Source organism: Hymenobacter translucens (assembly GCF_020685205.1).
In the GTDB taxonomy this organism is placed as follows: domain Bacteria; phylum Bacteroidota; class Bacteroidia; order Cytophagales; family Hymenobacteraceae; genus Hymenobacter; species Hymenobacter translucens.
Genome location: NZ_JAJERB010000010.1, coordinates 112,445 through 156,408, shown reverse-complemented (window position 1 = coordinate 156,408; position 43,964 = coordinate 112,445). Strand labels below are relative to the sequence as shown.

At 60.9% G+C, this 43,964-nt stretch carries 43 protein-coding genes and 1 pseudogene (1 of these 44 cut by a window edge); 17 read left to right on the top strand and 27 right to left on the bottom strand.

Annotation, left to right across the window (positions count from 1 at the left end; genetic code table 11):
* Positions 1-1,109 precede the first annotated feature (1,109 nt).
* A complete protein-coding gene (locus LJY25_RS19290) occupies positions 1,110-1,370 on the bottom strand; it encodes an AbrB/MazE/SpoVT family DNA-binding domain-containing protein (RefSeq protein WP_227610123.1) in 261 nt (86 codons plus the stop codon).
* 739 nt (positions 1,371-2,109) lie between these two features.
* On the opposite strand from LJY25_RS19290, the gene LJY25_RS19285 reads away from it, so the two are divergent.
* The 5 genes from LJY25_RS19285 (at position 2,110) to LJY25_RS19265 (ending at position 6,060) form a co-directional block, all read left to right on the top strand.
* On the top strand, positions 2,110-3,045 hold the full coding sequence (locus LJY25_RS19285; protein ID WP_227610122.1) for a replication initiation protein: 936 nt from the start codon (positions 2,110-2,112) through the stop codon (positions 3,043-3,045).
* Positions 3,046-3,283: 238 nt separating this feature from the next.
* Entirely contained in the window at positions 3,284-3,976 is a 693-nt protein-coding gene (locus tag LJY25_RS19280; RefSeq protein WP_227610121.1) for a plasmid pRiA4b ORF-3 family protein, read from the top strand.
* A 57-nt stretch (positions 3,977-4,033) separates the two neighbouring features.
* Positions 4,034-4,651 (top strand): recombinase family protein, encoded by a 618-nt coding sequence (locus LJY25_RS19275; protein ID WP_227610120.1) that lies wholly within the window; start codon positions 4,034-4,036, stop codon positions 4,649-4,651.
* 24 nt (positions 4,652-4,675) lie between these two features.
* Entirely contained in the window at positions 4,676-5,626 is a 951-nt protein-coding gene (locus tag LJY25_RS19270; protein ID WP_227610119.1) for a hypothetical protein, read from the top strand.
* Positions 5,623-6,060 (top strand): hypothetical protein, encoded by a 438-nt coding sequence (locus tag LJY25_RS19265; protein ID WP_227610118.1) that lies wholly within the window; start codon positions 5,623-5,625, stop codon positions 6,058-6,060. The genes LJY25_RS19270 and LJY25_RS19265 overlap by 4 nt, the downstream gene beginning before the upstream one ends.
* Here the strand turns inward: LJY25_RS19265 and LJY25_RS19260 are convergent.
* Positions 6,025-6,411 carry a hypothetical protein gene (locus tag LJY25_RS19260; protein ID WP_227610117.1) on the bottom strand — a complete coding sequence of 129 codons (387 nt, stop codon included), beginning with the start codon at positions 6,409-6,411 and terminating at the stop codon, positions 6,025-6,027. The genes LJY25_RS19265 and LJY25_RS19260 overlap by 36 nt on opposite strands.
* Before the next feature lie 261 nt (positions 6,412-6,672).
* On the opposite strand from LJY25_RS19260, the gene LJY25_RS19255 reads away from it, so the two are divergent.
* On the top strand, positions 6,673-9,615 hold the full coding sequence (locus tag LJY25_RS19255) for a PAS domain-containing protein (RefSeq protein WP_227610116.1): 2,943 nt from the start codon (positions 6,673-6,675) through the stop codon (positions 9,613-9,615).
* A 4-nt stretch (positions 9,616-9,619) separates the two neighbouring features.
* Positions 9,620-10,045, top strand: coding sequence for a response regulator (locus LJY25_RS19250; protein ID WP_227610115.1), 426 nt, complete (start codon positions 9,620-9,622; stop codon positions 10,043-10,045).
* 381 nt (positions 10,046-10,426) lie between these two features.
* Here LJY25_RS19250 and LJY25_RS19245 read toward each other — a convergent pair whose 3' ends face one another.
* Positions 10,427-10,843, bottom strand: a complete 417-nt coding sequence (locus tag LJY25_RS19245; protein WP_227610114.1) for a hypothetical protein — start codon at positions 10,841-10,843, stop codon at positions 10,427-10,429.
* 467 nt (positions 10,844-11,310) lie between these two features.
* On the opposite strand from LJY25_RS19245, the gene LJY25_RS19240 reads away from it, so the two are divergent.
* Positions 11,311-11,958 (top strand): sterol desaturase family protein, encoded by a 648-nt coding sequence (locus LJY25_RS19240; RefSeq protein ID WP_227610113.1) that lies wholly within the window; start codon positions 11,311-11,313, stop codon positions 11,956-11,958.
* 218 nt (positions 11,959-12,176) lie between these two features.
* Complete coding sequence (locus LJY25_RS19235; protein WP_227610112.1) at positions 12,177-12,620, top strand: hypothetical protein; 444 nt, start codon at positions 12,177-12,179, stop codon at positions 12,618-12,620.
* Between the two features lie 181 nt (positions 12,621-12,801).
* Here the strand turns inward: LJY25_RS19235 and LJY25_RS19230 are convergent, their stop codons facing one another.
* From LJY25_RS19230 to LJY25_RS19165, 14 genes are all read right to left on the bottom strand, one after another.
* Entirely contained in the window at positions 12,802-13,614 is an 813-nt protein-coding gene (locus LJY25_RS19230; RefSeq protein WP_227610111.1) for a DUF4249 domain-containing protein, read from the bottom strand.
* Between the two features lie 66 nt (positions 13,615-13,680).
* Complete coding sequence (locus LJY25_RS19225) at positions 13,681-16,089, bottom strand: TonB-dependent receptor (protein WP_227610110.1); 2,409 nt, start codon at positions 16,087-16,089, stop codon at positions 13,681-13,683.
* Positions 16,090-16,280: 191 nt separating this feature from the next.
* Positions 16,281-16,880, bottom strand: coding sequence for a glutathione peroxidase (locus LJY25_RS19220; protein WP_227610109.1), 600 nt, complete (start codon positions 16,878-16,880; stop codon positions 16,281-16,283).
* A 137-nt stretch (positions 16,881-17,017) separates the two neighbouring features.
* Complete coding sequence (locus LJY25_RS19215; RefSeq protein ID WP_227610108.1) at positions 17,018-18,016, bottom strand: MBL fold metallo-hydrolase; 999 nt, start codon at positions 18,014-18,016, stop codon at positions 17,018-17,020.
* 379 nt (positions 18,017-18,395) lie between these two features.
* Complete coding sequence (locus LJY25_RS19210) at positions 18,396-19,340, bottom strand: phosphatase PAP2 family protein (RefSeq protein WP_227610107.1); 945 nt, start codon at positions 19,338-19,340, stop codon at positions 18,396-18,398.
* A gap of 48 nt (positions 19,341-19,388) precedes the next feature.
* The gene (locus tag LJY25_RS19205) at positions 19,389-20,675 is read right to left on the bottom strand and encodes a DUF4833 domain-containing protein (protein ID WP_227610106.1); all 1,287 of its coding nucleotides are present in this window, start codon (positions 20,673-20,675) and stop codon (positions 19,389-19,391) included.
* Positions 20,676-20,685: 10 nt separating this feature from the next.
* Entirely contained in the window at positions 20,686-23,226 is a 2,541-nt protein-coding gene (locus LJY25_RS19200) for a DUF5686 and carboxypeptidase-like regulatory domain-containing protein (RefSeq protein WP_227610105.1), read from the bottom strand.
* Between the two features lie 32 nt (positions 23,227-23,258).
* Complete coding sequence (locus tag LJY25_RS19195; protein ID WP_227610104.1) at positions 23,259-23,642, bottom strand: GtrA family protein; 384 nt, start codon at positions 23,640-23,642, stop codon at positions 23,259-23,261.
* Positions 23,643-23,648: 6 nt separating this feature from the next.
* Complete coding sequence (locus LJY25_RS19190; protein ID WP_227610103.1) at positions 23,649-24,113, bottom strand: phosphatidylglycerophosphatase A family protein; 465 nt, start codon at positions 24,111-24,113, stop codon at positions 23,649-23,651.
* Between the two features lie 6 nt (positions 24,114-24,119).
* Positions 24,120-25,439: an inositol-3-phosphate synthase gene (locus LJY25_RS19185; RefSeq protein WP_227610102.1), complete on the bottom strand. Its 1,320-nt coding sequence runs from the start codon at positions 25,437-25,439 to the stop codon at positions 24,120-24,122.
* Positions 25,440-25,635: 196 nt separating this feature from the next.
* The gene (locus tag LJY25_RS19180) at positions 25,636-26,118 is read right to left on the bottom strand and encodes a hypothetical protein (RefSeq protein WP_227610101.1); all 483 of its coding nucleotides are present in this window, start codon (positions 26,116-26,118) and stop codon (positions 25,636-25,638) included.
* A 251-nt stretch (positions 26,119-26,369) separates the two neighbouring features.
* Entirely contained in the window at positions 26,370-27,119 is a 750-nt protein-coding gene (locus LJY25_RS19175; protein ID WP_227610100.1) for an IS5 family transposase, read from the bottom strand.
* Between the two features lie 326 nt (positions 27,120-27,445).
* On the bottom strand, positions 27,446-28,045 hold the full coding sequence (locus LJY25_RS19170) for a TetR/AcrR family transcriptional regulator (RefSeq protein WP_227610099.1): 600 nt from the start codon (positions 28,043-28,045) through the stop codon (positions 27,446-27,448).
* Positions 28,046-28,225: 180 nt separating this feature from the next.
* Entirely contained in the window at positions 28,226-29,683 is a 1,458-nt protein-coding gene (locus tag LJY25_RS19165) for an MFS transporter (protein ID WP_227610098.1), read from the bottom strand.
* Positions 29,684-29,814: 131 nt separating this feature from the next.
* Between LJY25_RS19165 and LJY25_RS19160 the strand changes: the two genes are divergently transcribed.
* Positions 29,815-30,252 (top strand): DUF6640 family protein, encoded by a 438-nt coding sequence (locus tag LJY25_RS19160; protein ID WP_227610097.1) that lies wholly within the window; start codon positions 29,815-29,817, stop codon positions 30,250-30,252.
* 59 nt (positions 30,253-30,311) lie between these two features.
* On the opposite strand, the gene LJY25_RS19155 is transcribed toward LJY25_RS19160, so the two are convergent.
* Positions 30,312-30,665, bottom strand: a complete 354-nt coding sequence (locus LJY25_RS19155) for a transposase (protein WP_227610096.1) — start codon at positions 30,663-30,665, stop codon at positions 30,312-30,314.
* 104 nt (positions 30,666-30,769) lie between these two features.
* Here LJY25_RS19155 and LJY25_RS19150 point away from each other — a divergent pair, with 104 nt between their 5' ends.
* A complete protein-coding gene (locus LJY25_RS19150) occupies positions 30,770-30,934 on the top strand; it encodes a hypothetical protein (protein ID WP_227610095.1) in 165 nt (54 codons plus the stop codon).
* Positions 30,935-30,967: 33 nt separating this feature from the next.
* Here the strand turns inward: LJY25_RS19150 and LJY25_RS19145 are convergent, their stop codons facing one another.
* The 3 genes and pseudogenes from LJY25_RS19145 to LJY25_RS21505 all read right to left on the bottom strand — a co-directional run.
* Positions 30,968-31,750: an SDR family NAD(P)-dependent oxidoreductase gene (locus LJY25_RS19145; RefSeq protein ID WP_227610094.1), complete on the bottom strand. Its 783-nt coding sequence runs from the start codon at positions 31,748-31,750 to the stop codon at positions 30,968-30,970.
* Between the two features lie 115 nt (positions 31,751-31,865).
* Complete coding sequence (locus LJY25_RS19140; protein ID WP_227610093.1) at positions 31,866-32,681, bottom strand: phytanoyl-CoA dioxygenase family protein; 816 nt, start codon at positions 32,679-32,681, stop codon at positions 31,866-31,868.
* Between the two features lie 218 nt (positions 32,682-32,899).
* Positions 32,900-33,684, bottom strand: a pseudogene (locus tag LJY25_RS21505) (transposase); the annotation flags it as partial.
* A 587-nt stretch (positions 33,685-34,271) separates the two neighbouring features.
* On the opposite strand from LJY25_RS21505, the gene LJY25_RS19135 reads away from it, so the two are divergent.
* Complete coding sequence (locus tag LJY25_RS19135; protein ID WP_227610092.1) at positions 34,272-35,225, top strand: aldo/keto reductase; 954 nt, start codon at positions 34,272-34,274, stop codon at positions 35,223-35,225.
* 235 nt (positions 35,226-35,460) lie between these two features.
* On the opposite strand, the gene LJY25_RS19130 is transcribed toward LJY25_RS19135, so the two are convergent.
* On the bottom strand, positions 35,461-36,243 hold the full coding sequence (locus tag LJY25_RS19130) for an MBL fold metallo-hydrolase (RefSeq protein ID WP_227610091.1): 783 nt from the start codon (positions 36,241-36,243) through the stop codon (positions 35,461-35,463).
* 297 nt (positions 36,244-36,540) lie between these two features.
* Here LJY25_RS19130 and LJY25_RS19125 point away from each other — a divergent pair, with 297 nt between their 5' ends.
* Positions 36,541-37,317 carry an SDR family NAD(P)-dependent oxidoreductase gene (locus LJY25_RS19125; protein ID WP_227610090.1) on the top strand — a complete coding sequence of 259 codons (777 nt, stop codon included), beginning with the start codon at positions 36,541-36,543 and terminating at the stop codon, positions 37,315-37,317.
* 217 nt (positions 37,318-37,534) lie between these two features.
* Here the strand turns inward: LJY25_RS19125 and LJY25_RS19120 are convergent, their stop codons facing one another.
* Positions 37,535-38,035, bottom strand: a complete 501-nt coding sequence (locus LJY25_RS19120; protein ID WP_227610089.1) for a hypothetical protein — start codon at positions 38,033-38,035, stop codon at positions 37,535-37,537.
* A 748-nt stretch (positions 38,036-38,783) separates the two neighbouring features.
* Here LJY25_RS19120 and LJY25_RS19115 point away from each other — a divergent pair.
* On the top strand, positions 38,784-39,893 hold the full coding sequence (locus tag LJY25_RS19115) for a hypothetical protein (protein ID WP_227610088.1): 1,110 nt from the start codon (positions 38,784-38,786) through the stop codon (positions 39,891-39,893).
* A gap of 60 nt (positions 39,894-39,953) precedes the next feature.
* Here the strand turns inward: LJY25_RS19115 and LJY25_RS19110 are convergent, their stop codons facing one another.
* The 4 genes from LJY25_RS19110 to LJY25_RS19095 form a co-directional block, all read right to left on the bottom strand.
* On the bottom strand, positions 39,954-40,421 hold the full coding sequence (locus tag LJY25_RS19110; protein WP_227610087.1) for a transposase: 468 nt from the start codon (positions 40,419-40,421) through the stop codon (positions 39,954-39,956).
* Positions 40,422-40,439: 18 nt separating this feature from the next.
* Entirely contained in the window at positions 40,440-41,606 is a 1,167-nt protein-coding gene (locus tag LJY25_RS19105) for a transposase (protein WP_227610086.1), read from the bottom strand.
* Between the two features lie 92 nt (positions 41,607-41,698).
* Positions 41,699-42,199, bottom strand: a complete 501-nt coding sequence (locus LJY25_RS19100) for a hypothetical protein (protein WP_227610085.1) — start codon at positions 42,197-42,199, stop codon at positions 41,699-41,701.
* Between the two features lie 17 nt (positions 42,200-42,216).
* Entirely contained in the window at positions 42,217-42,960 is a 744-nt protein-coding gene (locus tag LJY25_RS19095) for a ParA family protein (protein WP_227610084.1), read from the bottom strand.
* 163 nt (positions 42,961-43,123) lie between these two features.
* Between LJY25_RS19095 and LJY25_RS19090 the strand changes: the two genes are divergently transcribed.
* From LJY25_RS19090 to LJY25_RS19080, 3 genes are all read left to right on the top strand, one after another.
* On the top strand, positions 43,124-43,426 hold the full coding sequence (locus LJY25_RS19090; RefSeq protein ID WP_227610083.1) for a hypothetical protein: 303 nt from the start codon (positions 43,124-43,126) through the stop codon (positions 43,424-43,426).
* 107 nt (positions 43,427-43,533) lie between these two features.
* Positions 43,534-43,683: a hypothetical protein gene (locus LJY25_RS19085; protein WP_227610082.1), complete on the top strand. Its 150-nt coding sequence runs from the start codon at positions 43,534-43,536 to the stop codon at positions 43,681-43,683.
* 214 nt (positions 43,684-43,897) lie between these two features.
* Positions 43,898-43,964: the beginning of a nucleotidyl transferase AbiEii/AbiGii toxin family protein gene (locus LJY25_RS19080; RefSeq protein WP_227610081.1), read on the top strand. 821 nt of this gene lie beyond the right edge of the window; 67 of the gene's 888 nt are visible here — the first part of the coding sequence; the start codon lies at positions 43,898-43,900; the stop codon falls past the right edge of the window.

Here is a 43,964-nt window from a genome sequence, read left to right as displayed (position 1 = left end):
ACCAGAAGGCTCTCCTTTAGGAAGACTAAAAATACAAAAATCTTACCCGACAGCAAACCCTTTCATCACAGTATCTAATGAGTGTCAAAAGGAATTAGTCAGATTCACCATGAAGCGGAATAATCTGGTTTTCACTCTTTCAGAAACTAGCGTAAGGACGGGTATAGAAATCATGTTTTGCCAGAGAAAGATATGTAAGGCGCGAGGGGTATTTAACGCTCGGCTGAGTTGGCTATCCGGTTCTCTCACTCATCCAGTCGAGGTTCTTGACGGGTGTCTCCCTTCCAGGAATCCGAATACCAAGGAAACAGTTGCTGTCCTCGCATCTGATTTCACGCTGGTTCCATCGGCTCGCCTCGCGTGGCTTTTCCCGATGAGCGGGCGTCTACTTTACCCGGTACTTGGTCGGCAAGCCAGGTCTGCAAATGGGTCTGGTCATGATGGTGGAAGCAGCGTTTATACTATCATGTTCACCCGTGCGTGGTTGATTCTAATCAACCTCCTCTCTCCTTCCTATTGTACCCCCACCGTGGGCCATTTTAACACACGTTGGTGAGCGAGCATCGGCTATTAGCCTGCTACTGGATGCAGCAGGTCCGAAGTGAATCTATGACATGTTGGCTGCCTTAGCACCTTGTGACTTGGCTACAAGCTATGGCGATTCGATGGCCATCTGGGCCACCGCTTAGCTAGATTGCTGTTCGAATCTTCAGCACGGAAAGCCAGCTGTTCCAGTGTGCTCCGCTAACAGCAGCCTTAGTCGAGAAATGAGCAATCAGGCTTCCAAAAATCAAGTTAATAGAGTCTGCTACGGGAGGCTCTAACGCGAATAAACGGTTCGTTTATACAACTGAAATTTAGTACTAATACAGGTTCTGGAACCAGTCACAAACTTCCTGTGCGGTGGGGTTGGGCGACTACACGAGCCGCAAATCAGCTGTGATTTGTATGCTAATTGCAGGTTACCGACCTAAAGTTTACTCCCTTTCATAGGAAGTTCTAGTCTACCCGGAAAGGCGGAAATGAGTAATCAGGCCATGTGCGGGCCAGACCCTTAACGGTGCTTCTTTGAATCAGAGTTGATAAGCACATCTCCTGACACAGTGTGGTTACCACTGCCACTCTGTTTCCTCAAAGGCTTCATCCGAGAATGCCTCCAGCAGTTCGCTTTCCGGTACCTGGCCCTGGGCGACGGAGTGCTGAAATCGCTCGTCCCAGCCCTGGCGGTGGAGCTTAATAACGGGCGTAATGAGCACCCCCTCTGGCGCAGGCTGCAGGTTGACCTCACCAGCGAGTTGGTACTGCTGCAATAGCTTTTTGGGCAGTATAATTCCTTGGGAGTTTCCTATCCGAATCAGACGCGTGTTCATAGAAGCAATGTACGGACGCTGTGACTACGGTTCAGCGATTTGTAAGCAGGGCGTAAAGTCTGATAACGATAATTGACGCGTAAAAGACCTCGTGAAAAACGACTTTTTATCAGTGCATACCTTAGTTTTCCCAGCGCAGAAGCGTTGCATATGCCTGAACCGACAGGCGTGAGGCACTTGAATCAAAGAATGACTGATAAAAAGTCGTCGTTAGCGTACGGGCAATTGACCAGAACTAGCGGTAGAGGTACTGGATAGCATTTATGGTAGAATTGGCTAATAGCTACTAGGGGCAAAGACTCTGCTGTTTCCTCAAATTTATCACTAGTACGTCAAATTATCCGATTAAGTATAATTTGGTATTAAAATAGTGCAATTCCCCGGCGCCCTGGTGTGCTTTTTTATGCTTCCCGTTTTGCTGTTTTTCTCTGGATTAAACAACCCTTTAAAAGCTTTTTTACCTCTCGCGCGAGTCAACAACTTGTGTATTTTTTTTATTTGTACTATTTGCAGGGCTCAGAACATGTTGATTTACTGATGATTGAGAGCACATAAAACGACTTTTTATCAGTTAAAAACGACTTTTTATCAGTTAAAAACGACTTTTTATCAGTTAAAAACGACTTTTTATCAGTCATCTTAGGGCTGAACTACGACTTTTTATCAGTTAAAAACGACCTTGATAAAACAGGGTAGTTTTTAGACTTCGTCGCTTATATTTGCGGTCTACCCCCGCCCTATGGAAACTTACGATGCTCTTCAGGTCCGGCAGCACAATGCCATCACCACTGCCCGCTATGACTACACGGCCTGTCAGCTGGACTTGCTGTTCTTCCTGCTGTCCAAGCTCCGGCGAGAGGACGCGCCCAACCAGGAGTATCAGATTCACATGAACGAGGTGGTGGCCATGACGGGTCGCGAGTGGCACTACAAGCAGCTGAAAGAAGCCACCGAGTCCATGGGCTCGCGCATGTTCGAGGTAGAGAACGACGAGGCCTACGTGCAGCTCTGGATGTTTCAGAAGGTGGAGTACGTCAAAGGCCAGGGCTACCTGCGCATCCGCCTCTCGGAGGACATTCGGCCCTACTTGTTCGAGCTAAAAAACAACTTTACCTCGTTTCAGCTCTTCTCGGCCCTGAAGATTTCCAGCAAGTACGCTAAGCGCATCTACCAACTGGCCTCCCAGTGGAAAGACATCGGCGAGACCAAGACCTACGACCTGGAAGAGTTTAAGCTCATGCTCAAGCTCAAAGACGCCAAGGGTAAGGAGCCCGAGCAGTTCCAGCGCATCAGCGACTTAAAGGCAAAGGTGCTTGATATTGCTGTCCGGCAAATCAACGAGAACACTGAGCTCAAGATTGGCTACACGCTGCTCAAGCAGGGCCGCTCCTTTCACGCCGTCCGCTTCTACGTCACCCAACAGCAGCCTAAGCAGCTGCCGATTCCCTTTGACGAGTCGCCGGAGCAGGCCCGGGTCGTAATGGCCCGTCGACACTTGGAAACGTTGGGCATTAAAGATGCGAAGCTGGTCAGCCGTATTCTGGGCGATGAACAGCTGCTCAACGAGCTATTCAAATTCATGTACCGGCTGAAGACCGATAAAATCAGGGCCGATAAAAACCCGGCCGGACTCCTACTCACCGTTCTGGGGCTCAAGACGGCTAAAAGCAGTTAACGCCCTCTGGCGCTGGACCGAATCGGCTACGAAAGCAGCAATGCAAGGCTAAAAAGCCAGCCGCTTTGAAAACGAGTATTATCGGTGTTACCGATGTTACCGGTATTACTACGCGGCCCTTCATGGGTGATTACACTGGGTTAGTTTAGCAGATTTGGAGAGCATCAAAAAGTGTGGGGCAATAGCGGTCGACAGCCTCCTGGCTTAAATTGGGAGTCGGTATCTGTTGATGAACGCCATGCCCCTGCCCGTTGTCCCGCCTTCTGCCATCGGAGATGACCGCCTGGCGGCGGTCTACCAGCTCAAGATTCACCTGGTGGGCATCAGCCCACAAATCTGCCGGCGCGTGCTCGTGCGGGGCGACACCACCCTGGCGGAACTGCATCACGTCTTCCAGGTGGCAATGGGCTGGGACAACTGGCACCTGTATAGCTTCAAGCTCTGGGGCAAGGAGTACGGAATTCCATATGCCGGCGGCATCTATTTCGCCGACGATGCCCGCCGGGTCCACCTGGGTGATTTCCCGTGGCAAGTCAATGACAAGTTCACTTATACCTACGACTTCGGCGATTACTGGCTCCACCAGGTGCGAATCGAAAAGGTGCTGTGCTCGACGGCGCTGGCGGCCCACCCGGTGTGCGGGAGCGGCCGCCGGGCCTGCCCCCCGGAGGAGGTCGGCGGCCCCGGGGGCTACAACCAGCGGACCCTGGACCAGTTCAGTTGGAGTTTCGACGCCTTGGACCGGCTGCTGGCCGGCGAGAACATCTTCGAGGACGACGTGCCGACCTGGTTCTGGACCTTTCGCCCGGAGCACTTCGACAAAGGCCAAGTCAATCAAAAACTGGCGAAAGTGTATCAACTAAAGGGTAATACTGATTTTCTGCTTTCTCAGGGCGGCTACGACTATTTTTTCGCAGATGAACGGCCTTGAAATCTGTATCATAAAAACCAGATGATTTACTTGATACAGCTCAGATAGCTTTGCGCCATGCAAAAGGCCGTCATTTTCGTGCGCGTCTCCAAGAAGGAGCAAGACTACCAGCGGCAGGTGGAAGACCTGCGCGCCGTGGCCCAGGGTCAGGCCGTCCAGGTCGTGGCCGAGATTTCGGAGAAGATTAGCGGCGCAAAGCGGAATCAGGACCGGGAGGGGATTCAGCAGCTCCTGGAACTGAGCCGCCGGGGCGCCATCCAGAAAGTGTTGGTGAGCGAAGTCTCGCGCCTGGGCCGCTCCACCGTGGAAGTCCTGCAGATTGTCGAAGAACTGACGCAGTTGGGCGTCAGCATCTACGTCCAAAACTTTGGGATTGAAACTCTCAAAAACGGCAAACGCAATCCGGTGGCGCAGTTCATGTTCACGCTGCTGGCCGAATTTGCCCGCCTGGAACGCGAGACACTGCGCGAGCGCATTCTCTCGGGCATGGACGAGGCGCGGCGGCAAGGCGTCACGATTGGCCGCCCGGTGGGCGCGACGGAAGACAAAGCCGTCTTTCTGAAAAAGTATGCCGCCGTCGCCCGGCAGCTGCGTGCGGGCCTGAGCGTACGTAACACAGCAAAGCTGTGCGACGTGGCCATCAACACGGTGCGTAAAGTGAAAGCCTTGCTGTAATCTAATCCTTAACCCCTCAGCTCCATGAACTTCAAACTACAACTGGTGGTCTGTCCGTCAGAAGGCAACGCGCCCACCCTCGAAGACGTGTTCACCTGGAGCCGGGAGGACCTGAGCTTGGCCAGCGTGGGCCTGACGCTGGCCGAATCGAAAGAGCTGCTGCAATGCCTTCAGCAAAAGATGATTGGGCAGCAGATAGCAACGCACCTGCAGCTGCAACAACCCGTCGGCTTGCGGAAGAAGGGCAGCTACCCGCTTCAGCTGAAAACCTTGTTTGGGAACGTCTCGGTCGATAGCCCACGCTACTACTTGCCGCCCAGCGAGACCGGGCCGAAAACCTTCAGCCCCCTCCAGCACCTCTTTCCGCAGCACGTGACGCCGGAGCGGCTGTATTTGGAAACCAAGTGGGCCAGCCTGATTCCCTACCAGAAAACGGCCCATTTGCTCCACGACGTGCTGCCCCTGAGTGCGAAACTATCGGGCACGACCATTCAGCAGCACCTGCACGCCGTGGTCGAGGCGCAGGAAAAACAACTGCCGCAGGAAGTGGCCCCTTTTCACGGCGTTTGCCAGCGCGACCGCGAGGCCTTGCCGTGCCCGGACCGCCCGCTGGTGGTCGGCCTCGACGGCGGCTACGTCCGGCACTGGCATAAAAAAGGCTGTTTCGAGGTGATTGCGGGCAAAAGCATTCCCGCCGAAGGGGGCGCCAAATGCTTCGTACAGGAGGTCGATGCCAAGCCGCGTCGGCGCGTGTTTAAGGTCTTGCGTTCGCAGGGGCCGCAGGCCAATCAGGCCGTGGAATTCTTTACCGACGGCGCCGCGGTGCTGCGGTCGCTGACCAGCTACCTGAGTGCGGAGTCCACGCATATCCTGGACTGGTTTCACCTGACTATGCGCCTGACGGTGCTGCAGCAGTACGCGCTGGGATTTGCTCAGGTCGACACGGCCGGGGAAAAGCGCTGCAAGACGGCTTGACCCGCATCAAGTGGCACCTCTGGCACGGCAACACCGAGCGGGCCCTGGAGAAAATACGGGACCTGGACGATGCCCTGGCCACGCACCAAGACGACCCGCTCGTGGTCCGAAAATACAGCAAGTGCAAGCCGTTGGCCCGGCTGATTGCTGATTTTCACACCTACGTGGAGCAGAACAGCGGCTTCATCGTGGACTACTCGGAGCGCCAGCGCTACGGCGAACGCGTCTCCATGGGTTTTGTCGAGTCGGCGGTGAACCAGGTGCTGTCAAAACGCATGGTCAAGCGCCAGCAGATGCAGTGGACCAAAAAAGGGGCCCACCTGCTCGTGCAGGCCCGCACCAAGGTGCTCAACGAGGAGTGGGAAGCGTGTTTCCGACAGCAGTACCCCGGCTTTCGGTCAGCACCAGCGGAACCCCTGGCAATGGCTGCTTAACCCCACTGCCCCACACTTTTTGATGCTCTCCAAGGCTTGGGCCGGAATAGGTGGGTGGTGTTCCAGCGCCACGTCGTGGTACACCACGGCCCGGGCCTGCGAAATAGCGGTGGCACACAGGGCCTCCGCGCGGGGCTGCTGGCTGTGGCCGGGCATGCCCACGTTGGCGGGGCCAGACACGTCGGCTTCCTCTACCACGGAAAGAAGCGAGATAGGCACTTGGAACAGGCGTGCAGCCAAAGCGACGTACTCATCAAACATCGGCTCGGCAAAAGCGGCGAGCGCGTCAAAGGAACGCAAGCCGAAGAGCCGGGCAGCTTCCTCGTTGAGCGGGGCGGAAGGGTTTGCCAAGCGTGTTGTGAAGGAAAAGAAGGAACGAACGCAAGGTAGCCACGTGTAACGACCTGCCAATGGCCGGTACCGGTAATAGTGGTGCATTTCCCCACCAACAACACGAACGGGCCACCTGGTCCATTCGTTTCATTTCCACCTTAAGTCTGAATGTACGGCCACCCAGGCACAACGTGCCGTAGGCAGCTCGTTTCTTTTCCGGTAGTCTAATCTTATACATCCGACCTTCGTATCCCGTCCTCCGCCCTCACCGCTGCTTAGATGCCACCGCCCGACTTACTCCCACTGCCTGTCTTCAACGCTCTGCCCGGGGCCAATTTGCTGCTCTCCCCGGAGTGGCGGATTGTGGCCGCCAGCGACGACTACCTGGCCGCGACCCTGACCCAGCGCGATGCCCTCGTGGGGCAGTACCTCTTCGACGCCTTTCCCGACAACCCCGACACCCCCGAGGCCAACTCCGTGGCCAACGTGCGCGCCTCCCTTACCCAGGTAATGGCCACCGGTCAGCCGCACGAGATGGCCCCGCAGCACTACGACGTGCCCGACCCGGGGCACCCCGGCCGGTTCGTGGAGCGCCACTGGCAGCCGCGTCACACCCCCGTGCTCGACGCGGCCGGGCAGGTGCAGTTCTTCATCCAGTCCGTTCAGGACATTACCGCCCGCCGCGTGGCCGAGCGGCTCTTGCACGACACCCAGGCCAGTGCACAGGAAGCCCGCGCCGACGCCGAGGCCCAACGCCAACGCCTGCACGACGTGCTGATGGTGCTGCCCGCGCAGGTGGTTTCCTTCCGCGGCCCCGACCACGTCTATGAATTAGTCAACCCCGGCTACCAGCAGCTCTTTCCCACGCGCACGCTCCGCGGCCTGCCCCTTCGCCAGGCCCTGCCGGAACTCGAAGGCCAGGGCATACAGGAACGGCTCGACCACGTGTACCACACCGGCGTAACCCATTTCGAACCCGAGATGGAATTGTGGGCGGACCTGACGGGCACCGGCCGCCTGGAGCAGCGCTACTTCAGCGTTTTGTTGCAGCCCCTGCGCGACAGCGAGGGCCGCATCGACGGGCTGCTCAGCTTCGCCTACGACATCACCGAACAGGTGCTGGCTCGCCGGCAGGTGCAGCAGCTCAACCACGAGTTGGAAACCCGCGTGCAGCAGCGCACCCAGGAAGTAGAGCAGGCCCGCGCCGAAGCCGAAGAGCAGCGCAACCGTCTGCTGCGCCTCTTCGGCCAGGCCCCGGCCCAGATTAACATCTTTCAGGGCCCCGACCACATCTGGACCCTGGTGCACCCCAGCACCCAGGAGCTGCTGCCCAATCGCCTGCTGCTCGGGCTGCCCCGCCGCGAGGCCCTGCCCGAGTTCCCCGAGGAACAACACGAGCCTTTCGACCGCGTGTACCGCACCGGCCAGCTGGTGCACGACCTGGAGGCCATCCGGCGCATCGACCGCTACCAGAACGGAGAGCTGCACGAAATATACTTCGACGCCACCTTCCAGCCCATGTTCGACGCCGCCGGGCAGGTCGAAGGCGTGATGAGCTTTGCCGTGAATGTGACCGAGCGGGTGCGCGCCCGGCGGCACGCCGAAACCCTGCAGGCCGAAGTGCTGGCCGCCGCCCAGCGGCAAGTGCAGGAGCGCGAGGCGCTGTATCACATGCTGGCCGATACCCCCGCCGCCGTGGCCCTGCTGCGCGGCCCGGAGCACCGGTTCGAGTACGTCAACGCCGCCTACCAGCAGCTCTTTCCCGAGCGCCAGCTCACCGGCAAGTCCGTGGCCGAAGCCCTGCCCGAAACCCGGGAGGCGGGCTTTCTGACCATTCTCGACCGCGTATACCAAACCGGCGAAACCTTCTTCGGGCAGGAGCTGCCCATGCGGGTGCTGCCCGGGGACGGCCGGCCAGTCCAGCAGGTGTACTACACCTTTACCTACCAGGCCTACCGCGAAAACGACCAAATTGCTGGTATTTCTATCTTTGCCTTTGAGGTCACTGAGCAGGTGCAGGCCCGCCAGCAACGGGAGGCCGAGCGCCAGCAGTTGCACCGGCTCTTCATGGAAGCCCCCACGCCCATCGTCATCCTTGATGGCCCCGACCTGGTGTTTCAGCTCGTCAACCCGGCCTACCAGCGCATCTTCCCCAGCCGCGTGCTGCTCGGCAAGCCGGTGCTGGAGGCGTTGCCGGAAATCACCGGGGCACCCATTTACCAGCACCTGCGGGGCGTGTACGACACCGGCAAAACCTTTGTTGCCCAGGAGCTGCCCATGCAGTTGGCCCGCCGCGACGACGGGCCCTTGGAAGACTTGTACTTCACCTTCACCTACCAGGCCCGCCACAATGCACAGGGCACGCCCGATGGCGTGCTGGTCTTTGCCCACGAAGTCACCGACCAGGTGCAGGCCCGGCGCGTGGTGGAAGAAAGTGACTTGCAAGCCCGCGCCCTGGCCCAGGAGCTGGCGGATGCCAACCAGCAGCTAGTGCGCACCAACGTGGACCTGGACAATTTCATTTACACCGCGAGCCACGACCTCAAAGCCCCCATTTCCAACATCGAGGGCCTGCTCTACCTGCTGCAGGAGGAGTTGCCCGTCAAAGTAGCCCAGGACGTGGAGGTAGCGCCCACCCTCACGCGTATGCTCGACGCGGTGGAGCGCTTCAAGCGCACCATCGACCACCTCACGGAAGTCTCCAAGCTGCAAAAGGAACACGAGCCCGCCACCACCCTGGTCAACCTGGCCGCCATCGTGGAGGACGTTCGCCAGGACCTGCTGCCCCAGCTGCAGGACGCCGGCGCCAAGCTCTTCGCCGACGTCGCCGCCACGCCGCCCGTGCAGTTCTCGGAGAAGAACCTGCGCTCGGTGGTGTACAACCTGCTCAGCAACGCCGTGAAGTACCGCCATCCTGACCGCCCGGCCCACGTGGAGATGCGGGCCCACGTGCGCCCGGGGCACACGGTGCTCGAAGTGCACGACAACGGCCTTGGCCTCGACTCCGACCACCTGCCGCGGCTGTTCAACATGTTCCAGCGCTTCCACGACCACGTCGAGGGCACGGGCATTGGCCTGTACATGGTCAAGCGCATGGTGGAAAACGCCGGCGGGCGCATCGAGGTGCACAGCCAGCTCGGGGCCGGCACCACCTTCTTCGTCTTTCTGCCCCACGCCCCCAGCCCTGCCGGGCACTATTTCCCCGCTTTCGTCGCTTCCTGACCCCATGGCTGCCATTTCCTGCACCCTGCTCATCGACGACGACGACACGACCAACTACCTCAACCAGGCGCTGCTGCGGCGCATGGCCGTCAGCGACGCCGTGCTCGTGGCCGGCAACGGCCAGGAGGCGCTCGACCTGCTGCTCGCCCACTGCGAGCAACCCGCCTCGCCTACCTGCCCGGCCCTGTTCCTGCTCGACATGAAGATGCCGAAGATGAACGGCTTCGAGTTCCTGCAGGTCTTCGCTCAACGGCCCCAGCGCCAAAACCCCTCGGTGGTTATCATCATGCTCACCACTTCCCTCAACCCCAAGGACGTGGAACAAATGCAGGGCCTGCCCATCCACGGCTACCTCATTAAGCCCCTCACCCGCGACAAGCTCAACTACGTCCTGCAGCAGCACTTCGGCCTCGCGGCCCCGGCCAACTAAGCCCCCTACCAGATTCTGTACCGCAGCCGCGAGGTCCTGCTAGACCACGCCCGCAACCACAACGCCGCCGCCCACACCACCGGTCAGCTGCATCGTTTCCGCAACGGATAGACCCTTTTCGGGTGCCTTGTGCATTTTGGCTAGGTTCTCCGTATCCAGCCCCTTGGGCCGGCTGATGTGCTTGCCCAGGGGGCGGCCAGCTGCTGGCCGGCTTTGGTCTTCTCTAGGATGTTCTCGCGGTCGTACTCGGCCAAAGAGAAACCATAAACTTGCCCGCCGGGGTCGTGGTGTCGATGCCCAGCTCCAAGGCTGTAAAGTGAATGCCGCGCTGGTGAAAGGAGTTGACCAGGTAGGTTGCGGCAAGGCCGGTGCAGCGGGCGTTTAGCGCAGTTGCCGCAGCCACTGCTGCGCCGCGTCTTCGGCGTCGAACAGGCGGTACGTGAGGACGGAGGCCGTGGTATCGGCCACGACCTGGCTCACCGAGAGGCGGGCAAACACGTCGTGGGGCAGCAGGACGGCCCCGTAGATGGTCCGGGTGCCGCGCTGCTCGACCGAGAGCCAGAAGTCGACAATCCACTGGCTCTCGTCGGGAGTGTAGGGGGTCAGCTGGCGCTGGTCGGCGAGGAGCTTGTGCCAGCCGCGTAGGCGCAGTAGCTGTCCCGTGTGCGTGAGGAAGGCCTGCAGGTGGTGCAGCTGGCGCGGGCCCGCCTCGTAGATGACGTGCGCGTAGCCCTCGGGGTGTTCCATCACCCGACCAACGGGGTTATTGAAGTACAGTCGGGAGGCGGGAGCAGGCATGAGCAACGACAAGTAAAACTGGAGGGCAAAGGTAATGAGAACCCCTCCTGTTCCAGAATCCCTGGCAGCCGCTCAGCACTAAATGAGCGTGGGCCACTGCAAGGCGGAGAGAGGTTACGAAACCCGACCACGATTCATCGTTCCCAAAAGGACCTCAAAGGAAACATTTTGTCAATAGGGGGTTGTTAAACAAACAGGAGAAGCCCCGCCGCGGCACGAGTCGGGCATCGGGCCGGGCAAGGGCGTGGTGCAGGGTCCGATGTTCGCCGCCGACTGCAAGCGCTTCCTGCAGGTGCTGGGCGTGCAACTGGTCGCCATCGCTGACGTGCACCTGACAGTACGGCAAGTGCCCCTCCCTGAAGAACTACCTGGCCAAGCTACAGCGCGCCCCGGCCCGAAACACGGCTACCTAACCGGCCGAGTCGAAAGTTTTTCCCTATTTTGCTTAACAACCCCTTTTACCGGCCATGATTTCTTCTCATTCCCCCACCGCCGCCGATACCGCCCGACCTAAACACCAAGGCTCGGCGCAGCTTTTCCGCCACCCGGTGCTGGAGCGGCTGACCCACACGCACGTGGCCGCCCCCGTCACCATCTTTCTGCTCACGGCGGGCATTAGTCTCTACTACAGCCTTACCCGTCACCTGCTTACCGGCGTGTTGGCTTTCGGCCTGTTCCTGGCCGGCCTGTTTGTCTTTACGCTGGCCGAGTACCTGATGCACCGCTACGTGTATCACCTGAAAGCCGATACGCCCCGTAAGGCCCGGTTTCAGTACACCATGCACGGCGTGCACCACGAGTACCCCAAGGACAAGACGCGCCTGGCCATGCCGCCGATTCTGACGGTGTTCGTGGCCTCGCTGCTGTTTTTCATCTTCTACTTCACCTTTGGCAGCGCCGGCTTTGGCTTGCTGGCCGGGTTCGTGTTTGGGTATGCCTCCTACCTGTTGGTGCACTACTGCCTGCACGTGTACGCCCCGCCGAAGAACGTGCTCAAGCGCCTCTGGCACCACCACGCCATGCACCACTATTCGCAGCAACTCACGGCTTTTGGGGTTTCCAGTACCCTGTGGGACCGCGTATTTGGCACCATGCCAACCCGGCGAGCTCGGTAGCAGCGGCCGGCTTTTTCTCCTATGAGAATATCCCTGGTTGTTCCGGTACCTGGTGCCCGCGGCCCGGAAGCTCCCCAAAGAAGCAACAACGCCTGCTTACCGGCGTGTAGCCTTAGGTTTGCCGGGAATAGTGCCTTGGCGTAGCGCACGCGTACGTACCTTTCGTCAGTAGTTCGGCTTAATGTCCGGCTCTTTTTCTAGCTTTTACCCGCTCCGCTGTGAAGCCTCCTGTTGCGTCGCGCACGGTTCGCCGCCGATTCGTCCACCGGCGACTGCTCAGGCGGCTGCGGATGTTTGCGCTGGTGTTTGTGGCGTTGTTTGGTGTTGTCCTTTATCAGTTACTGCGCTTTGATGCGTCGGCCTGGCCGGCGCTGGCCTCCTTTGGGCTGGGAATCGGCGCGGGGCTGGGGGCCGGACGCATGACCAAAATTGCCTGGAACGAGGACGCGGCCCAGGTAGTGGGCAGGATGGACCAGCTGGGCGGCATCATCCTGGGGCTGTACCTGCTGGTTTCAGTGGGCCGCTGGTGGGTGCTGGGCCACTGGCTTGCCGGCCACGCCCTGACGGTAGCAGGGCTCAGCTTTACCGGGGGCATCATGCTGGGCCGGCTGCTCTACACCCGCCGCCAGGTACTGCGGGTGCTGAGCAAGCAGCACAAGTAGCCCGATTGGCCACGGGCCAAGCGCAAATCCTGGTGGCTAACCAAGGCCGCAGTTGCACGCCGCCTGCCTTTGCTGAGCGCGGGCAGGGCATTCTTAGGCGCCATTGCCGGGACCATCCCTCCCGACGCTTGCGTGCAGCGTCCTTCGGCAGCCCGTGACTGCGGCAGGAGGCGTGGCCTGGCTACAGCGGGGGCACCAGCAGGCTGCGCCGCCGCAGGGTGTGCGCGCTAAAATACCCGAGCACATTGCCCGAGAAGTTGGACTGTGGGTTGGCGGGGGTGGCGGTGCTGGCGCCCTGCAAAATCTGGGTGAGGGTGCGCAGGTAGCGGTGCACGTCGGCGTCCACGCACTGCATGTCCACCCGCACGCTGTCGCCCACGCGGAGGTCGTCGGCCTCGTCGGCGTTGCGGGCAAAAAGCGGGCGGGCGTTGGCCCGGCCATCGGTCAGCTCGTCGTCCTGCAGAAAGATGCTTTGGTTGAGGCGGCCGTTGCGGTACTGCCGGAACAGGTAGTAGTTGCGCACGCCGGCCGGGTCCTGAAACTCGGGCACCAGGTAGATGTTATCGCCCCCGAAGCCTGATTTTTCGGCCCGCAGCCCGGTGAGCGGCACGGCGGTGGGCATCGTGGACCCGGCCACGTGGGCGGTGCCGTCTGCTTCCACCCGCAGCGTGTAGCGCCGGCCCGGCTGGCCTGTGAGCGAGGCGCCCCGATAAAGCCCGGGCGTGCTGGTAGCAGCCAGCGTTTCGAGGCCGCCGGCGTCGTCGCTGAGGGTGACGGTGGCCCCACCGACGGGCGGAAACGTATTGGGCTCGGTGTAGCGGGTGCTGCGCGAGAGCCGCACGGTACAGGGCTGGCCGTCGTCGGCCAGGTTGGCTTCAATCACCAGGCGCGGGTCGGCCTCCCGCAGGTCGAGGTCAATTACTTTCTGGCAGGCGGACGTGGCCAGCAGCAGCAGGCCGGCCGCCAGCAGGCGGGTAAGGGAGTATGTTTTCATGAGAGGAAATCGAAGGAAGCCCATCATCTAAGCGTATCGGAGCAGGAAGTGCCCGGACACGTCGGGTTAGAAATTGAAGTTGTAAGTCGCCGAGGGAATCATGCGGAACAGGGCCGTTTGCAGGGCCTGGGTGCGGGTGGCGTCGTCGGGCACGGTTTCGAAGGTGATGATGTAGGGGTTTTGGCGGCCCAGCACGTTGTAGACGGAGAAGTTCCAGCTGTGCTGGAAGCGCTTGCCTTCCGCGCGGGGCTTCTCGAAGGTGGCCCCAATATCAAGGCGCTGGTAGTAGGGCAGGCGGTCGGCGTTGCGCAGGCCGTAGAGGCTCACGGTCTGGCCCAGCGCCTGGTACTTGCCCACGGGGTAGGTCACGGCGTTGCCGGTGCTGGCCACGAAGGTGCCCGAGAGGCTCCACTTCGGCGTCAGCTCGTACACGCCCACCACCGACACGTCGTGGGGCCGGTCCTGGCGGGCGTTGAACCAGCTGCCGCTGTTGATGTCGGTGAACTGCCGCTCCGACTTGCTGAGCGTGTAGCCCACCCAGCCGGAGAGGCGGCCGGTGTTCTTCCGCAGCAGCAGCTCCACGCCGTAGGCCCGGCCCTTGCCGTAGAGCAGCGTGCTTTCCACGTCGGTACCGGGCCGGAGGCGGGTGTTGTCGCGGTAGTCCAGCTGGTTTTGCAGCCACTTGTAGTACACCTCGGCCGAGAGCGAGTAGGCGCCGTTGGCGCCCAGCTGGCGGAAGTAGCCGGCCGAGAGCTGGTCGGCCAGCTCGGGCTTCACGTTCAGCGAGGTGGGGATGTACAAATCGGTGGGCGACGACGCAGCCGACGTGCTCAGCAGGTGCAGGTTCTGCACGTTGCGGGCATAGCCGGCCTTGAGGGCCGTTTGTTCCGAGAGCTGGTAGCTGGCGGCCAGGCGCGGCTCCAGGCGGAAATAGGTTTTGACGAAGTCGCCGGCCTCGTAATGGTTCGTAGCCAGCACGTTGCCCGCCGCGTCGTAGGTCGAGTAGTCGCCCCGGCCCAGCAGGCTAAAGCCCGACAGGCGCAGGCCGGTGGTGAAATCCAGCTTCTCGGTGGCCTTCCACTCGTGCGAGAGGTAGGCGGCGGTTTCGAGCGAGTGGTTGGTTTTGTCGGGCGTGGAATTGACGTCGGACGTGGCCGCCGCTGAGATGCGGCCCGGCGTGATGGTGCGGTAGATGCCCTGGGCCCCAAACCGGAACGTCTGGCTGGCGCTGGGCGTGTACTCGAAGTCCTGTTTCAGGTTCCAGTCCTGAATCTTGGAGTCGATGGCGATGTCCTGGTCGCTGGCCGTGATGCGAATCCCAAAATCGTACTTGCTGTAAATGAGCGAGGTGTTCGAAAATAGCTGGTCGGTAAACAGGTGGTTGAGGCGCAGCGTGGCGGTCTGGTTGCCGTAGGTGCTGCCAAAGGCACTGATGCCCAGCACGTCCTGGCCCAGGTAGCCCGAGAAGTAGAGGCGGGTGCGCTCGCTGAGCCGGTAGTTGGCCTTCGCGTTCAGGTCGTAGAAGTACAGGCTGGCGTCGTTAATCTGCTCGTCGGACGCGAGCTTCAGAAACACGTCGGCGTAGGTGCGGCGGCCCGTGACCAGAAACGAGCCTTTGTCCTTCACAATCGGCCCTTCCAGCGCGAGGCGGGAGGCAATGAGGCCGATGCCGCCGCTGCCGTGCAGCTCCTGGTTGTTGCCGTCCTTCATCTTGATGTCGACCACCGACGAGAGGCGCCCGCCGTACTGCGCCGGCATGCCGCCCTTGTACACTGTCAGGTCCTTGATGGCGTCGGAGTTGAAGGTGGAGAAAAACCCCAGCAGGTGCGAGGCGTTGTAGACCGGTGCCTCGTCGAGCAGAATCAGGTTCTGGTCCACGTTGCCGCCGCGCACCGAGAAGCCGCTGCTGCCTTCGCCGGCCGTCTTCACGCCTGGCAGCAACGTCATGGTTTTGATGACGTCTTTCTCGCCGAAAAGCACCGGCACCTTGGCCACTTGCCGCATATCGAGCGACTCCACGCCCGCCTGCGCCTTGCTGATGCCGGCCTGGCTGCTGCGGGCCGTCACCACCACTTCGCCCAGCTCCTGCCCGCCGCTGCCCAGCTTGAAATCCAGGCGCTGGCTTTTGTCGAGCGTGAGCTTGCGCGACTGCGGCTGGTAGCCCACGAAGCTGGTTTCCACGGTGTAAGTGCCCGCCGGCACCGTTAGCGTGTAGAAGCCATAGGCGTTGGCGCCGGTTCCTACCCCCGGCAGCTCCACGATGCGCACGGTGGCCCCGGTGAGGTCTTCCCCAGTTTTGGCGTCTTTGATGGTGCCGCTCACCGTCACACGGGTTTGGGCCCGGGCCGGTTGCAGGCTCAGGGCCGTGAGCAGGCAGATGGCCGGAAGGCCCAGCCCGCTGGCAAAACGAGTGGCACCCCACCGGCTGGCCGGGGTGGACAGCGGGGCCACGAGGTTGAAGCAGTTATTTTTCAAAGTATGTACTGAAATCCTGAAAGCTGTTCGGCGGGCATCGAACGGGCCGACCTGGTTCTAAAGTTAACCCTTGCCCGGCCCGAGGGCCCGCTAAAACCAATCCTTGGTGTTGTGAGTAGTGCCTACCCTTACTTGGGTGCCTTGCGGCCTTCTTGTTCGCCGGCCACCGCGCGAGGCCGCCAGGCGCCTTCCTAGGCCGGAACGGCGGCAATGCGGCTGGTCACGGCCTCGCTGAGCGGCGAGACGGCCGGGCCGAAGTAATTGAGCAGGCGGCCGTCGGCCCCCACGAGGTATTTCGAGAAGTTCCAGTCCGGGGCCTGCTCGTTCCAGCCGTTCTGGCGGGCCTGGGTCAGCCACTGATACACCGGGTTTTGGGCGGCTTGCTTCACCACCACGCTCTTTTTCAGCAGGGGAAACGACACCCCAAAATTGACCTGGCAAAACTGGTTGATGGCGCGGTCGTCGTCCTGTTCCTGCTCGGCAAAGTCGTTGGCCGGGAAGCCCAGCACCACCAGCTCGCCGGCAAACTGCTCGGCGAGCTGCTGCAGCTCGGCGTATTGGTTGGTGTAGCCGCAGTTCGAGGCCGTGTTCACCAGCAAAACCGGCCGGCCCTTAAACTGGGCAAAAGGCAGCGGCTGGCCGGTGGGCAGCTGGCCGGCCAGCTCGTAGAACGACACCGGCGGGGCCGTGGGCGCGGGCGGGGCAAGCACCTTGCCCTTTTGGCCCGATTTCGACAGCCGCATGATGAGCGGATAAAGGGCTTTCAGAATTTTTTGCTTGAACGATGCCATGGGTTAGCGGAAGGAATAATGTTAAATGAACTTGCTAAGAGGTGTGGACCGCCAGCACCCCCACTCCTGGAGGGCGCGCACCGGCGCAGGGCTAAAAAGGCGGGGGCTGTTTCCACGCACCGGCGCAGCGCCCCTCCCTACAACCGCCACCACCCCGATAGGTATGGTGCCTGCGTGGCCGCCACCCGCTCGCCGGGCCGGGGCAGCAGCAACGGCACGCCGGCCGCGGCGGCCACCGCCTCCACTTCTTCGGCCGGGGCGTTCCAGGCGTGGTAGGCCAGGTTGAACGTGCCCCAATGCAGGGGCAGCAGGGCCCGGCCGCCCAGCAGCTGGTGGGCGGCCACGGCCCCCGCGGGCCCCAGGTGCACGTTGGCCCAGTCGGGGTCAGCCGCCCCAATCTCCAGCATCGTCAGGTCGAAGGGGCCGTAGGCCGCCCCGATTTGCTGAAACGCCGCGTCGAACGGCCCCGAGTCGCCGCCGAAGAACGCGCGGTGCGTCGGGCCCAGCAGCGCCCACGACGCCCAGAGCGTCGCGTCCTGGTCAAGGCCGAGGCGGCGCCCGGAAAAATGCCGGGCCGGCGTGGCCACCAGCGTAAAATCCGGGGCCAGCGCCAGGGCCTGCCACCAGTCCAGTTCCGTGATTTGGTCGGCCGCCACGCCCCAGCGGCGCAGGTGCCGCCCCACCCCCAACGGGCAAAAGAACGGCACGCCGGTGCGCGCCAGCGCCCGCACGGCCAGCGGGTCGAGGTGGTCGTAGTGGTCGTGGGACAGGAGCACGCCGTCGAGCGGGGGCACCTGCGCCAGCGGGAGCGGGTTAGGAAAGAAGCGCTCCGGGCCCGCCCACCCGACCGGGGAGCTGCGCGCCCGCCACACCGGGTCGGTCAGGAAGCGGCGCCCGTCGATTTCCAGCAGCACCGTGGAGTGCCCCAGCCACGTGGCCCGCAGCGCGGCGGCCGGCACCGGGCGGGCCAGGGCGGCCGCGTCCACCGTAAAGGCCGGCAGGGGCGACCGGGGCACGCGCTCCTCGCGGCCCAGCAGCCAGCGCCGGGCCATTTGCCAGTAGCTGGTGGCGGTGGACATGGACGTGGGCACGGCGTTGTGGTAGCGCTTGCCGTCGAAGCGGGAGGCAATGTTCATGCGTTGGGAAAGGAAAAATCTACGGCGCGGGTTGGGGAAGCCGCCCCCGAGGCAGACGGCTGCGTTCGGACAATGTTTTAGCAGTGGCCACGCCTCAAAAGCAAGCGGCTCGACCACAGCCGTTTCTGTTACGCGACGAAATCTCTGGCCGGGAAGCACAGGTTCGCCTTTCGCTCCTTTACAGCATGCCGGGACAGGGGTTGCGTTAATAACTGAAGTTAGGCACGGAATAGGGCAAGCTGCTGGTACATGGCTTTGAGCCCCACGGTGTCGAGTTGCGCTTTGAGGCGAAAATGGCCCAAGCCGCACCTGCCCGAAGTTTGGGACAACGGCACCCGTACAGCTGTCGTCCCACGAGGGAGTAGTGGTTAGTTAACAGCTAAGCACCGGAAGAAGATGCCGTTGCACGCAGAAAAGCCGCGATGAATCGGTTGAATAAGCGGCTTTTGGCCAGCAGCAGGCGAATGATGCCGATGCCCGTAATAGCAATGCTGATGCCGGCCAGCACGTCCAGCACGTAGTGGTGGCTGGTGTACACGGCGGCAAACCAGATGCCCAGCATCACCACCAAGAAGAAGGCATTGAACAGCCCCGACCGGTTTTTGATGGCGTAAAACAACACAATAGCCGGGTAGGCCGAATGCAGCGACGGCATGGCCGCGAAGATGTTGGCATTCTTGGCGTAGATGCCTTGGAAAATGCTCACCCCAAAGAAGCGGTCGAACCGGGCCAGGCCGGCCGTGCTGCCCATGGTGAGCGGCTGGAACTGCAGGCCGTGCTGCTGCACGTACCACGGCGGGGCGGCGGGATGCAGGTAGTATACCACAAACCCCAGGATATTGACCAGCAGGAACGTGAGGGCAAAGGCAAAAAACAGGGGCCGGTTCTTGAAAAACAGGTACCCGGCGAAGGCCAGGGGAATGGGCACCCAGCACAGGTAGAATATTCCGCACAGCACATCGAGCCAGGCAGTGTGGTGGAGCAGCCAGAACTCATTGGGCGTGACAACGCGGCCGAGGTGCGATATGCCAAACAGACTTTTCTCGGTGTGGTAGAGTCCGGCCACGTCCACGGCGCGGTAGGCGTAGTTCGGGAAGGCCCGCATGTAGTCGTACAGAATCCAGAAGACGACGAAGATGGAGAAGCCCGTGATGAACCGGCGCGTCGTGTCCGAGAGGAAGTAGCAGGCATTGCACAGCCCCACCAGCACCAGTTGCTCGGGTCGAAAACCAATCAGGAAATACGAAAACAGCAGGTACGCCAGCGACAGGGCCGGCACCAGCCAGGGTCCTTGTCGGCCGGCGGACAAAGGAGAAGGGAGCATAGTAAGCGGTGGCAGCGGTTCGTGAGGCATGGAAGAGCAGTAGCTGAGCTACACATTCACGCGCTGCACCACCGGCTCACGGGTAGCCGCGTTCCAGCCCGTGAACTCAATGTACTTGACGTTGGGCACCCAAAACGTGCCGCCCTCGATGTGTAGGTACACCCGCGTGAGCACAATCTGCTGGCTGGCTATGACCGTGAATACATGGAAGGTCTTATCCACGCTGGATTTCAGCAGGTAAAAGGGGAGCTTGTTATACGCCGCGAACTTCAGTTCATATCTATTGACTGATACCTTCCTGGCGGTCAGCCCATAGGCAAATTTGCGCTGAATGAAACTCAACTCCTGGCGCTGCCCCTGCTCCTGGTAGCGCAGCCAGAAAGCCCGCACGGGCTCGTCCTCATCGACCTGGCCCGCTTTGTTGACGTTGAGCTGGTAGATGACCGTGTTGGTGTTGGGGTCGCGCTGCAAGTAGAACAGCTGGTTGGCAATGCCGCTGGGAACCGGAAAAGTGAGGGCAGGCTGCGGTGCCGGAGCTGCCTGCGATAAATCGCTGCTTAGCAAGCTAATAAGCATCATCACGACCGTTGCCGCTTTTTTGGCCGGCGTGGCGGGCGCGGCCGGCGGCGCAGCTTGCAGGGCAAATGCCCTCTTCGCATCCAACAGGCGCGATACGGCCGTGATGTTGGCCAGCACCGCCAGCACGGTAATTGGGAAAGTCAGAATAGACATTGTTTCGAAAAGGTGGAAGGGCACGCCCGATATGAACAGCTTGTAGTCGCCGCCCAGGAAAGCCGAGCTGATGCCGCAGGCCAGCGCACTGCCGCCCAGCAGCACCACGCGCTCGGGGCGCTGCATCAGGCCGCCTTTGCTTTGCACGCCGAGCCCCTCGGCCCGCGCCCGCGTGTAGCTCACCATCATCGAGCCGATAAGGGCGATGAAGGCAAAGAGCGAGCTCAGCAGGTAGTGGTGGGCGATGAGGTAGTAGCAGAGGCCCATAAACGTGAACAGCTCGCTGTAGCGGTCCAGCACCGAGTCGAACATGGCGCCGTACGGGCTCTGCATATTGCCCAGGCGCGCCACCTGCCCGTCGAGCATGTCGAACAGCCCGGCGAACAGAATCAGCGCCCCGGCCCAGCCGACGTAGCGCAGGTCGCCCCGGTGGCCTTCCTCGCCGCCAATAATAAAGATGATGGCCACCCCAACGTTCAGCGCAAAGCCCGTCAAGGTGACGGCGTTGGGGGTGAAGCCGAGCTTAATCAGCAGGCGAACGAACGGGTTGATAACCCGGTAGATACCGGCTTGCAGGGCGTTGCGGACCGCAGTAAAACGCATGGAGCAGAAGTTAAAAATCAATCTTGAACCGGCCCCGCAGGCCCCATTCCGCCACGTGCGGATGGTCGAGGTAGGTGAGCCGCTTTACAATATCCAGCCGAAGCAGCTTGAAAATGTTGGCCACTCCCACACTGGCCTCGGCGTAGGGCTGCCGGCCGAGGCTGAAAGTAGTGGGCTGGCCCTCGGCATCGCGCAGGAACTGGTAGAGGTCCGGGGAGTTAGCCGGCTGGTTTTCCGGTCGGATGCCGCCGTACAGGAGCTTAAGGGAAGCCGCTTCGCGCAGCTTCAGGCGCTTTATTAAAGGCAGCTTGTTGAAAAAGAAGCCGTTGAAGTTATGGTCGATGAACAGGCTGGCGTAGTGGTCGCTCGAGAATTCCAGGAAATTCATGAGATTGTACGACCTCAACTGATAGGAATAGCTTTGGTTGGCCCGGTGGGTCTCCAGCAGGGGAAACGGCACTTTCCCAAACACGTAGCCGCTTTCCAGCGTCACGTCGGAATGGCCCAGCTGCGAGAGATAAAAGCGCTTGGTGGCGTTCACCACCACGTTTTGGTAGGTGTACTCGCCCCTGAAAAGGCCCCGGACGCCGGTGGTCAGCTGGGCCGAGAAGACGGGGTAGCGCCCGATGATGGGCGCGCGGTAGAGCTTGCCCTGGTAGAAGGTTTCATTGGGCGCCCAGCGCAGCCCCAGCGACAGCTCCGTGGTGGTCAGCGTGCGAATGGGGTCGGGATTTGTGGGGTCCGAATGTTGAAAATACAGGCCGCCGGCCGGCGACTGCTGCAGGTTGCGGAAGCCCAGGGTGTAGGAAAAATGGTTGCTGAACTCGTGCACGTAGTCGAGCCGGTACACGTCGTTATAGAGGTACTTGTCGTTGACGCCGCGCTTGAAGGAGAGCAGGAAATTGTCTTCCTGCACAAATTGCAGCTCCTGGCCCGGAATCCGGGTGTCGCGCTGGAAGCTGGCCCGCAGCATATTTTGCGGGAACGTGTAGATGGATTTGTTATTGAACGAGTAGGTCGAGCTGAAAAAGTACTTCCACTTTTCGTCCCGGAAACCGTAGGCGGCATACGTTTCGAAAAAGATGCGCTTGCTTAGCTCGGGCGTGGTGCGGCCGCCCACCCGCAGCCGGAAGCCCTCCACCGGGTTGAAGCTGTAGAACGTATTGGCCGGGCCAATCTCGAACCCGCCGAACGACTTGTAGCCCGACAGCAGGAAAGCAAACAGGTCCAGCGTCCGCCGAAACGACTTGATGGTTTGAAGAGTATCAACGTTCCTGTAAATGGCCTTTTCCACCTGGCTCAGGCTGTCGGGCCGGTTCTGCTCCAGAAAAGCCGTGCGCTGGCGCGCCGAGGTGTCGGCCAGCGCCCCGGCCCGCCCCGGCCCGTCGTAGACGCTGTCGGGGGCGGGCTGGTTGATGCGGTACTTGTCGAACTGCACGGTGCGCTCGCCATAAAAGCCGGAGCCTTTCTCCGTCACCCCGAAGTCGATGCCCAGAAAGCTCTTGCTCAGGTGGTAGCGCTTGTCCGGGTTTTCGGCAAATTCCAGCCGGGCGTCCAGCCGCTTCACGAAATTCAGGTTGATGCGCTTGTCCACCGACAAAGTGGCCCGCTGCACGGCGTAATTCCCGTCAAGCGTGACGTAGAGCTTGCCCGTGAACAGCATATCGCCCCGGTTGCGCGGAAAGAAGCTCAGCTCGACGAGCGGCGGCGTGTGCTGTTTGAGCGTGTCGGAGATGTAGTACTGGTAAAACGCGGGCGCGTTGGCAGCAATGGGGCTGAGCAGCTGGTTGCCGAGCAGGAAGACATTGTTGGCGTAAATGTCAATGTCCTGGTACATTCGATTGAAGTAGGCGCTCAGGCCCTCGTTATCAATAAAATGCTTGTCGAACTGCACCTGCTTGCTGCCGAGCACCACGGTTTTGTGCGTCGGCGGGTTCTGCCGGTAGTATTCCTTGGCCAGCTTTTCCTCGAGGTAAATGGGCAGAATGTTCACTCCGCCCGCCGCCAGCGAGTCCTGCTTTTTGAACAGGAACTGGTAGTTGCGGAAAATTTTCCTGCTCTTAAATTTATCGGATAAGTTGCTGACCGCGAAGGACATCTTCTCATACTTCTCGTCTTCCACGTAGGCGTAGCTTTCGGGCCGGTTCTGCGCCTTGTGGTCGATAACCTGGCGGATAAGCGCGACGGCGGGGTTGTCCTTGCTCCGGTAGCGAGGCGCCTTGCTGCCCCGCACCACCACCTCGCCGAGCTGCGCCGCACTGGCCGTCATCGACACATTGATTTCCTGCGGCTGCCCGGCCGTAAAGGTTTTGGTGACGGTGCCGTAGCCCAGGTAGGTGAAAACCAGGGTGGTGTATTGAGTCGGCACCCGCAGGGTATAGTGTCCGTCCTCGTCGGTATTGGTGCCGAGGGCGGCCTGCGACACTGCCACGCTCACGAAGGGCAGCTGCTGCCGGGTTTTGGCATCGGTGACCACACCCCGAATGGTGGTGGTTTGAGCGAGAGCCGCAACGGGCAACACCAGCAGCAACACCCAGCCCAGTTGCTTCAAAGACCTGAAATAACGCCCGACAGCTAGGTAACTCATGGCTTTTTAAAAACAAAATGCACCTGCAAAGGATAGGTAAACCCGAGCCCAATGAGCAGGGAAACCAGGGTTTTGCTTAGTAAATAGTTAGTGTGCAGGTATTGGGTAAACAGGTAAACACCGGTAGCATTTAGCAGCATGCCGCCCAGCCACACCAACAGGTACCGGGCCCCCTGCGCCGGGGCGCGCTGCTGCGTGGCCCGGAAGACCAGGTGCCGGTTGATAAAGAAATTGGTGAGGCCACCCGCCACGTTGCCCAGTACCGTGGCCAGCATGTACCAGCGGTGCAGTCCTTCCACGCAGGCGATGGTGACCAGAAAATCGACGGCTGTGCCCGCCGCTGCGGCCGCCTGCTGCCGCAGTAGTTGAACGTAGCGCACAGGCGTTTACAGATAGCCGAGCCGCACGGCGGCGTGCAGCAGCAGGTTGGTGTAGAGGCCGGCCAGCACGTCGTCCAGCATCACGCCGGCGCCGCCGGGAATCTGTTCCATCTTTCTAATGAACAAGGGCTTTACAATATCGAAGAACCGGAACAGCACCAGCCCCGCCAGCAGGCGGGGCCCGGTGATGGGGATGAGCAGCATGCTCACCCACATGCCCGCCACCTCGTCGATGACCACCCGGTAGCTGTCTTTGCCCCAGGCGGCCTCCACCCGCTGGGCCGCCAGCGTACCCAGGGCCAGCAGGCCCGCCGTGAGCAGACCTGCCGTGAGCAGACCTGCCGGCCCGGGCCGCGGCAGCGCCCCGTTGGCGCGGGCCAGGTACAGGGCCAGGCAGCAGGCCACGGCGGCCACTGTGCCCCCGCCCTTCACGTACCCGATGCCCAGTATCGAGGCAATTAGCTTGAACATAGGTCGTTAGGTAGCCGGCTCGTCCTGGTATTCCTCCGCCGCCGCGGCTTCCACCAGGCTTTCGCCCATCAGCCCGCGCAGGGTGTTGTGCAGCATCACGAGCTGCTTGAAGATGTCGTGCTCGGGGCGGGCCTCGGCCACGGTTTGCGGGGCTTTGAGGTAGAAGGAGAGCCATTCCTGCACGCCGCTCATGCCCGCACGCTGGGCCAGGTCCATGAACAGGGCCAGGTCGAGCACCAGCGGCGCGGCCAGGATGGAGTCGCGGCAGAGAAAGTTAATCTTAATCTGCATCGGGTAGTTCAGCCAGCCGAAGATGTCGATGTTGTCCCAGCTTTCCTTGTTGTCGCCGGCCGGCGGGTAGTAGTTGATGCGCACCTTGTGGTACATGTCGCCGTAGAGCTCCGGGTTTTCTTCGGGATGAAACACGCTGTCGAGCACGCTCAGCTTCGATACCTCCTTGGTTTTGAAGTTATCCGGGTCGTCGAGCACTAAGCCGTCGCGGTTGCCCAGGATGTTGGTCGAGAACCAGCCCTTCACGCCCAGCGAGCGGGCCTGCAGGCCGGGGGCCACGATGGTTTTCATCAGGGTCTGGCCGGTTTTGAAGTCTTTGCCGGCTATCGGCGTGCCGGTGAGGGCGGCCAGCTCCAGCAGGGCGGGCATGTCCACGGTCAGGTTGGGGGCGCCATTGACAAACGGCACACCTTCCTTGAGCGCGGCGTAGGCGTAAATCATGCTCGGCGCGATGGTGGCCGCGTTATCCCGGAGGCCTTGCTCGAAGCCGGCCAGCGTGCGGTGCACGTCGCCCAACTCATGGTAGATTTCCGTCGAGCCGCACCACACCATCACCAGGCGGCTGCACCCACGCTCGGCCTTGAACGTGCGGATGTCGTTGATTACCTGTTCGGCCAGGTCGAGCTTGGTGGTGTACTCCTTGACGTGGGTACCGTCCAGGTTCTTCACGTAGTGCGGGTCGAAGGCCGCCTTCATGGGCTTGATGGCTTCCATTTCAGCACGCACCGGCTTCAGGGTTTTGTAGTCGAGCACCCCCGCGTTCAGGGCCGACTCGAACACGTTGTCCTCGTACACGTCCCAGCCGCCAAACTCGATGTCGTGGAGGTCGGCCAGGGGCACGAAGTCCTTGATTTTGGGGTTGGCGCCACTAGTGCGGATTTTACCCATCTGCGTGAGCGAGCCAATGGGCTGCGCGGTGCCCTTGCGCACGGCAAGCACGCCGGCAATGAGGGTAGTAGCCACGGCCCCCATGCCAGGCAGCAGGATGCCGAGCTTGCCGGCGGCGGGCGTAATTTGTACTTTTTGTGCGGTCATTTTGGGTTGAAAAAATTTTGTGGCTGGTAAAAAAACTTGCGGGCAGTGGGCCAAAGCGAGCAAGTCGAAAAGGGGTAAAGTTGCGTTTTGAGTGGAAGCCAGCCCCAGGGCCGGTGACTAAGACGTTTGAGTCGGATTAAAACCTGAATGCAGCTGCGATATTATAAGGAAGCTTTCTGTGTGGTACACGGCTCCCTTAACAAGAATTATCGGCCGTAACCTGAAACAGGGTGGCGGGGTAGCGGTGACCGGCCACCTCAAAGCCAACGTGCAGCTGGTAGCGAAATGGGGCGGTCCGGTCAAGGCGCTGATACAGGACTGCCGCAATGAGCAAGCCACTGCCCAGCTGCACACTTTCGAGCAGGATGCCGGCTACCTGCCGCAGCACCTCGCCCCGGTAGCGGTGCCCGCCCGATTGGGATGGGCGTACTTTCACCCAGCCCAGGCTGGCTGCCCCGTGCAGCTGCGCTTGCGGAGCCATCCGCTGCAAGCTGGCCCGCAGGAGCTGGTAGGCGGGTAGCGCCTGCTGCTCTCCCAGCCCAGCGGGCCAGGAAAGCAGCAGGCTTTTGGGCAGCTGTTCGATTACAACACCGCCACCTGCCTCAACTGCAGCTCTGCACTCGTGCACGAGCTGGAAAAGCAGCTTTTTGTTTTCCGACAGCGATATGAGCAGAAACACCCGCTGCTCGCGTCTGCTTCTGGTGGCGGCAGCTTCCTTTCGAAACCACAATCGGCCTATGGTGTTGAGCAACCATCCCCCGACACCCGTTCCTTCGGCCGTCGTCGGTGTGGGTTCTGCTCTCCTACTCGTCTCTTTACCACTCATCAGGCTAAAGGAAGCTGCTCATCAGCTTTCGGTATTTAATAAGTTGTTCAACATGCATGACTCCGGTTGAGGTAGGCCGTGACGCTAGAGCGTGAGGACAATCATTACCGCAGCCAATCGAGGGCAGCGGCGATGTGCCAAAAAGCGAGAAAGGAGACAACGGTTTTGTCATAGCGAGTGGCCAGGCGCCGATACTGCTTCATGCGGCCGAAAAAGCGCTCAATCTTGTTGCGGTCGCGGTAGTATTCCTTGTCCAGCGGGACGTGTTCCAGCCGGTTGGGTCGATTGGGAATGACGACGGCAATGTCCTTTTCAGCGCAGTAGGCCCAGTTGGCGTCGCTGTCGTAGCTCGTGTCGGCAATGACCATGCGCGTGTCCAGGCCCGCGAGCAAGTCCAGCGCCTGCGGGCAGTCGCTGGCCTGCCCGGCGGTGGCTATCACGCGCACGGCATTGCCCAGTGCGTCGATGCAGGCGTGGATTTTGGTGCTCATCCCGCCCCGGCTGCGGCCCAGCACTCGGTTTCGGGGGCGCTTTTTTTGGCCGGCCGCGTGCTGGTGGGCCCGCAGCACGGTCGAATCGAGCATCACCCAGTCGAGTTCCGGTGCTTTTAAGGCCTCGAACACCGCTTCCCACACCTTCTTTTGGGCCAGCCGGCGGAAACGGCGGCAGACGGAATTGGGGTTGCCGAAGCGCTCGGGTAGGTCAGCCCATGCCGCGCCCGTGCGCAAGAGCCACACCACAGCGTTGAAAAACAGCCGGTTGTCGTGGGCCGTCACGCCACAGTCCGTGGCTTTGCCCGGAAGTAGCGGCGCGACTAATGCCCATTGGCGGTCTGTAATTTCGTGACGATGCATCTGCCTTATTGATTTACCGAAAGGTAATTGTCCTCACGCTCTAGCCCGTACTGACTGCACCTTGCCGTCGAGCAGGGCTCTGTCGGTGGTTTCGTAGCGCGGCTTTGCTGCCCGTAATACCAGCCCGCGCTGGCAGCTAGCAGCACGAGCAGCGAAAACATAAGAGGCGGTGGGTTTGGCTTTGAGGGTGTCTTGTGGTTGCATGTAGCACCAGTGAAAGAAAGAGTAGAGCTAAAATCCGAACGGTTGGGGTTGGGCATGGCAGGTACCGAACGGTTGGTATGTTTTAAAAAGAGGTGTATTTTCCGAACGCCCGATTCAGCAGGTTAAACTTTTAAAGTTTGATACAAGGCGTCGAATCCGGCCGCTACCTCCAGCAGCATTTCATCCGTCTGGGTGTGGAGCATGAAACTTACCGCGACACCATGCGTGAGGTAGATGAACAATTTCGCTACCTGCACTTCGGGCAGCGCCGCGGTTATCTCGCCCGTCTGCTGGGCCTGCCGCACGATGGCCGACCATCCGGCTAACTCCTGTTCTTGCTGCTGCTGCTTGAGCAGCCGGAAAGATGGCAGCCGCTTGAGGGCGTCAAACACCAGCAGGTAATGGTTGGCCCGGAGGCTGGTATCGCCGCTAACCTGCGTCGGGTGGCGGTTAACCCGCTCCGTGAGGCCGGTTAGGGAGTCGCGGTAGAACGCCGCCAGCGAGTCATGAGAATACCGGCTGAAATCCTCCTGGAACAGACCGCTGTAGAAGTGGTTGATAACCTCCTCGAACAGCTGCTCTTTGCTGTCGAAGTAGTGGTAGAAAGCTCCCTTTGACAAGTCGCTGGCTGCTACCAAATCCTTAATGGTTACCTCCCTAAAGCTGTTGCGTAAGAATAGCTGAAGGGAAGTAGTAAGAATATGTTCGCGAGACTCCTGCATAAACCGACCGGTTGGTATAGTATAAAAGTAATGAGTGTTGTTAAATAAATAGGGGGGGGTAACACCGAGTCCGTGACCGACTCCCCTTTTTTGCTAGTGATAAGGTGCTAGTGGGCCGTAAGAGCCGCGAAAAAACGATAGTCTTATACGCTTCTTAAGACAATCGAAAGAAGCTAGCGGTTAGGAAAAGACCGGCGACGAGCTACGTACGCTGGCGTACACCAACGCCGCAGCGGCCAGGGCCAAGCTGGCAATCAGCCAGAAGGCGCCCTGGGTGCTGCTGACGAGTGCCGGCACCGACGCCTGGCTAACATCCGCAAACCCGGCCTCGCTGAGCAGCCGCGCAAACACCGACCCTACCAGCGCCGCGCCGGTAATCTGGCCCAGGGTGCGCGTCTTCATCAGCAAGCCGCTGACCAGCCCGCGCTCAGCCAGCGGGGCCAGGGTAATGACCTGCGCGTTGTTGGGCGTGCGAAACAGGGTATAGCCCAGGCTGAGCAGTACCAAACGCAGGGCCAGCAGCCGGTCAGATGTCTCCGGTTGCAGGAAGGCCAGACTCAGCCCGGCCAGCACCATGAGCCCGGTGCCGGCGAGCATCACCCGTGCCGCGCCGAAGCGGTCCGATAGGTACCCGGCGACGGGGCTGAGCAGCACCGTGGTGAGCGGCCCCACCGAGAGCAGCAACCCAATGCGGGCCGGCGAATAGTGCGCCGCACCGGTCAGGAAATACGTCAGCACGATGGTCGTGGCAATCATCACCCCCTGCACCAGCAGGCTGGCCAGCAAGCTGGCGCTCAAGGGACCGTGGCGCAGCACCCGGGGGTTCAGAAACGGGTATGCGACGCGCTGCTCGTAGGCGACAAAGCCGGCTGCCCCGATGGCCGCCGCCCCGAGCAGCCCCAGCACCAAAGGATTCCAGAAGCCGGCGCTTTCAATCCAGGTCAGGCCCAGCGTGTAGCACGTCACCCACAGGGCCATCAGGCCCATGCCGGCCCAATCCTGCGTCAGGTCCTGCGGCGCGTCCGGCCCGGGCAGGCTGCGCCGCAGCAGCCCGTAGGCGAGCACGCCCAGCGGAACGTTGACCAGAAACATCCACTGCCAGCCCAGCCAGGTCAGCAGCAGCCCGCCCAGGGTCGGGCCCGCCGTCATGCCCACCGACGCCACCGTGCCCAGCCAGCCGATGGTGCGGCCCATCTGCTCCTTGGGCACCAGCTCTCCGCCCACGGCAAAGCTCAGGGCCAGGCACACGGCCCCGCCCAGCCCTTGCACGGCCCGGGCCGCGACCAGCGCGCCCAGGGAGGGGCTGAGGCCGCACAGCAGCGAACCGAAGGTAAACACGAGGGTTCCGGCCAGGTACACCCGTTTTTTGCCCAGCTGGTCGCCCAGTCGGCCGACGGCGGCCGCGATGGCCGTGGTGACAAGCAGGTAGCTGAGCACCACCCACTGCACCGCCGCAAAGGGCTGGTGCAACTCCCGCGCCAGCGCGGGCAGGGCCACGTTCACGATGTTGGAATCAAGGCCCGCCATGAACATCACCAGCGAAACGCCCAGCAACCCCCAGCGGTTGGGGGCCATCGGCGGGCTCGTGGGAGCGTGGGCAGGTATCGTCGCGGGGGTAGCAGAGCGGGCAGCAGGCATGGCCGGGAAAACCACGCCACGCGGGAAAGGTTGCGCAGTGGCTAGCCGTTGCAACAGCCCGTGCGGGGGTAAGCCGCCTGAACAAGCCCCGGAAGCATGCGTACAAAAGACAGTTTAACATGATGGGAGCCATGAAAAGAAACCGAACGGGAAAAACAATCCTTTTATCAGTTGCCGGCCTGACTGCGGCAGGAGGCTTTCTGGCTGATTGGAATAAGACCCACATTTTTAACCCGAAGTGGACGCCGCACGCCAAATTTCACGATGCGATGACCATTATGCTGGGAACGATGCTGGGCGCAAGCGGGCTGTACCTGCTTCAGAAAAAAACAGGAGACCGGCCAGGGCAGCTCAGGTGGGGCACAATGCTTCCGGCTTTTTTCTGGGTGGCGCAGGGCAGCAGCTTCGTCTTTCCGGGAGCAAAAGGCCTGGAGGCAGAGTTTCCGGAGCGGGTGCCAAAACTAGGGGGAGTTTGGCTAAACGAAGCGCCTTTCAGTGCCCTGATGCTGGCAGTACTGAGCGTGGGCTACGTGCTGGAGAAGAAAACCATGCAGCAGGAGAGCCAATAACCAGGGCTAGGTGCCTGCTGCACTTCACGCAAAACCCGCCTCCCCTTCCAGCTTGGTTACTACGTGTAAATCAATGGCGTGCACTTCTGCTGCGTATTCAATTTCTTCCCCGCGTAGCCCTGGTCCCCGAAGCCGACTTCGACGGTTTGGCCCGTGATTTCCTGCTCCTGCCGGCAAAGTTCGCCCACCTGTGCCCGCTCCGGCTCTTTGGCCGGCGTGATGACCACGCTCAGCAAGTGGCCGGGCGTATCGACGGCGATGTGCGCCTCGCTGCCGTTGCAGCGTTTGGCCCCGTCGTAGCCGGCCCGGTCCGGTCCCCGCTCTCGGATGTGATTAGCAGGGTGCGCCCGGCAAAAATAATGGCCGTATGCGTGGCCGCCCGGTCGAGCAATACGCCCTAGCGACTCGCACAAATCGTGTACGATGTCCTCGAATACGCGGGCATCGCGCTAGCGCGTCCACTGCTGGTAGACGGCCGACCAGGGGTGCAGGTAGCGCCACAGCCACAGCCACGCTGATGGCCCTGGCCGTGCGCAGCCAGTGGCGCTGCCAGGTGCTGGGTGCCGTCACGGTGACTATTGGCCTGCTGGTGTTGGTGCAGCCCGCCCATTACTGCTACGAAGTACTTGCTGCGCCATTCTATGCCTGGGCCGGCTACTGGCTGGGCAGGTTGCTACGCTGAAGGCAAAGTAATGAAGTGTCATGAAGCGCAGCGCTACAGATACTTCTCATAAATGCCGGCCGCAATTTTCTCCACCAGGCTTTTCGGCACCATGCTGGTCAGCCCCGCCGACACCTTGTTGAGCACGCCGGGAATGATTTCGGCTTCCCCAGCCAGCAGGCCGGCCACAGCGGCTTCGGCCACGGCTTCGGGCGTCATCGATACTTTATTGGCGGTGGCTTGCAACTCGACGCCCATGCCGGCACGGTCGGCAAAGTTGGTGGTGGTGGCCCCAGGGCTCAAACAGGTGACTGAGATATTGCTTTGCTTCAGCTCGTAGCGCAGGCCGCGGCTGAAGCTCAGCAAAAAGGCTTTGCTGGCGGCGTAAAGGGCCAATGATGGCACGGCCTGGTAGGCGGCAGTGCTGGCCACGTTCAGGATGTAAGCCTTCGGAGCCTTGTGCAGGGCGGGCAGCAACGCGTGGGTCAGGGCCACGGGCAGGCTCATGTTCAGTTGCAGCATGTTTTGCTGCTCGGCCAGACTCAGCTGCTCGAAGCGGCCCCACATGCCATAGCCCGCATTATTCACCAACACAGCCAGCTGGGTGCTTTGCCCGGTGGCCCAGGCGGCCACGGTTTCGGCTGCACCGGCTGCGGCCAGGTCGATGGCCAGCACGCGGGCCTGCCGCTGGTGCTTTCGGCCAATTTCTTCGGCGAGGGCCGTGAGTTGGTCTTCCGAGCGGGCCACCAGCAGCAAGTCGTAGCCGCGCTGGGCCAATAGCAGCGAAATGGCGCGGCCAATGCCACGCGAAGCGCCGGTAACAAGAGCGTAACTCATTTAACAATCATCTTTTACCATTTAACAACTACCAATCATCACTATCACAGCCCTTCGCTCGATGCGAGACGCGCGCACCTAATGCTAGACGGTGAATGATAATTGTTAAAGGAGTTTACTTAACAAGGTGCAGGAAGCGTAGGTAGAAGGGCGTGGGGCTGGCCTCGCTCTTGGGCTGGTACTTGCCGGCGAGGATGGGAACGTACATCACGCGGCGGCGGCTGGCCTCGCCTACCAGCGGCGACTGCGCCACGCGGTGCCACATACGGCCGTCGTGCACGGTCAGGTCGCCAGCTTCCGTTTCCACGGCCAGCTCATTAGGGTCGTAGTCTACATCTTTGAAATACTTTTTGCGAAACAGCATCTTATGCAGGCCCTGGATGTGTGTGCCGGGGATGATGCGCAAACCACCGTTGGTGGCCTTGGTACCGTCAAGGTGCAGGCCCACATTGAGCATGGGGCCGATGCGTTTGCCATAAAACACGTCGCGCAAGGCATCAGTGTGCCAACCCATCTGGCTAAATTCCGAGCCTTCCACGTTCACGTAGTGGTTCACCACCAGGCCATCTTTTTCGTTTTCGCCCACCCGGCCACCCTCCGCTTCCAGCAGCGGAAACAGGGCTGCAAAGCGGGGGTCCTGCAGCAGCTCGTGCAGCACCGGGTGGTGCAGCGAGGCGAAGGCAAAGCGCTGCACAATGCGCGCGCCGTCGGCATCGTGTCCGTATTTGATGGGCACCCCGTTCACCTTTTCCACGCCAGCCGCCAGCCATTTGGCCTGCACTTCCTGGGTGGCTTCGATGAGCTGCTGAACGTATTCGGGCGAAGCAAAAGGACGAAAGTGGAGGAAGCCGTATCTGGAAAAGAAGGCGCGCTGCTCGGCGGTGAGGGTGCTGCCAAGCGTAAAGCGGGGATAATCAGAAGGTAGGGACATGGCAGAAGGCGGCGCCACCTGGGTGAGCCCGGCGCCAGGCGAAATTAACAGGTAGGCCTCAGGCGAAGGCCCACAAAATGGCCATTCTAAGCTGTAGGAACTATAACAGCACCGAATTACAAGGGTTTATAATTTATCAAATCTGCCCGCCGCAGATGGACACACGGTGAACAAGGTGCTGCCTCATGACAACGGCTCAACATTGGAAATACTTTAAAATGCAAAAGATAAATAGGGCCGGCCAAATAGGTTCGGATAGCATCGTGCAGGAGTTGCTTTTTGGCTTCATACCAGCTGCGGCCGGTTTGCAGGCGCTGGGGCTCGAGGCGCAAAAAGGCGTGCAGAGCACAGCCATTGTGGTGGCGCTGGGCGCTGGCGGCCCGGACCTTCCACGCCGCAGCACTGCTTCAGCTCCCGGTGGTACTGCTCAATGCCCCAGGCCAGGGCGGCCAGCGGGGCCCGTTGGGCCTCGCGCAGCGCCGGGTTGCTGCTGGCCCAGTACTCGGCCCCTTCCGTGCCGCCGTCTGGGACAGCGAACCGGAAGTCGCGCACGAAGGCGTAGCCCTGACGCCACACCCGTTGCCCGCCTTCGGCCAGGCCGCAATCCTGGAGTGGGCGCAGGTCCTGCCCGTCGAGGTTGACGCGTCGGTTGCGTTACAGGCGCGTGAGCCAGGGCCAGCCGCAGGCGCGCCCCTGCTTGAGGTTGGGCAGGCTCGCGTACCAGCTGTCGAAGAGCACGGCAGCGCGGGGCGAAGCCCCGCTGCTGGGCGGTGCGCAAGAGGGCATGGAAGTGGTCGTTTTTGCTCCGCCCGTCGGTGGCTTTGTCGTAGAGGCGTTGATCTACGGGCACTAGCGCCCGCCCGTCACTCCACAACGTCGCGGCATCCGGTTTGAGCCGGTGCAGCAGGCGCGTGTAGGCATCGTGGGCCACCAGCGGCCCGGCGTGGACGCGGGCGGCTTCCGTGCCGCTCACCGCCACCGGGTTGGCAACCAAAACCTGGATGTATTCCTAAGCGGCAACCTTCGGCTTATTCATCCCCAAGTTAATTTGACTCACCAACTGCGTTCCTGGTATTCAATGACGCCCGCGGCGCCCACGACTTTGGCAAGTGGTGGAAGACAACATTGACCTGATGCGCCCCCAGGCCGAAGGCACCTCCAGCGTGGCCAAGCTGCAATACATCGACACTTATCTGAGCAACAAATCGCCTACCTGCGCTTCAATTTCAGCACCGGCGACGCCAGCCAGAACATGGTCTAGAGCCATCAGGCCTGTCACATTAATAGCATCCAGATAAGAGATGGCTGGTTTTGCCAAAGCACACACCCCGTTAAACAATTTTCCCCCATGATGCCCTGGCCTTAACAAGCACTCCAACAGCTATTGGGAAGTTTCGAACAGGAAGTTCTTCAGGCCCGTAAAGGGCATCAGGCCCATGAAGTTTATCCGCACCTGAACAGCTTTTACGGGTGGCCCATAGCCGCGTAATGGCCAGCCTGACCGAGGACGCGCGCTATGAAAGAAGCAAAGGTGAATAAAAACAGAGATGCTTAACAGCGGAAATACACCCCACAAAAACACCCGACACGATGAAGAAGAGAACACTAGGTAAAAATGGGCCCGAAGTATCCGCGATAGGGTTGGGCTGCATGGGCATGAGCGCCTTTTATGGCGACCGAAATGACAACGAATCCGTGGCCACCATCCACCGGGCGTTGGAAATGGGCATAAATTTCCTCGACACCGCCGAATTGTACGGTCCGCACACCAATGAGATATTGGTGGGCGGCGCCATCAAAGGAAAACGAGACCAGGCGTTTATTGCGACGAAATTCGGCGTGGCCTTTGATGAAAACGGGATGCGCATCGACGGCCGACCCGAGACCGTGCGCAAGTCGGCCGAGGGAAGTTTGAAAAACCTGGGCGTCGACACCATTGACCTGTATTACCAGCACCGCATGGACCCCAACGTTCCGATTGAAGACACCATCGGGGCCATGGCGGAACTGGTCAAAGAAGGCAAGGTGCGCTACCTGGGCATTTCGGAAGCGGAACCGGAGCTGATTGAAAGAGCGCATAAAACCCACCCGATAACGGCGGTGCAAACGGAGTTCTCTCTGTGGACCCGGGACGTGGAAAGCAACGGGGTGCTGGACACGGTGCGCCGGCTGGGGATAGGGTTTGTTCCCTACAGCCCGCTGGGCCGGGGGTTTTTAACCGGGGCCATCAAAAGCCCGGATGATTTTGAAGACGACGACTTCCGAAAGCACAGCCCGCGCTTTATGGGCGAAAACTTCCAAAAGAACCTGGACATCGTTGACAAGCTCAATAAGCTGGCCGCTGATAAAGGGGTGGGTGCGGCACAGCTGGCTCTGGCCTGGGTGTTGGCCAAAGGAGAAGACCTGGTGCCCATTCCCGGCACCAAGCGCAGAAAATACCTGGAGGAAAATGCCAAAGCGGTTGAGCTGCAATTGAGCCCCGACGAGGTCAACGCAATTGACAGCATCTTTCCGCCGGACAGCACCGCCGGAACCCGCTATTAATTGGCCGACACCCCGCCCCGCGGGTGCAGATGCCTTTTAGGCGCTGAAAATGCCTGCGTAGGGGAGGAAAACGTTCAAAAGAGAAAGGAGTGCCTCGTCTAAGGCCAAAACGGTTCCAGCTCCGGGCGGCATATAGTGCGGCGTCGCCAACCCCATTCATTGGCTGGGCTCTAAAACACAAGAACGTCCGGCTGAGCAAGAGGCTCGGCCGGACGTTCTTCGTGGTTGCGTTACCCTACTGGGCGGCCGGGTACCAGTTGCGCAGCCGCACGTCAATTTTCTTGTTGGCCGTGTTCACGGTTTTCTTAAAGCCCTCCACGTCGCTCAAGCCGTTCTGGCCCCGGTAGTGGTACGGGTACACGATGCCCGGCTTGAAGGCCAATACTCCCTGTGCGGCCTGGGGCGCGTCCATGGTGTAGGGCAGGTTCATGCAAACAAACGCCACGTCGATGCCCTTGAGGGCGCGCATTTCCGGGATGTCTTCGGTGTCGCCGGACAGGTAGACCTTTTTGCCGCCCAGGGTCAGCACGTAGCCATTGCCCCGGCCTTTGGTATGCGGCGCGTCGGCCGCCTCGGGCAGGTTGTACATCGGGAGGGCCGCCACCGTCAGGCCCAGCGCTTCGAGCCGCTCCCCGTTGCGCAGGATGCGGGTCTGGGCTTTGTACTCGGCTGGCAGCTGGGCCGCCACGGCCGGGGGCACCACCAGCAGGGCCTTGCCCACGGGCAAACTGGCCAGCGTCTTCGGGTCCAGGTGGTCGCCGTGAATGTCGGTAATCAGAATGACATCGGGCGCGGCCAGCCCGGCGTAGGCCGCAGCCCCGCCGGTGGGGTCCACGTAAACGGTCTTGCCGCCCCACGTCAACACCACGCTGCCGTGTGCGATGGGCTGCACCGTCAGGGGGCCTTTCTTGGTGGCAATCTGGTCGGCGGCCGCGCGCGCGGCGGCGGGGGCGGTTTGGGCCTTTGCCTGAACTACACAAGCAGCCAGTATGGCCGCGAAGAGGAAGGTGGATTTCATCAGTGTTCTGAATGTTGAGTAAGCGGTCTGCCGGATGGTTCCCGTAGCCTGGTCCCGTCGGAGGAGTCGCCACCGAAAACCGTGACCACAACCGGCCCTCCCCGCAAAAGTTCAGGATAGCAAGCAGCCAGGCCCATGGCGGCACCAGGGCGGCCCGTGCTGCCTATTTGTATCCTTTCCAGGCACCCCTTTTCATCGCAGGTTCCACAGTATCTTGGGAACCAAAATTTTAACCGAGCCCAACCGTATAGCCTGGCGCAAGGGTCCCTGCCCCCGCCTTTTACTCCGTATCCTTTTATGAACCCAACCGCGACCCTGACCGGTAAAACTGCCCTTGTCACGGGTGCCTCCAGTGGCCTGGGCCTGGCAATGGCAACGGCCCTGGCCGAAGCGGGCGCGTCCGTGGTGCTTGCGGCCCGCGACGCGGCAAAGCTGGCCCAGGCGCTGGCCCGGCTGCAAGCGCGCCAGCTCGACGTGCACGGCCTTGCCCTGGATGTGCGCGACGAAGCCTCCATTGCCGGGGCCGTGGCTTGGCTGGGCGCCACCTGGGGTGGGAAGCTTAATGTGCTCGTGAACAACGCTGGCATCGGCATGCGCACCGTCAACCCCGAGTTCCTGACCCGGCCGCAGCCGTTTTACGAGGTGAGCGCGGAGGGTTTTCGCGACGTGATTGACACCAACCTGACCGGCTATTTTCTGGTGGCCAAGGCCTTCGTGCCGCTGTTTTTAGCCCAGGGCCGGGGCAAAATCGTGAACATCTCGATGAACCACGAAACCATGCGCCGCCCGGGCTTTATCCCCTACGGGCCGTCGCGGGCGGGCGCGGAGTCGCTGTCGCTCATCATGGCCGAGGACTTGCGCGCCCAGCACATCGACGTGAATATGCTGCTGCCCGGCGGCGCCACCGACACGGGCATGATTCCGGAGGCGGCCAGGGCGGCCATCGCCGGCAAGTTCCAGCTGCTCAGCCCCGGGGTGATGGCCGAGCCCATCGTGTTTCTGGCTTCGGAGGCAAGCAATGGCCTCACCGGCCAGCGCCTGGTCGCCACCGAGTTTGCCGCCTGGAAGGCCTAGGCCCAGGCTCTACCCCCCTCTTTTTGACTATCGGCCCTGTTTAATTGTTTGGTTTAACAATTAAACAGACAAGGCCGCGGTTGGCTCCCTATTACAGGCGAAAAGGGCGCAAGGGGATGCGTTTTCAAAAGGGGCGGATTTACACGCTAGGGAATGGACACGTGTGACGTAGACCTCACCTTCCATAATGGCCTGGTCTGCCGGGTGCGAAGCGCCTCTAATCTTTGGCAGGGAAGCGGTAAGCAAAAATCAGGTTAAGGGATGGCAGGTAGCCATAATCCCGGTAGTACTGCCTGAGCTCGTTGTCGGCATACTGGCTTAGCACCGGCACTTCCTGCCCATTGGGGCGCCTCAGGTAGGTTTGTGAGCCAAAGGTCCGGGCAAAGGAGGCTTCCGTTTTCAGACTCAGCGCCGGGTTTTTCAACGGGAAAACGCGGCCCACTACCAGCCCGGCATTGTGCAGGTTCGAGTCCACCGTGGACCTGCCCAGGCTGGCCCGGAGCGTGAAGGGGATTGAATAGCCGGCAAATAAGGCCAGGGCCTGCGCCGCCTCCACCTCCCCGCTCACTTTCAGGTGCGAGTAGAAGATGCCCGCGTAGTTTCGCTTGACATGGTACTGAAGGGTGGGCTGCAAATTCCAGCCCACCCGGTACGATTCATCCACAAACCGAAGAACTGCCTCGTCAGCCCCTTGGGATTTGGCAAAGGCAATGAGCATATCATTAAACGGACTCGTCAGTAACCCTCCCTGGCCATTTAAAGAAACTTTGTCAGTAAAGTAATATTCCAGACCTGCCGCGTAGTACAGGGGAACGTGGGCCCCTCCCGAAACCTCCACGTGTTGTGCCGAGGCGGCTTGACAGAAAAATAACAGGGCAATCAGGGCACTGAATCTCCCTTCCCTGTTTAAAAATCTGATGGGTATAGGGGTCATGGGGTGGTTTTTCTGTAGGAACATCTCCTGCTCCTGTTCGTGCCTTCGAATATAGAGGGCGGAGTTAAACATTCAGGGAAATCCCTCTGACCCGGCCCTGTGCGGGTTTGCTCGGCGGCCCCGCCGCAATCAGGTCCCTGCCAAGGGGCTTCGGCTGGCCGGGGCAAAAAATCGTATTCGCCCCGAGTACAGCAACACTCCTGGGGGTGAGCGCGGCACCAGAGCAACGCGCAGAAGCGCGCACGCAGCCGGAAGGCGCAGCAGCACAGCATGTGCCGGGTGGGAGGCCTATCGGAGACAAGGGCCCTTTAGGCAGCGAGGGGGGGCTGGCCACTCTCCTGCAAATTGGAGCGGCCACCGCCGGCAGGCTGGTAGTGCCGGCCCCAAAATAGCCCCGCGGGCGTCTTGGGACACTTTCTAAAAAAAATTATACTTACGCAACTTTTTCGAAAGGCGTTTGGTATTATCTTCGTGGTGCGCTGAGTGCCTGCCGTTCAGGAAAATACAATTCACCTACTTTCAACCCCTCTTTATGCGGTTACCTTTTTACTCTTTCCTGCTGGGTGCAATTTCGCTCGGCCTGGGCGCCCATGCCCAAACCCCCATTACCATTGTGTCGGCCGATTTACCGGCCGCGGGCGACACCCTGCGCCTGAGCAATGCCGCCCCGACGCTGCCCATGGGCGCGCCGCCGCTGAGCCGCAACGGCGCGAACCAGACCTGGAACTACAGCACCCTGCAGCACACCGGCCAGACCGTGGACCGCTATGTTACCGTGCCCGCCTTGTTTCAGCTCGCGTTCGGCCTGCTGGGTGGCGTCAACCGGGCCAGCCAGGCGTCGCCGGAGCCGCTGCCGATACCCGGCCTTCCCGTCACGGAAACCTACAACTTCTACAACAAGTCCACCGCCGACTACCGCTCGGTCGGCTTCGGGGCCGTGGTCAGTGGCCTGCCCGTCACGGCGACCTACCAGAGCCAGGCCCTGCAGGACGTAGTGTACCGCCTGCCCATCACCTACGGGCGGCGCGACTCGAGCAATTCGGTGCTCGTTGCCGAGATGCAGGGCATCCTGTACTTTGAGCGCACGCAGAAGCGCGTGAACCGCGCCGACGGCTGGGGTACCCTGACCACCCCCTTCGGCACCTTTGCCGTGCTGCGCGTGGTGAGCACCATGACCGGTTCCGACAGCATTGCCTTGGCTGGGGCCCCGGGTGTGCCCGTGCCGCGCCACGAGCGCCAGTACAAGTGGCTGGCCAGAAGCCAGCGCGTGCCGCTGCTCACCATCATCACCACGGTGACGGGCACCGCCGAAACCATCACGGCCGTGCAGTACCGCGACACCTACCGCCGGCCGCGCACCATCAGCAGCACCCGCGACGCAGCCACCGACGCGGCCCTCTCGGCCTACCCGAACCCCTCGGCCGTGGGCAGCCCCCTCACCCTGACGGTGCCCCAAGGCAGCGGCCAGTTCACCGTCTTGGCCACGGATCTGGCCGGGCGCCAGCTGTTCAGCCGGCGGCTTAACGGCAGCTCCGGCACGCTGCACCTGGATGGAGCTGACTTTGGCCCGTTCCGCGGCGTGGCCCTGCTCACCGTGACCACCGCCCAGGGCACGGCCACGCGCCGGGTCGCCCGGTTCTAAGCGGCGCCTGACTGCTTACGGGGTTCTCGTTGCAACGGGATACTGTTGGCGAATTCGCCTTCAAGCCATTGCCCGAGGTATTAACCGCTCGAAAGCGGCCCGCCGCGTCTGGGCTAACGGCACTTCGTTTAACCAGTTAACGATACGGGACAGGTTCATCGCCGTCGCGATAAAGACGTGCTGCAAATGGGTTTTGGCCAGGCCCATGTAGCGCGAACGGCGCATGCCAAAGCCCCGGCCCCCTTGCGAAAGCGTGCCTTCAATGCCCGCTCGCTGGTTATAGAGCAAGGGCCAGTCCGCCTGACTGTTCCGCACGCGGGACGCTTGCAAGGCTTGGCAATGCGCGTCGGCTCGCAACTTAATGGCCCGTCGTTTCATCCGCGTACACTGCGCCCGAACGGGGCAGGGCCCGCACTGCTTCCGGGAAAACTTGATAAACACGCGGGGCTGGCCCTTTTCCATCGTATAGAACCAGGAGCGAGTCGTATGCCCTTGGGGACAAGTAGCTTGCTGTGCGTCCCAGTCCACGTGGAGTTCCGCCGCCGCCTACCCTTGCCCCGCCAGCGCTTGCCACTTCTGGTCTTTGCGAGCGGGCCCCACTAACTCCACCTGATGAAGTTGCTGACTCTGCACGAGCAACTCGGCGCTTACATACGCGGTGTCGACCAACTGCTGAGACGGGAGCAACGACTGGTCCGCCAATCCCTGCTGAATGTGCGGCAAGGTCGTCGAATCCGCCTCGGTGCTGACGGTCGTGGCGACCTGCGTAATCAGATGCGGGTGGTCGGCTTCGCAGGTTTCGCTTAAATGGACTTTATAGCCGACCCACGTCGTGGTGCGTTTCCGGCTAAAACGCGCTTCTATATCGTTGGGAGAGCTGATGAGCTGCGCGGAAGGCGGCAACTCGTCCTGATTCTCCACGCGCCAGATGAGCTGACCGTCCACCAGGCGAAACTGTTGGAGCCAAACCCGGCGCAGGATGTCAACGGCTGGCAGTTGCCACAGCACGGTGGCTTGGTCATCCCGCGCTACTTGCTCCAGGAGCCCCCAGCCGTCCCGACCCACTTGCTGCGCGTAAGCTTTCCGCTGGGGTTTGGTGTGCGGCAGGCGGTACTCCTCGGCTCGGGGACCATACCGGGCCGCCCACTCTGGTTGCAGATGAGTGGCCAACCAGTCGGGCACGAGCGTCGGCAAGCGGTTGAGGGTAAAGCGCAGGGTCTCCCCCACGCACTCCAGGCGGTTCATGTCCCGGACACGCGCCAGCACATGGGTCGAGTCCGTTCGCTGTTTGCCCCCGGCTTTGAGCCACTGCTGGTCCTGGCAACACGTCAGCAGGTGCGTGAGCAGGCGCTCCTCGGCCTTGGCGGCCACTAACCGCTGGCGAAATTCGGACAGAATGCTGAAGTCAAACCCGGGGTCGGTCAACTCCAAGCCCAGCAAATACTTCCAGTCAATGCGACTGCGCACGGCATCGGCCGCTTGGCGGTCGGAGAGATTCTCGGCAAATTGCAGCAACGTCACCAGCGCCAGCTGCCAGGGCGCCTGGGCCGCTTGCCCCCGCGCTGGAAACAGGTCGGCAAAGAGGGCGTCGTCATAGAGGGTACCCAAGGTATCGCGCAACTGCAGGTAGCGATTGCCGCGTGGGAATGCCGCCTGCGCTACTTGGCGCGTCTGGGGCGGAACAGGCATACTGGGTTGGGGGTGCAGGCTCATGAGCAGAAGCGGTTAGGACACCTCCGAAAATAGCCCTTTTACCCCAAACCCAATTCGCCAACAGTATCTAGGTAGATGAAGAAGCTATTTGGCTACTCATGGCCTTCGGGCCGTCGTCCCTGCTGAATACGCTGCCGGCGCTGTTGCTCTTGCTCCCGTGCCTGGGCCGGCCGGGGTGGGGCCGGGGCAGCGCCAGCAAAAAGCAACTCTAAGGCCTCCTGTAGGGCTTGCTTCTGGGAATAGGTATACTCTCCTTGGGCCCGGCGGGCATGGACGTAATCGCGCAACTGCTCCAAGTGGCCCCGGCTCAGTACAAAGGTTTGACGCACCCCATCCGGTGCAGCCTTAGCGGCGTGCGTGGGGGAAACGGCACCGGTTACCTCACCAGTATTACTGGTATTACTGGTATTACTGATATTACCAGTGTTACCAGTGTTACCAGTGTTACCAGTGTTACGTGGTGATTTTAACTGCTCAGCGGGCTTTTTCGCGGGTGCTGGCTCGTCGCTGAGGTCAAAAAAGTCGCGTTCGGACGTGGGCTTGGGCGCGGTCAGCTCACCGGGGCGGGGCAGGTTTTTGAAGGTCTTGGCCATGGGAAGCAGGCAGCGGATTAGCGGGTGAGAATTTCGGCGACCAGCGCCTGATAGTCGGTCGCCCCGGCACTCTGCGGGGCATAGGTGAAAATATCCTGGCCCAGGTGCGGCGCTTCGCCCAGGGCAATGCTCTCGCGGATGAAGCTGGTCAGCACCAAGCCAGGGTACAGCGCCCGCAGTTCTTCGGCCGTTTCCCGGCGCAGTATTTTGCGGCCGTCGTGGCGGGTAAAGAAGATGCCGCCCACTGACAGGTCCGGGTTTAGGCGCCGCCGCACCCGGCCGACCAGCTCCAGCACTTTCTCCAATCCGTCGGCGGCGTACATCTGCGCCTCCAGCGGAATGTAGAGGGCCTGGGCGCAGGCATAGGCGTTGAGGGTAACTAGACCCAAGGCCGGCGGGCAATCCAGCAGGATATAGTCGCAGCGCTCGCGCACGGGTTCGAGCAATTCCTTCAGCAGAAACTCGCGGTCCAGTTCGTCGCCTTTGACCTTCTCAAAACCAGACAGGGCCGGGGAGCCGGCCACCAGCGCCAGGTTCTCGTGCAGCGCGTAGGCTTTCAGGCGGTACTCACCAAGTAAGGCTCCGTACACGTTCTGCTCCGCATCGACCAGGCCTAAGCCTTTGGTCAGGTTGGCTTGGGGGTCTAGGTCCACCAGCAGCACCCGCTGGCCAGCGCGGGCGAGGCCTGCCCCAACGTTGGCCGTGGACGTGGTTTTGCCGACTCCCCCCTTTTGGTTTGTAAACGCCAGAATCTTGCTCATGCCGCAAACATACGCAACCGAATGTTACTGGTGTTACTAATGTTACTCGTATTACCTATATTACCAGTATTACTCTATTTGAAAACCTTCTAAATCATCAAGAAGGCCTATAGCGTCTATAATTTAGGCGAAGTACTTTGTAGTGGATTCCTGATTTTACCTCATGCCATTCGAAGACCACGCGGCTTATCTAGCCCTACGCACCTATTTAGATTTCCTGCTGACGTCCTCTACCGACCAAGCCTTTTCTGACATTCCGGCGGCATTACGTTCCAACTTGGCCGTGTTCATGGAAGGCAAGACGGTGTATCAGAATAGCGCCGGGCAGCGGATGGTGTACGCGGCGGACTTGGCGGCATGGGCTAACGATGTGGTGCACGAGTCAGGCTTGGCTATTGCCCTCCCGTTGGCCTCCCTCAGCGTGGCTGAGTTGCAAGCGGCAACCAGCCCACCAACAGAATGCTAGCAGCAGGCGCTCAGGCCCTGACTTAGTTCCAGGACTGCTACGCCGGGCAGCACGGCCGCCTCACCAACACCGTGGTGCAGCAGTTGGGCGTGAGCTAGCCCACGGCCATGCGCTACCTGGGCGAGTTGGAGAAGGACGGCTATCTGCAGAAAACCGGAACCAGCGAGGCCGAGACGGAGCACCAGTTGATTGGCTCATCACGCGCCGGCGCCCAAGTGCAAACCCTCAAACGAGCGCTGTGGGGGCACTTTTTCTGACAGGCCAATTGGCTCGCGATTGGCTCAGGCAGTAGAATTCTTCCGGCTTGACTCTCGAAGCTATTATTAGCAGTATTACTAGTGTTACCGATGTTACCAATATTACTATTATTACCAGTGTTACTGGTGTTACCATTCCTGTCAGTAGGGCTTCCGAAATTCAGCTAATTTTGCTGGTGCAGTAGTCAAGCTACCGCGCTCCTAAGCCCTCCGTATGGACATCGACGTCGTCAACAAAATCAAGCACCTCGCTATTATTGCCCTCGCTTCCGATGACGAGT

Coding starts and splice junctions, on each gene's coding strand:
- LJY25_RS19290 (WP_227610123.1), bottom strand. CDS start 1,370: ATGAACACGCGTCTGATTCGGATAGGAAACTCCCAAGGAATTATACTG.
- LJY25_RS19285 (WP_227610122.1), top strand. CDS start 2,110: ATGGAAACTTACGATGCTCTTCAGGTCCGGCAGCACAATGCCATCACC.
- LJY25_RS19280 (WP_227610121.1), top strand. CDS start 3,284: ATGCCCCTGCCCGTTGTCCCGCCTTCTGCCATCGGAGATGACCGCCTG.
- LJY25_RS19275 (WP_227610120.1), top strand. CDS start 4,034: ATGCAAAAGGCCGTCATTTTCGTGCGCGTCTCCAAGAAGGAGCAAGAC.
- LJY25_RS19270 (WP_227610119.1), top strand. CDS start 4,676: ATGAACTTCAAACTACAACTGGTGGTCTGTCCGTCAGAAGGCAACGCG.
- LJY25_RS19255 (WP_227610116.1), top strand. CDS start 6,673: ATGCCACCGCCCGACTTACTCCCACTGCCTGTCTTCAACGCTCTGCCC.
- LJY25_RS19250 (WP_227610115.1), top strand. CDS start 9,620: ATGGCTGCCATTTCCTGCACCCTGCTCATCGACGACGACGACACGACC.
- LJY25_RS19245 (WP_227610114.1), bottom strand. CDS start 10,843: ATGCCTGCTCCCGCCTCCCGACTGTACTTCAATAACCCCGTTGGTCGG.
- LJY25_RS19240 (WP_227610113.1), top strand. CDS start 11,311: ATGATTTCTTCTCATTCCCCCACCGCCGCCGATACCGCCCGACCTAAA.
- LJY25_RS19230 (WP_227610111.1), bottom strand. CDS start 13,614: ATGAAAACATACTCCCTTACCCGCCTGCTGGCGGCCGGCCTGCTGCTG.
- LJY25_RS19220 (WP_227610109.1), bottom strand. CDS start 16,880: ATGGCATCGTTCAAGCAAAAAATTCTGAAAGCCCTTTATCCGCTCATC.
- LJY25_RS19215 (WP_227610108.1), bottom strand. CDS start 18,016: ATGAACATTGCCTCCCGCTTCGACGGCAAGCGCTACCACAACGCCGTG.
- LJY25_RS19210 (WP_227610107.1), bottom strand. CDS start 19,340: ATGCTCCCTTCTCCTTTGTCCGCCGGCCGACAAGGACCCTGGCTGGTG.
- LJY25_RS19205 (WP_227610106.1), bottom strand. CDS start 20,675: ATGCGTTTTACTGCGGTCCGCAACGCCCTGCAAGCCGGTATCTACCGG.
- LJY25_RS19190 (WP_227610103.1), bottom strand. CDS start 24,113: ATGTTCAAGCTAATTGCCTCGATACTGGGCATCGGGTACGTGAAGGGC.
- LJY25_RS19185 (WP_227610102.1), bottom strand. CDS start 25,439: ATGACCGCACAAAAAGTACAAATTACGCCCGCCGCCGGCAAGCTCGGC.
- LJY25_RS19175 (WP_227610100.1), bottom strand. CDS start 27,119: ATGCATCGTCACGAAATTACAGACCGCCAATGGGCATTAGTCGCGCCG.
- LJY25_RS19170 (WP_227610099.1), bottom strand. CDS start 28,045: ATGCAGGAGTCTCGCGAACATATTCTTACTACTTCCCTTCAGCTATTC.
- LJY25_RS19165 (WP_227610098.1), bottom strand. CDS start 29,683: ATGCCTGCTGCCCGCTCTGCTACCCCCGCGACGATACCTGCCCACGCT.
- LJY25_RS19160 (WP_227610097.1), top strand. CDS start 29,815: ATGAAAAGAAACCGAACGGGAAAAACAATCCTTTTATCAGTTGCCGGC.
- LJY25_RS19150 (WP_227610095.1), top strand. CDS start 30,770: ATGGCCCTGGCCGTGCGCAGCCAGTGGCGCTGCCAGGTGCTGGGTGCC.
- LJY25_RS19145 (WP_227610094.1), bottom strand. CDS start 31,750: ATGAGTTACGCTCTTGTTACCGGCGCTTCGCGTGGCATTGGCCGCGCC.
- LJY25_RS19140 (WP_227610093.1), bottom strand. CDS start 32,681: ATGTCCCTACCTTCTGATTATCCCCGCTTTACGCTTGGCAGCACCCTC.
- LJY25_RS19135 (WP_227610092.1), top strand. CDS start 34,272: ATGAAGAAGAGAACACTAGGTAAAAATGGGCCCGAAGTATCCGCGATA.
- LJY25_RS19130 (WP_227610091.1), bottom strand. CDS start 36,243: ATGAAATCCACCTTCCTCTTCGCGGCCATACTGGCTGCTTGTGTAGTT.
- LJY25_RS19125 (WP_227610090.1), top strand. CDS start 36,541: ATGAACCCAACCGCGACCCTGACCGGTAAAACTGCCCTTGTCACGGGT.
- LJY25_RS19120 (WP_227610089.1), bottom strand. CDS start 38,035: ATGCTCATTGCCTTTGCCAAATCCCAAGGGGCTGACGAGGCAGTTCTT.
- LJY25_RS19115 (WP_227610088.1), top strand. CDS start 38,784: ATGCGGTTACCTTTTTACTCTTTCCTGCTGGGTGCAATTTCGCTCGGC.
- LJY25_RS19105 (WP_227610086.1), bottom strand. CDS start 41,606: ATGAGCCTGCACCCCCAACCCAGTATGCCTGTTCCGCCCCAGACGCGC.
- LJY25_RS19100 (WP_227610085.1), bottom strand. CDS start 42,199: ATGGCCAAGACCTTCAAAAACCTGCCCCGCCCCGGTGAGCTGACCGCG.
- LJY25_RS19095 (WP_227610084.1), bottom strand. CDS start 42,960: ATGAGCAAGATTCTGGCGTTTACAAACCAAAAGGGGGGAGTCGGCAAA.
- LJY25_RS19090 (WP_227610083.1), top strand. CDS start 43,124: ATGCCATTCGAAGACCACGCGGCTTATCTAGCCCTACGCACCTATTTA.
- LJY25_RS19085 (WP_227610082.1), top strand. CDS start 43,534: ATGCGCTACCTGGGCGAGTTGGAGAAGGACGGCTATCTGCAGAAAACC.